Annotated in this window: 52 protein-coding genes and 1 pseudogene (2 of these 53 cut by a window edge); 27 read left to right on the top strand and 26 right to left on the bottom strand. The window is 50.0% G+C overall.

Features of this window, described 5'->3' with window-relative positions:
• The 9 genes from folE2 to Q0V82_RS02845 all read right to left on the bottom strand — a co-directional run.
• A protein-coding gene (folE2, locus tag Q0V82_RS02885) for a GTP cyclohydrolase FolE2 (RefSeq protein ID WP_297572503.1) crosses the window boundary here: on the bottom strand, positions 1-160 show its start. The gene continues 629 nt to the left of window position 1, outside the view; 160 of the gene's 789 nt are visible here — the first part of the coding sequence; its start codon is at positions 158-160; its stop codon lies off the left edge, out of view.
• A 100-nt stretch (positions 161-260) separates the two neighbouring features.
• The gene (gene fliR / locus Q0V82_RS02880) at positions 261-1,049 is read right to left on the bottom strand and encodes a flagellar biosynthetic protein FliR (RefSeq protein ID WP_297572500.1); all 789 of its coding nucleotides are present in this window, start codon (positions 1,047-1,049) and stop codon (positions 261-263) included.
• Positions 1,046-1,315 carry a flagellar biosynthesis protein FliQ gene (gene fliQ / locus Q0V82_RS02875; protein ID WP_182075536.1) on the bottom strand — a complete coding sequence of 90 codons (270 nt, stop codon included), beginning with the start codon at positions 1,313-1,315 and terminating at the stop codon, positions 1,046-1,048. Before fliQ ends, fliR begins: the two co-directional genes overlap by 4 nt.
• Before the next feature lie 3 nt (positions 1,316-1,318).
• Entirely contained in the window at positions 1,319-2,065 is a 747-nt protein-coding gene (gene fliP / locus Q0V82_RS02870) for a flagellar type III secretion system pore protein FliP (RefSeq protein ID WP_297572493.1), read from the bottom strand.
• A complete protein-coding gene (gene fliO, locus Q0V82_RS02865; RefSeq protein ID WP_297572490.1) occupies positions 2,062-2,478 on the bottom strand; it encodes a flagellar biosynthetic protein FliO in 417 nt (138 codons plus the stop codon). Before fliO ends, fliP begins: the two co-directional genes overlap by 4 nt.
• 9 nt (positions 2,479-2,487) lie before the next feature.
• Positions 2,488-2,922: a flagellar motor switch protein FliN gene (gene fliN, locus Q0V82_RS02860; RefSeq protein ID WP_297572487.1), complete on the bottom strand. Its 435-nt coding sequence runs from the start codon at positions 2,920-2,922 to the stop codon at positions 2,488-2,490.
• Positions 2,915-3,934, bottom strand: coding sequence for a flagellar motor switch protein FliM (fliM, locus tag Q0V82_RS02855; protein WP_297572484.1), 1,020 nt, complete (start codon positions 3,932-3,934; stop codon positions 2,915-2,917). Before fliM ends, fliN begins: the two co-directional genes overlap by 8 nt.
• 38 nt (positions 3,935-3,972) lie before the next feature.
• Positions 3,973-4,518, bottom strand: coding sequence for a flagellar basal body-associated protein FliL (gene fliL, locus Q0V82_RS02850; RefSeq protein WP_297572482.1), 546 nt, complete (start codon positions 4,516-4,518; stop codon positions 3,973-3,975).
• A gap of 159 nt (positions 4,519-4,677) precedes the next feature.
• Entirely contained in the window at positions 4,678-5,880 is a 1,203-nt protein-coding gene (locus Q0V82_RS02845) for a flagellar hook-length control protein FliK (protein ID WP_297572480.1), read from the bottom strand.
• Between the two features lie 81 nt (positions 5,881-5,961).
• Here Q0V82_RS02845 and flhB point away from each other — a divergent pair, with 81 nt between their 5' ends.
• The 14 genes from flhB to rpmG all read left to right on the top strand — a co-directional run bounded on the left by flhB (position 5,962) and on the right by rpmG (position 20,981).
• Positions 5,962-7,107, top strand: coding sequence for a flagellar biosynthesis protein FlhB (gene flhB / locus Q0V82_RS02840; RefSeq protein WP_297572478.1), 1,146 nt, complete (start codon positions 5,962-5,964; stop codon positions 7,105-7,107).
• Between the two features lie 55 nt (positions 7,108-7,162).
• Positions 7,163-9,232: a flagellar biosynthesis protein FlhA gene (gene flhA, locus Q0V82_RS02835; protein ID WP_297572476.1), complete on the top strand. Its 2,070-nt coding sequence runs from the start codon at positions 7,163-7,165 to the stop codon at positions 9,230-9,232.
• 221 nt (positions 9,233-9,453) lie between these two features.
• Complete coding sequence (gene flhF, locus Q0V82_RS02830) at positions 9,454-11,037, top strand: flagellar biosynthesis protein FlhF (RefSeq protein ID WP_297572472.1); 1,584 nt, start codon at positions 9,454-9,456, stop codon at positions 11,035-11,037.
• A gap of 36 nt (positions 11,038-11,073) precedes the next feature.
• A complete protein-coding gene (locus tag Q0V82_RS02825) occupies positions 11,074-11,973 on the top strand; it encodes an AAA family ATPase (RefSeq protein WP_297572469.1) in 900 nt (299 codons plus the stop codon).
• Positions 11,960-13,048, top strand: a complete 1,089-nt coding sequence (locus Q0V82_RS02820) for an ABC transporter permease (protein WP_297572468.1) — start codon at positions 11,960-11,962, stop codon at positions 13,046-13,048. Before Q0V82_RS02825 ends, Q0V82_RS02820 begins: the two co-directional genes overlap by 14 nt.
• Before the next feature lies 1 nt (position 13,049).
• Positions 13,050-13,841: an ABC transporter ATP-binding protein gene (locus Q0V82_RS02815; protein ID WP_297572465.1), complete on the top strand. Its 792-nt coding sequence runs from the start codon at positions 13,050-13,052 to the stop codon at positions 13,839-13,841.
• A 3-nt stretch (positions 13,842-13,844) separates the two neighbouring features.
• Positions 13,845-14,891: an MlaD family protein gene (locus Q0V82_RS02810; protein ID WP_297572464.1), complete on the top strand. Its 1,047-nt coding sequence runs from the start codon at positions 13,845-13,847 to the stop codon at positions 14,889-14,891.
• Positions 14,888-15,493 carry an ABC-type transport auxiliary lipoprotein family protein gene (locus tag Q0V82_RS02805; protein ID WP_297572462.1) on the top strand — a complete coding sequence of 202 codons (606 nt, stop codon included), beginning with the start codon at positions 14,888-14,890 and terminating at the stop codon, positions 15,491-15,493. Before Q0V82_RS02810 ends, Q0V82_RS02805 begins: the two co-directional genes overlap by 4 nt.
• 38 nt (positions 15,494-15,531) lie before the next feature.
• The gene (locus Q0V82_RS02800) at positions 15,532-16,272 is read left to right on the top strand and encodes an RNA polymerase sigma factor FliA (RefSeq protein WP_297572460.1); all 741 of its coding nucleotides are present in this window, start codon (positions 15,532-15,534) and stop codon (positions 16,270-16,272) included.
• Positions 16,272-17,015 (top strand): flagellar motor protein, encoded by a 744-nt coding sequence (locus Q0V82_RS02795; RefSeq protein WP_297572458.1) that lies wholly within the window; start codon positions 16,272-16,274, stop codon positions 17,013-17,015. The genes Q0V82_RS02800 and Q0V82_RS02795 overlap by 1 nt, the downstream gene beginning before the upstream one ends.
• A 162-nt stretch (positions 17,016-17,177) precedes the next feature.
• The gene (locus Q0V82_RS02790) at positions 17,178-17,918 is read left to right on the top strand and encodes a 1-acyl-sn-glycerol-3-phosphate acyltransferase (protein WP_297572455.1); all 741 of its coding nucleotides are present in this window, start codon (positions 17,178-17,180) and stop codon (positions 17,916-17,918) included.
• Between the two features lie 105 nt (positions 17,919-18,023).
• Positions 18,024-20,423 carry a DNA translocase FtsK gene (locus Q0V82_RS02785; RefSeq protein WP_297572453.1) on the top strand — a complete coding sequence of 800 codons (2,400 nt, stop codon included), beginning with the start codon at positions 18,024-18,026 and terminating at the stop codon, positions 20,421-20,423.
• A gap of 151 nt (positions 20,424-20,574) precedes the next feature.
• Complete coding sequence (gene rpmB / locus Q0V82_RS02780; RefSeq protein ID WP_173532261.1) at positions 20,575-20,808, top strand: 50S ribosomal protein L28; 234 nt, start codon at positions 20,575-20,577, stop codon at positions 20,806-20,808.
• Positions 20,809-20,825: 17 nt separating this feature from the next.
• Positions 20,826-20,981, top strand: coding sequence for a 50S ribosomal protein L33 (rpmG, locus tag Q0V82_RS02775; RefSeq protein ID WP_027469283.1), 156 nt, complete (start codon positions 20,826-20,828; stop codon positions 20,979-20,981).
• 181 nt (positions 20,982-21,162) lie between these two features.
• On the opposite strand, the gene Q0V82_RS02770 is transcribed toward rpmG, so the two are convergent.
• A complete protein-coding gene (locus Q0V82_RS02770; RefSeq protein WP_297572449.1) occupies positions 21,163-22,065 on the bottom strand; it encodes a LysR family transcriptional regulator in 903 nt (300 codons plus the stop codon).
• A 228-nt stretch (positions 22,066-22,293) separates the two neighbouring features.
• Here Q0V82_RS02770 and Q0V82_RS02765 point away from each other — a divergent pair, with 228 nt between their 5' ends.
• From Q0V82_RS02765 to acs, 5 genes are all read left to right on the top strand, one after another.
• Positions 22,294-22,602 (top strand): DUF485 domain-containing protein, encoded by a 309-nt coding sequence (locus Q0V82_RS02765; RefSeq protein WP_182075558.1) that lies wholly within the window; start codon positions 22,294-22,296, stop codon positions 22,600-22,602.
• A 38-nt stretch (positions 22,603-22,640) separates the two neighbouring features.
• Complete coding sequence (locus Q0V82_RS02760) at positions 22,641-24,422, top strand: cation acetate symporter (protein WP_297572519.1); 1,782 nt, start codon at positions 22,641-22,643, stop codon at positions 24,420-24,422.
• 67 nt (positions 24,423-24,489) lie between these two features.
• Positions 24,490-26,292 (top strand): DUF294 nucleotidyltransferase-like domain-containing protein, encoded by a 1,803-nt coding sequence (locus tag Q0V82_RS02755; protein ID WP_297572447.1) that lies wholly within the window; start codon positions 24,490-24,492, stop codon positions 26,290-26,292.
• Positions 26,289-26,894, top strand: coding sequence for a 3'-5' exonuclease (locus tag Q0V82_RS02750; protein ID WP_297572445.1), 606 nt, complete (start codon positions 26,289-26,291; stop codon positions 26,892-26,894). The genes Q0V82_RS02755 and Q0V82_RS02750 overlap by 4 nt, the downstream gene beginning before the upstream one ends.
• A 196-nt stretch (positions 26,895-27,090) precedes the next feature.
• Positions 27,091-29,061, top strand: a complete 1,971-nt coding sequence (gene acs / locus Q0V82_RS02745) for an acetate--CoA ligase (RefSeq protein ID WP_297572443.1) — start codon at positions 27,091-27,093, stop codon at positions 29,059-29,061.
• Positions 29,062-29,209: 148 nt separating this feature from the next.
• Here the strand turns inward: acs and Q0V82_RS02740 are convergent.
• From Q0V82_RS02740 to Q0V82_RS02700, 9 genes and pseudogenes are all read right to left on the bottom strand, one after another.
• A pseudogene (locus tag Q0V82_RS02740) lies at positions 29,210-29,469 on the bottom strand (transposase domain-containing protein); the annotation flags it as partial.
• Positions 29,470-29,514: 45 nt separating this feature from the next.
• On the bottom strand, positions 29,515-30,690 hold the full coding sequence (locus tag Q0V82_RS02735; protein WP_297572441.1) for a DUF3322 domain-containing protein: 1,176 nt from the start codon (positions 30,688-30,690) through the stop codon (positions 29,515-29,517).
• On the bottom strand, positions 30,687-34,049 hold the full coding sequence (locus tag Q0V82_RS02730) for an ATP-binding protein (RefSeq protein ID WP_297572439.1): 3,363 nt from the start codon (positions 34,047-34,049) through the stop codon (positions 30,687-30,689). Before Q0V82_RS02730 ends, Q0V82_RS02735 begins: the two co-directional genes overlap by 4 nt.
• Positions 34,042-34,674, bottom strand: a complete 633-nt coding sequence (locus Q0V82_RS02725; RefSeq protein WP_297572437.1) for a DUF4194 domain-containing protein — start codon at positions 34,672-34,674, stop codon at positions 34,042-34,044. Before Q0V82_RS02725 ends, Q0V82_RS02730 begins: the two co-directional genes overlap by 8 nt.
• A 183-nt stretch (positions 34,675-34,857) precedes the next feature.
• A complete protein-coding gene (locus Q0V82_RS02720; protein WP_297572436.1) occupies positions 34,858-36,306 on the bottom strand; it encodes a DUF3375 domain-containing protein in 1,449 nt (482 codons plus the stop codon).
• A gap of 81 nt (positions 36,307-36,387) precedes the next feature.
• Complete coding sequence (locus Q0V82_RS02715) at positions 36,388-37,725, bottom strand: ATP-binding protein (RefSeq protein WP_297572435.1); 1,338 nt, start codon at positions 37,723-37,725, stop codon at positions 36,388-36,390.
• Complete coding sequence (locus tag Q0V82_RS02710) at positions 37,722-38,399, bottom strand: response regulator transcription factor (RefSeq protein WP_297572434.1); 678 nt, start codon at positions 38,397-38,399, stop codon at positions 37,722-37,724. Before Q0V82_RS02710 ends, Q0V82_RS02715 begins: the two co-directional genes overlap by 4 nt.
• A 133-nt stretch (positions 38,400-38,532) precedes the next feature.
• Positions 38,533-38,772, bottom strand: coding sequence for a PepSY domain-containing protein (locus Q0V82_RS02705; RefSeq protein ID WP_297572431.1), 240 nt, complete (start codon positions 38,770-38,772; stop codon positions 38,533-38,535).
• 88 nt (positions 38,773-38,860) lie between these two features.
• Complete coding sequence (locus Q0V82_RS02700) at positions 38,861-39,427, bottom strand: glycine zipper 2TM domain-containing protein (RefSeq protein WP_297572428.1); 567 nt, start codon at positions 39,425-39,427, stop codon at positions 38,861-38,863.
• 307 nt (positions 39,428-39,734) lie between these two features.
• On the opposite strand from Q0V82_RS02700, the gene Q0V82_RS16555 reads away from it, so the two are divergent.
• The 3 genes from Q0V82_RS16555 (at position 39,735) to Q0V82_RS02690 (ending at position 42,801) form a co-directional block, all read left to right on the top strand.
• A complete protein-coding gene (locus tag Q0V82_RS16555; RefSeq protein ID WP_374758519.1) occupies positions 39,735-40,004 on the top strand; it encodes a YiiX/YebB-like N1pC/P60 family cysteine hydrolase in 270 nt (89 codons plus the stop codon).
• Positions 40,005-40,127: 123 nt separating this feature from the next.
• The gene (gene uvrB, locus Q0V82_RS02695; protein WP_226764076.1) at positions 40,128-42,146 is read left to right on the top strand and encodes an excinuclease ABC subunit UvrB; all 2,019 of its coding nucleotides are present in this window, start codon (positions 40,128-40,130) and stop codon (positions 42,144-42,146) included.
• An 85-nt stretch (positions 42,147-42,231) separates the two neighbouring features.
• Positions 42,232-42,801: a hypothetical protein gene (locus Q0V82_RS02690; RefSeq protein ID WP_297572424.1), complete on the top strand. Its 570-nt coding sequence runs from the start codon at positions 42,232-42,234 to the stop codon at positions 42,799-42,801.
• Here Q0V82_RS02690 and Q0V82_RS02685 read toward each other — a convergent pair.
• The 5 genes from Q0V82_RS02685 to Q0V82_RS02665 all read right to left on the bottom strand — a co-directional run bounded on the left by Q0V82_RS02685 (position 42,798) and on the right by Q0V82_RS02665 (position 49,260).
• Positions 42,798-44,564, bottom strand: coding sequence for a response regulator (locus Q0V82_RS02685; protein WP_297572421.1), 1,767 nt, complete (start codon positions 44,562-44,564; stop codon positions 42,798-42,800). The two genes, Q0V82_RS02690 and Q0V82_RS02685, sit on opposite strands and share 4 nt — an antisense overlap.
• Before the next feature lie 135 nt (positions 44,565-44,699).
• Positions 44,700-46,415, bottom strand: a complete 1,716-nt coding sequence (gene argS, locus Q0V82_RS02680) for an arginine--tRNA ligase (protein ID WP_297572418.1) — start codon at positions 46,413-46,415, stop codon at positions 44,700-44,702.
• A 348-nt stretch (positions 46,416-46,763) separates the two neighbouring features.
• A complete protein-coding gene (htpX, locus tag Q0V82_RS02675) occupies positions 46,764-47,642 on the bottom strand; it encodes a protease HtpX (RefSeq protein WP_297572415.1) in 879 nt (292 codons plus the stop codon).
• A gap of 281 nt (positions 47,643-47,923) precedes the next feature.
• Positions 47,924-48,316, bottom strand: coding sequence for an HPF/RaiA family ribosome-associated protein (locus Q0V82_RS02670; protein WP_297572413.1), 393 nt, complete (start codon positions 48,314-48,316; stop codon positions 47,924-47,926).
• A 563-nt stretch (positions 48,317-48,879) separates the two neighbouring features.
• Positions 48,880-49,260, bottom strand: coding sequence for a hypothetical protein (locus Q0V82_RS02665; RefSeq protein WP_297572411.1), 381 nt, complete (start codon positions 49,258-49,260; stop codon positions 48,880-48,882).
• 106 nt (positions 49,261-49,366) lie between these two features.
• On the opposite strand from Q0V82_RS02665, the gene Q0V82_RS02660 reads away from it, so the two are divergent.
• Positions 49,367-50,242, top strand: coding sequence for a LysR family transcriptional regulator (locus tag Q0V82_RS02660; protein WP_297572410.1), 876 nt, complete (start codon positions 49,367-49,369; stop codon positions 50,240-50,242).
• A gap of 190 nt (positions 50,243-50,432) precedes the next feature.
• Here the strand turns inward: Q0V82_RS02660 and Q0V82_RS02655 are convergent, their stop codons facing one another.
• Positions 50,433-50,810 carry a hypothetical protein gene (locus Q0V82_RS02655; protein ID WP_297572408.1) on the bottom strand — a complete coding sequence of 126 codons (378 nt, stop codon included), beginning with the start codon at positions 50,808-50,810 and terminating at the stop codon, positions 50,433-50,435.
• A gap of 157 nt (positions 50,811-50,967) precedes the next feature.
• Positions 50,968-51,840 (bottom strand): DMT family transporter, encoded by an 873-nt coding sequence (locus Q0V82_RS02650; protein ID WP_297572405.1) that lies wholly within the window; start codon positions 51,838-51,840, stop codon positions 50,968-50,970.
• Positions 51,841-52,070: 230 nt separating this feature from the next.
• On the opposite strand from Q0V82_RS02650, the gene Q0V82_RS02645 reads away from it, so the two are divergent.
• The 4 genes from Q0V82_RS02645 to Q0V82_RS02630 all read left to right on the top strand — a co-directional run.
• Positions 52,071-52,313, top strand: a complete 243-nt coding sequence (locus Q0V82_RS02645; protein ID WP_297572402.1) for a helix-turn-helix domain-containing protein — start codon at positions 52,071-52,073, stop codon at positions 52,311-52,313.
• A 327-nt stretch (positions 52,314-52,640) separates the two neighbouring features.
• Positions 52,641-53,585: a DegV family protein gene (locus Q0V82_RS02640; protein ID WP_297572399.1), complete on the top strand. Its 945-nt coding sequence runs from the start codon at positions 52,641-52,643 to the stop codon at positions 53,583-53,585.
• A 389-nt stretch (positions 53,586-53,974) separates the two neighbouring features.
• Positions 53,975-55,612, top strand: coding sequence for a methyl-accepting chemotaxis protein (locus Q0V82_RS02635; RefSeq protein WP_297572396.1), 1,638 nt, complete (start codon positions 53,975-53,977; stop codon positions 55,610-55,612).
• A gap of 723 nt (positions 55,613-56,335) precedes the next feature.
• A protein-coding gene (locus Q0V82_RS02630; RefSeq protein ID WP_297572395.1) for a family 20 glycosylhydrolase crosses the window boundary here: on the top strand, positions 56,336-57,671 show its 5' portion. It continues 1,298 nt past the right edge of the window; the window shows 1,336 of its 2,634 coding nt (coding positions 1-1,336); its start codon is at positions 56,336-56,338; its stop codon lies beyond the right edge, outside the window.

The following is a 57,671-nucleotide window of genomic DNA, read 5'->3' as shown; positions in this document are numbered from 1 at the left end:
GCAAAAAGACATACATATCAAAAGTAGCAACCGTATGTTGCACCCCATCCGCGCGATCCGCGACTTGCACTGGATGGCGGATCGATTTGATACCGACTTTGTTAATCGCAATATTGCGGGTATCCACTGTGTTTTGCACGTCGGCAATAACCACGCTCATCAGAATCTCACTTCAAAAGAATTAATTGGATGAATTGATTATACCCTGAGCGCAATACCCGAGCAAACCAGTCGGGAATTGCATTTATCAATCGCAACGATTACTTCTGGCTAAACGCCGTCAATATCTGGCTGATATATCGGGTGTAACTGACCAGCGCTTGATCAATATGCGGCACCAGCATCGGTAAAGAAAAATACATTGCCGCAAAACCCACGGCCAAAGTCAGTGGAAAACCCACTGCAAATACATTTAACTGCGGCGCAGCCCGCGTCATCACCCCAATGGCTAAATTGGTAATCAATAACGCCGCCAACACCGGCAAGGACAACAGCACCGCAGTGCGAAACACAATCGCACCTAAATTCGCAATTTGTTTGAATCCACTGGCCGAAACCGATATACCCCCCACCGGCAGCTGCACCATACTGTCAATTAATACCTGCAACACCATTAAATGCCCGCTAATGGACAAAAACGCCAGCAGCATAAATAAACTCATCAATTGAGAAATCACCAAACTATTGGTGGCGCTTTGCGGCGAATAAAACGTCGCAAAACCCAAACCCATTTGCAAACCCGACAAATGCCCAGCCAGCTCCACCCCGCTAAAAATTAGCCGCATCACAAAACCCATTGCGAGGCCGATCAAGAGTTCCCGCAGCGCAATCAGCATGCCTTCGGGAGAGACCACGGCAACGCTGGGCATCGTCGGCAGCAAAGGTGCCACCAGCACCGTGAGCAATAATGCCAAGCTGACACGCACTTTAATCGGGATTGCGCGGCTGGAAAAAAATGGATCCGCCAGCAACAAACCCAAAATACGTAAGAATGGCCACCAGAACAACGCCAGCCAAATTTCAATTTGGACTTGAGTGACCGTAATCATCCAATCAACTGAGGAATGCTTTGATACAGGCGGATAGTGTAATCGCTGATGGTTTCAATCATCCATGGCAAAGCGAGCACCAGCACCAAAAAACAAGCGAGGATTTTGGGAATAAAAGAAAGCGTCGCCTCATTAATCTGCGTTGCCGCTTGAAAAATACTCACAATCAAACCGGCAATGAGCGCCGTGAGCAACACCGGCGCGCCCAGCAAAATCATTACTTCCATCGCTCTTTGCAATAAAGTCACTACCGTTTCTGGTGTCATGAATTAACTCGGAATATAAAAGCTTTGCACCAAGGACCCCATCAACAGCGTCCAGCCATCCACCAACACAAACAACATAATTTTAAATGGCAAAGAAATAATCACCGGAGACACCATCATCATCCCCATCGCCATCAAAATACTGGCAATGACTAAATCAATAATTAAAAACGGAATAATGACCAAAAAGCCAATTTGAAATGCTGTTTTGAGTTCGCTAGTCACAAACGCCGGTACCAACACCCGCAAACTCACATCTTCTGGGCCATTCGGTGCTTTGGCACCGGACACCTCGATAAAAAACGCCAAGTCTTTTTGCCGTGTTTGCTTGAGCATAAAGTCTTTGAGCGGAATTGCGCCTTGATCTAAGGCTTGATTAAAAGTGATTTTTTGTTCCGAAAAAGGCTGATAGGCCGTGGCGTACATCTTGTCAAACGTCGGCGCCATAATAAACAACGTCAAAAACAGCGATAAACCCACAATCACCTGATTGGGCGGACTTTGCATCGTACCCAAGGCTTGCCGCAGTAACGACAGCACAATGATAATTCGCGTAAACGACGTCATCATCAACAACATCGCCGGAATAAAGCCCAGCGCAGTCATAAACAGCAAGGTTTGAATCGGCAAAGAATACGCCGTCCCAGCTGCCGTTTGTGAGGAACTCATAAAGGGTATACCCGCAGGTTCCGCAGCCAATAATACTGGACACAGCAATACCCCAGCGAGTAGAACGATTTTCTTCATCATGAGGTCTTCCGTTTAGCCATTGCCGCTTGCAGCCATTGTGCAAATGCAGGGGGTGCTGGTGTGCTCACCGCATCCGCTGGCTTATCCAAGGTATGCAGCAAATTAACTTGCTGATGGGTCACACCAACCACCAACCAAGTGCCAGCCACCTCAACAATCACCACCCGCTCTTTGGTGCCCACCATCACGCCAGAAACAACGCGCAAATGGGAATTGCCAGCGCCAGGTACTAAGGCATAACGGCGCATCAACCAAGCGCCGCCCACAATACACGCCAGCACCAGCAATAAAGCCAAAATCACTTGAATCAGCTGACCCACACCAGGGCCCGGTGCAGTTTGCGCTGCCGTGGCCGCCACAACGGAGAACGGCAGCCCCACAAGGCTGCCGCAAAGCAATCGAATTAGATTCATATGATTGGGTTATTTATGCAAGCGACGGATGCGCTCAGCAGGGGTAATAATGTCAGTGAGTCGAATACCAAATTTATCATTCACCACCACAACCTCACCCTGAGCAATCAAACAACCATTTACCAATACATCCATCGGTTCACCCGCCATCCCATCAAGCTCAACCACTGAGCCTTGTGCTAGCTGCAATAAACTACGAATTGCAATTTTGGTGCGCCCCAGCTCCACCGTCAAATTGACAGGGATATCCAAAATCATATCAATATTATTCGGCGCATTGGTGGGCACAGTCGCCGTATCAAAACGCTGAAAAATATCCGCCGCTTGTACTGTACTGGCAGTATCAGTGGCGGCGTCAGTCACCTCTTGCTCGGCTAACGCCGCCGCCCAATCATCCATAATGTCATCGGGATTTTCTGCTGCGCCCGTGGTTTCTTCAGCCATTACCTTCTCCGCTATTCTCTTCGTCTTGCACGCCGTTTAAAGCCTCGGCCGAGCCCAGCACTTTGTCGACTTTTAATGCATACTGACCGTTAAGAATACCATACTTACACTCAAGCACTGGCACGCTATCCACTGATGCAATAATGGCTTCTGGAATTTCCAAAGAAATCACATCGCCCGTCTTTAAATTTAAAATGTCGCCCAAAGTAATTTTCGCGTTACCCAAGGTGGCCACCAGATTAACGTCAGCATGGTGTAGTTGTTTACGCAACAACGATGACCAGCGATTATCCGATTCAATGCGATCGGTCTGCATCGAGCTATACAACATATCGCGAATCGGTTCGATCATTGAATACGGTAAGCAGATGTGAAAATCGCCACCGCCAGCACCCAATTCAATTTTAAAGGTATACGCCACGACGACTTCGGTTGGGGTCGCAATATTGGCAAATTGCGTATTCATTTCTGAGCGCATATAGCTAAATTCGCACTCAAACACCGGCTTCCAGGCTTTTTGATACTCTTCAAAAACCACTTCGAGCAAGCGCTGGATAATGCGCTGCTCTGTTGGCGTAAAGTCCCGCCCTTCAACCCTGACGTGGTAACGACCATCTGAACCAAATAAATTATCCACCACTAAAAAAACAAAATTCGGATCGAAAATAAATAAGCCCGTACCGCGTAAGGGCTTCATTTGAATCATATTTAAATTGGTTGGCACCACCAAATTGCGAATAAATTCACTGTATTTTTGCACCCGAATTGGGCCGACGCTAATTTCGGCATTACGGCGCATAAAATTATATAAGGCAATACGTAAGTTACGCGCAAAGCGTTCATTAATAATTTCCAGCGTCGGCATCCGCCCACGCACAATCCGTTCTTGTCGACCAATATCATAATTGCGGACAGCCGATAGATCGACGTCATCGGCACCATCGTCCTCTTCACCAGTCACACCGCGCAGTAGCGCATCGACCTCTTCTTGAGAAAGAATATCGTCTGCCATTGTCTCTTTTTAAAACTCGGTTCTAATTTTTAACAAGCTTACTGATAAAAATATTTAGTAAAATTAACGCTCAATACGCCTTCGTCTTTTGCTTCAACTTCTAAAATGGCATTAATTTTTTCTCTAATTTGTCGCGCCAATTCTTCCTGGCCCTGAGGGGTTTTTACTTCTTCTAGTGTTTTGGCTCGCAATAAGCGATTCACTGCATCTAATATTTTAGGCTGCACGGCGATAATTCGTTCTTTATCTGCTTCTTCAGCCAATTCAACCATAATTTCAACTTGCAATACCGACTCAGCCTCACCACTTAAATTAACAGTAAATGGCTGATCTTGTAATTTGGCAAATACCGGTTTCGCGTGCTCTTCTGATTTCTTTTCCTTTTTCTTTTCTTTTTTCTTTTCTTCCCCATGCGCCGCAGCTTCTGCAGTTGCTTCTTCGGCACTACCTTCAGCAGGGCTTTTCAATAAGAAAAAGGCCAGTGCACCACCTAAAATTAAAATTAACACCAATACAGCAGCCACGATAATAAGCAGGATATTTTTTTTAGATTTTGGCGCGGCTTCTGCTTTTGCTTCCGACATATTACATCCTTAAAATGAAAGCCCATGAATAGATTATCTTTCACGAGAGACTTAAATAACTATGCCCCAGCGTAGCTAGGGCGTAAAAAATTGCCAATATAGCGAAAGATACTATAAAACAAGCGCTAAGCAAGCGTTATTGCGGCAGAGCATAAGAAATCAGACAAATAAACTCAAGCCCCCTTTTTGAATGGGTAGTCGCACCATTGATGATTCCAGTGGGTTTTCATCAACCAAGCCCGCAGCCATTCCGTAAGTTAATCCCAGTTCTCGACCATGAGAAGCTGGCTGCTGACCTTGATTCATCCCTCCCCATTGCGATTGGTTTTGTTGTGCTTGCTGCTGTTGATGCTGCTGCAAAGTATCTGAAGCCACTTGTACATTACTTAAGGTAAAGCCTTGTTCGGCCAATAAAGCGGTCAAGCGCGGCATTGCCGCAGCAAGGGCATCGCGCACCGCTGCATTTTGCGAGCTAAACACCACACTGGCTTGATCTTGCACCACATTTAACTGCACTTCCATTGGCCCTAAATGCGCAGGATTCAACTGCATTTGAATTTGCTGTTCTTGCCGACCCAGCATCAGCCCAACCCGCTGCGCTAGCGCATCACCCCAGCGCATTTGCCCAACCGGCTCAGCCAAATGATGCACTGGCACAGCGACTTCCTTATTTGGCAAAGCGGTGATCACAGAGTTATTCGCAGCAAGGCTTCGCTGCTCATGCAGCGCAGTCAATTGCGTTTTAAAGTCGGTATTTGGCATTAACTCTAATGGCGTTTCTTTAACCTCAGTGGCGCTTAATTTTGCCGTATCGACGGCAAGCTTTGCCGTTTCAGTTGCATCTACTTTAGGCTGTGACATCGCCGCTATTGCTGAAGATGCGGCTTGATTAGCTTGCTTGTCAGTGCCCAGTTGGGCGCTATCGGTATTTTCGCTACTGCTTGCTGGATTTTTTAGCATTAGAGCAGTCAATGGATTGAATACTGCTGGAGTTTCCGCTTCAGGATCAGTGGCAAGATCACTCAGTGGCGCGGCTTCCTCAGTGAGCGCAACGCTGGTGCTAGGAGCAACCAGCGTGTTTTGTAGCATCGCCAACCAAGGATCTATCGTTGCCGCTTGCGATTGCGCCGATTCGCTCGTTGCGGCGTCTTCTTCATTGGCCGGTTTGCTCGCTGGTTTGCTCACGACTGGCTGCTGAGGGGCGCTGACTGGCGCAGGCGACTCGGCCCGCTCACGGTCTAACTCACGTTTAAACTCGTCTTTAAAATCATTGCGCGGACTGGTTTCACGCGCAGCGCGCGACTCAACTGCACGGCTCATAGGAGCTTGAACTTGCACTGGCACCGCAGAAGTTGTTGCCATAATTACACCCAATAAGAAGACTTTGCCTAGTAATAAGCAAAGACAATGCCAGCCGCTTAAAACTGCAGGTAAACTGGCGCTATGGCAGAAGATTCAGACCTAGAAAAAACCGAACCGGCCTCCCCCAAGCGCATTGAAGATGCGCGAAAAAAAGGGCAAGTGCCGCGTTCACACGAGCTCACCACTTTTGCCACCCTCATGGCAGGGCTGGTTGCGGTGTTTACGCTCGCGCCGGATATATTTCATGCCATTCGCGAAATCATGGTCGACAACCTCAGCTTTGATCGCACGGATTTAATCAGCGCCAAGCAAATGCCCGAGGCCTTAATGGCCGCAATGCGCATCGCGCTAGTCGCCTTATTGCCTATCTTTGCCGCCTGCGCTTTGGTGGCTATCATGATCCCCATCGCCATTGGTGGCTGGGTCTTTAGCACCGAAGCGCTGGGGCCCAACTTTGGCAAACTCAGTCCGATCGCCGGTATTGGCCGGATTTTCTCGGTGCGTACCATTATTGAAACGCTGAAAACGATTTTAAAATCGGGATTAATCGGTGGCATTGCTGGCTGGATTTTATGGGATGAAAAAGAGCAATTTATTAGCTTGATTGCCATGCCCCCGGATGTTGGCTTTTATGTGTTGTGGCAAATGCTCAAATACACCCTCTTGATGACGGTTAGCGGCATGGCAATCATTGTCTTAATCGATGTGCCGTATCAACTTTGGGATTATTACAAAGGCCTCAGAATGACCAAAGAGGACGTTCGCCAAGAAAACAAAGAGTCTGAAGGTGATCCGCATGTCAAAGGGCGGATTCGGCAATTACAAAGAGAAGCGGCGCGTAAGCGCATGATGGCCGAAATTCCCAAGGCCAATGTGGTAGTCACCAACCCCACGCACTATGCGGTGGCGATTCAATACGACGAAGCGATGCGCGCGCCCAAAGTGGTGGCCAAAGGCTCTTTTTTATTGGCCGAACGCATTATTGAATTGGCCAAGGAGCACAAAGTCACCGTTGTACGCACGCCACCTTTTGCGCGTGCACTGTATCACCACGCCCAATTGGGCGAAGAAATTCCCGCTGCGTTGTATACTGCCGCTGCTGAGGTTTTAGCCTACATCTACCAGCTCAATCAATATCAAAAAGAAGGCGGCTTAGCGCCAACACTCAATACCGATTTACCCGTTCCTGCCGAACTCGACCCTGAAGCAGAAAAACAGGGTATATAACTGCAAGCAATATATTAAATAATGTTCATTAAAATACATACACTAGGTATCTTAGATGTGGCGTAGCAAACTTACTGCGTTGGCCATGCCAGCGATGGTGTTAATGGTGTTGGGCATGATGATTTTGCCCTTACCACCGGCTGTGCTCGACTTCTTTTTTACTTTTAATATTGCGCTATCGATCATCGTGTTGATGGTCAGCTTATATACCCATAAACCCCTCGAATTCTCTAGCTTTCCGACCGTGCTCTTGATGACCACGCTACTGCGTTTGTCGCTCAATGTGGCGTCAACCAAACTGGTCCTCACCGAAGGTCATGCTGGCGGCGACGCTGCTGGTAAGGTTATTGAATCTTTTGGTCACGTACTGATTGGCGACAATATCGCCGTCGGGATTGTGGCCTTTGTGATTCTGACCATTATTAACTTTGTCGTCATTACCAAAGGCGCAGGACGGATTGCTGAGGTGTCAGCGCGCTTTACCTTAGATGCCATGCCCGGTAAGCAAATGGCGATTGATGCCGATTTGAATGCCGGCTTGATTGGCGAAGAAGAGGCGCGCACGCGGCGGGCGCAAATATCTGACGAAGCCAATTTCTTCGGTTCGATGGATGGTGCCAGTAAGTTCGTCCGGGGTGACGCCGTCGCGGGTATTTTAGTGATGGTGATTAACCTGATTGGTGGCTTGCTGGTTGGCATGTTGCAGCATGATATGTTGTTTGCCGATGCGGCCAAAACCTACACCCTGCTCACCATCGGTGACGGTTTGGTGGCCCAAGTGCCGGCGCTGATTATTTCGGTGGCCGCCGGTATCGTCGTCTCTCGGGTCGGTACCGACCAAGATTTATCCGAACAAATTTTGGGTCAATTGTTTGCTCGCCCACAGGTGCTCTACGTCACTGCTGGCGTTTTGGGCATACTCGGTATTATTCCGGGGATGCCGCATATTGCGTTCTTAATGATGGCAGCACTCGCCGGCGGTTTAGCTTGGTTTGCCGAACAAAATATCCTCAAAGCCGCGACCGCGACCGCCACCGGCGGCGCACTGCCAGCAGGCGCAGCCCCACCGCCACCGGTGGATGCGCCATTACAAGAAGTCAGCTGGAATGATGTGCAAACAGTCGATCCGGTCGGGCTGGAAGTTGGCTATCGGCTGATTCCTTTGGTCGATCGCAATCAAGATGGCGAGTTATTACGCCGGATTCGCGGGATTAGAAAAAAAATCGCCCAAGAACTGGGGTTTTTAGTGCCGGCGGTGCATATTCGCGACAATCTCGAACTGCGCCCCAATCAGTATCGGATTCAACTCAAAGGCGTCGACGTTGGCGCTGGTGAAGCCTTTGTCGGGCAATGGCTAGCGATTAATCCGGGCAATGCCGCTGGCACTTTGCCTGGCGCAGCGACCACCGATCCGACTTTTGGCCTGCCTGCCACTTGGGTGGACGCCAGCTTACGCGATCAAGCGCAAGCCATGGGCTACACCGTGGTCGATGCCTCAACCGTCATCGGCACGCATATCTCAAATATCTTGCAATCGAACGCCGCCGAATTACTCGGGCGTGAAGAAACCCAAGCGCTGGTCGATCACTTTGCCAAAGAATCGCCCAAGTTGATTGAAGAACTGATTCCCAAAGTGGTGCCCATTGGCACGCTGCAAAAAATATTACAAGCGCTACTGGAGGATGGACTGCATATTCGAGACTTACGCACCATTATCGAAACGCTCAGCGAGCACATTGTACGAACCGCCGATATCGACGAATTAACCTCGGCAGTGCGGGTTGCGCTGGGGCGATCGATTGTTCATCAATTATTTGCTGGGGAGCAAGAGCTCCAAGTTGTCGCATTAGAACCACAACTAGAAAGCATTTTACTCTCCGCCGCCAGTGGCAAATCGCAAGGTGGCCTCGAGCCCGGCCTTGCCGAGCGCTTACTGCAACAAGCCGCCGCCATGACCGAACAGCTCGAAATGCAAGGCATTAATCCCGTTTTAATCACCCCTGCGCAATTAAGACCGATGTTATCGCGGTTTTTACGCCGTTCTATTCCCGGATTACGCGTCATCGCGCATACCGAGATTCCAGATAGCAAAACTTTACGCATCATTAATGTCTTAGGCGCTTAAAACGGCGGTGCTTCCCCCGCTCAATCGCCAACAATCCTATGCCTTGATGACGCTATTCAATTGTGCAGAAGCACAGGAACAGTGATAATCAGGACTCGATACCTTTCTAGCACCCAGTTAAGGCCCAATAAAACTGGAGCCATTCTGAGTTGTGAGTTGATCGTTTAAAGCTGATTTTATGGATGCAATTTAAAGCGGGAACGCGGTGATCATAGTTTTCTATGCTGGTTAAAAAATTTTTTGGTGCGACCACCCGTGATGCGCTACGCCAAGTTCGTGATGAACTCGGGCCAGATGCATTGATTCTGTCCAACCGGCAAGTGGCCGGTGGCGGCATCGAAATCATGGCCGTTGCCGATGCGGATGTTGCCGCACTCACCAGCGTTCAGACCGTTGCAGCCGCGCCCAAACCGGCAACGCGGGCGGCGCAAAATGGCGCACGTTTAATGAGTTCCGCGCAGCAAACCCCCGTTGCCCCGCATATTTCTAAAGCTTTAGCCCGCTCGTATGCCATTCCTGATGATGAGCAAGAGCCAACGCTCGACGATGTGCCTTATGAAATCCCCTCTGTATTGCGCAGTAATCGCGCGCCAAAAACCAACACCGCAGCACGCACAGAAACCAGCAATGAAGTCCCTTTCACCGATTATATCAACCGCCCCGAAGCCGCAGCTCAAGCCCCACAGCGGCCTGAGACTAAGCCACGGTCACGCGAGCCCGAATTAAATACCGAAGCAGAACGTCGCCCGATACCACCGCGCCGCCCGGCGATGGCCGAAAAACCGCTGCCCACTTTTAGTTTTGATGATGCCAGCCCCAAAACCGCCGCCCCTGCTGTTGATCAAGCGGCGATGCAAGATATTGCGCGTGAAATTCGCATGCTTCGCGGCTTGTTAGAGAGCCAAATGGCGGGCATGGCGTGGGGCGAATTATCCAAACACGCGCCTGAAAAGTTAGAAATTTTGCGCCAATTACTCGGCGCTGGCTTTTGCGCCGCATTGTCGCGTCAGCTCATTGATAAAATGCCAGCGGCGATGAGTTTAGATACCGGTATGAAATGGGTTAAAGCTGCACTCACCCATAATTTACCCACCGTTAGCGCCAAAGACGATATCGTTGAACGTGGCGGGGTGTACGCCTTAATTGGCCCAACTGGCGTTGGAAAAACGACGACGGTTGCCAAGCTGGCAGCGCGTTGCGCGCTCACCTACGGGCCACAATCGGTCGCCTTATTGACCACCGACAGCTACCGAATTGGCGCGCACGATCAGCTGCGAATTTATGGCCGAATTTTGGGTGTGCCGGTGCATGAAGTTAAAGATGAAACCGATTTACAACTGACTTTAGGCGAGCTCACCGATCGACATTTAGTGCTGATCGACACCGTCGGCATGGGGCAGCGCGATCAACGCATCGGCGAGCAATTGGCGATGTTTGGGCATGATAATGTCGGCACCGTGTTGTTATTGTCGGCCAATGCCCAAGCCAGCACGCTCGATGATGTGGCTCGGCGCTATAAAAACAGCCATTTAGTCGGCTGCATTTTAACCAAGCTGGATGAAACCATGGCGCTGGGTGGCTGCCTTGATGTGGCGATTCGGCATAAATTACCGCTGCACTTTGTGACCAATGGTCAGCGCGTGCCGGAAGATCTGCATCGAGCCAATTTAGCCTATCTGGTGGATCGCGCCTTTCGCAACCAACAAGAAAATAGCGTCTTTCAATTGCATAAAGACGAATATCCACTCTTTATGAGTACCCAAGATATTCCAACCGATTTTAGCCTTGCCACTTCACCACGATGAGTGTGCTTTTAAGTCATTTCCCAGTAGGACCACATCGTGCCTAAACGCTGGCCAGACCAAGCCGCAGGGCTACGGCAACTGGTTGCTACGCCCAGCTGCCGCACCATTAGTTTATCGGGTGGCCGTGGCGATGCCGGCACCACCAGTTTGGTCATGAATTTAGCCGCCGCCTTGGCCGAAAGACAACGGCAAGTCGTGGTGTTGGATGAATTTACTGGCCTACACAATATGGCGCACCGCTTGCATTTAACGCCGGGCGTTGAACTTGAGCAGGTGATACGGCGTGAAGCGCGCTTAATCGATACCTTAATCGAGAGCCAATACGGCTTTGCGATTTTACCGATTGCCGCGCCAGCGCACTTATTGGCTCAGCTCAACGACAACGAGCAGCGCTGGCTCGCTGGCGAATTTGCGCAGTTAACCGAATCCTTGGATTATCTCTTACTCGACACGCGCCCAGCGGTGGCCCAAGGCGTACCTAGCCTATCGCTCGCCGCTGATGATGTGGTCATTGTGCTCTCCAATCGAGCCGAATCCCTCACCGATGCGTATGCCACCATTAAGCAATTGGCGACCGAATATGCGCGGCGTGATTTTCGCGTGTTGGTCAATCGCGTCGCCAGTTTGGGTGAAGCCATGACTTTGTTTGACCGAGTTCGCGCTGTGGCCCAACAATATTTGGGGGAAGAAATTCAACTCAAATTGATTGGTTATGTGCCTGAAGATGAATGGCTTAACCGCGCCACACGCCTTGGCCGGCCGGTGCTCGAGGCTTTTCCTGATGCTGAGGCCAGCGCGGCGATTCGCCAGTTGGCCGACGCCTTATTGCGCTGGGCCCCGCCGCGCCAAGCGCAAGGCAATATGGCGAGTTTTATTTATCGTTTAATCGAATCATCGCGTTTACTGGCTAATCGAATCGATCATGCCCCCAACTGAAGCGCAATTACGCCCCACCCCTACAGTCACTCGGTTTGAACTTGGCGGCGATTTAACCTTAGCGACCAGCAGCGCGTTGTGGCAGCGCATTCAGCAACAGCAATGGGCAGAGATTGAGATTGATGCCAGTGCCGTGCAACGTATTGATGGCGCGGGGGCGGCGTTATTATTTGAATTACAACAGCGCGGCGCACGCATTTTGGCCCTACCCGCGCAAGGACAGCGGCTACTCAATGCGCTGTCTCCTGAGTTGCCCCTATTAAAAACCACGCCCAAACCCGCCCAGCATCTGATCACCCGATTCGGTGCGCGCGTGCGCGCCGCCAATGCCAATTTTTATTTGCAAATTAGCTTTCTCGGCGCCATCTGCGCTGCGCTATGGCAGAGCTTGCAGCAATTACGCCGCTTTCGGTGGCGAGAATTTTGTTTGCAATGCGAGCTCGTCGGCGCGAATGCCGTGCCGATTATTACCTTAATCTCCATCTTATTTGGCGTGATTCTGGCGTTTCAATCGGCGATTCCAATGCGGCAATTTGGCGCTGAGCTCTTTGTCGCCAATTTGCTCGGGCTGTCATTAATTCGTGAACTCGGGCCGTTAATTACCGCCATTTTACTGGCTGGCCGCACGGGTGCTGCCTTTGCTGCTGAACTTGGCACGATGAAGGTCAACGAAGAAATCAATGCGCTGGTCACTTTTGGTTTTGATCCCATTCGATTTTTAGTCTTGCCGCGTTTATTGGCCGGCGTATTAATGGCCCCCTTGCTGACCTTATTTGCCGAAGTGGTCGGTCTCTTTGGTGGCGCTTTAGTCATGAAAGGCTTTGGGATTCCGTTTGCCACCTATTATTCGCAAATCGCCGGGCAAGTGAACTTAATCGATTTGCTATCGGGTCTGAGTAAAGCGGCGATTTTTGGCTTTATTATCGCCGCCGTCGGTTGCTATCGCGGCCTTGCAACCGGCAATGGCGCAAGTGCCGTTGGCGCAGCAACCACCCAAGCGGTGGTGCAAATCTTGGTGTTATTGGTTGTCGCCGATGGTTTATTTGCCGTGGTGGCTTACCACATGGGTTGGTAAAATGAGCGCCTTAATTGAAGTGCAAGGTTTAAGCTGCGGCTACGGCAACAAAACCATTTTAAAAGACGTCTCCTTCAGCATTGAACGCGGTGAAGTGGTGGCGATTTTAGGCGGCTCAGGCTGCGGTAAATCCACCTTGCTCAAACACCTGATTGGCCTGTACTCGCCACAAGCTGGCAGTATACGGATAGCAGGTAATGAGCTAGTCGGCACTACGGGTGCGGATCGCGAGGCAATACTGCGTCATTTTGGCGCAATGTTTCAAGCTGGCGCTTTATTTGGCTCGATGAGCGTGCTCGACAATGTGATGCTGCCTTTGCAAAGCTTTAGCCAACTTGACGCGCCAGCGATCGAAATCATTGCTCGCCTTAAATTACGCCTAGTAGGGCTAGAAGCTTTTGCTGACTATGCCCCCGCCGAGCTTTCGGGTGGGATGCAAAAACGCGCAGCGATTGCGCGGGCGATGGCACTGGATCCGGAAATATTATTTTTAGACGAGCCTTCTGCTGGTTTAGATCCGCTCACCTCGGCCGAGCTCGATGCACTGATTCGCCGCATCGCCGAAACCCAGCACGTTACCTGTGTCTTAGTCAGCCATGAATTGGCCAGTATTCATGCGATTGCCGATCGCGCCATTATGTTAGATCGATCCACACAAGGCATTATCGCCATTGATACCCCAGAGGCACTGGCCCAATCGAGCGATGAACGCGTCAATCGCTTTTTTAACCGTGGCCAACTTCGTCTAGTGCCGCAGCATTGCGCCGCCAGCGAGCCAACCTTGCAAGGCTAAACCATGGAACAACGATCTAATTTTCGCTTAGGCTTATTTATTCTCGTCGCCATTACCCTCGCCGCCGGACTGATGATTGCCCTCGGTAGCGGCAAATGGTTTCGCCAACAATTCATACTCGAGACCTACTTTAATGAATCGGTACAAGGTTTAGATATTGGCTCCAAAGTACGCTATCGCGGCGTGGTGGTGGGTGAAGTCAGCGCGATTACCTTTACTTATACCCGCTACCAACAAGCACTACCTAGCGCACAGCGCTATCAATACGTCTTAATCGAGTCGCGTTTAAATACCGAAATGATGAGCGGCAAAGGTCTACCAGCACCGACACAAGCAGCACTCAACGCTGAAATTGCCAAAGGTTTACGCGTTAAAATCGCCCCGCAAGGCGTCACTGGCACCAGTTATTTAGAAATCGACTATATGGGTACCAACGCCGGCCGGCCCTTGCCGATTGCTTGGACCCCCGATCAGCTATATATCCCGTCCAGCCCCAGCACCGTGAATCAAATCGTCACCGCCACGCAAAATTTAATCGCCAAAATGCAGCACGTCGATATTGAGCAAACCATGGCTAGGCTCGATCAATTGCTACTCACCGCAGAGCAAAAACTCGCACCACTGCCTTTACTGAGCATGAGCGAAAAAATGAATACCGTTTTAGATCATGTCGGCCAATTACCGTTGGCCAATATGGCCAAAGAAACCCAAGCTTTACTGCTTGAAGCGCGGCAAAGCAATCAAGCTTTACAAGAAATTCTAAAGCAACCCGGTTGGCGTAGCGCCCCTGCCGATTTAGCCATTGCCGCCGAAAGCGCCAAAAAAATCGCCACCGACCCGCAAATCGCCAGCACATTACAACGGATTGACCGGGTTAGCCAACGGCTCGATCGTCTCAGTAGCAATCGCGAAGCCGATATCGACGCCTTGATTGAACAACTCAGCAGCGCCAGTTTGAGCATGAAGCAATTACTCAACAAAGCCGAGCAACAGCCTAGCCAGTTGTTATTCTCTAACCCGCCGCCAGTGTATACGCCGCCAAAACCATGAAAACTATCCTGACTCTTTGCTGTATCAGTGCCTTGTTATTCGGCTGCAGCAGCACCAAGCCGCCGCGTAAGGATTTTTTGCTATCGACTTTGCCAGCCAGCCAGCCCACCCCTGCTCGCTCAACAACGCCGCATTTTAACGGCAGTTTGCAAGTGCAAGATTTGCGTGCGCCCTTGCCCTACCGCAGCACCTCGTTGATTTATCGTGAAAGCGCGCAGCGCTTTGTGCTTGACCCCTACAACGGTTTTCTCGCGCCGCCGGCCCAGCAAGTGAGCGATCTGAGCCGCGAAGCCTTGGCCGCCAGTGGCTTATTTACTGCCGTGTTACCCGCAGGCAGTAGCCTGATGCCCAACTGGCGCTTAGAGGGTGAATTACAAAAGCTGTATGTCGATGTGACCCTGCCAGCGCAGCCCAGAGTCACCCTCAGCGTGCGTTATGCTTTAAGCCAAATCGAGCACAATACACCGCGTATTTTTGAGTTCACGCAAACCGAAGCCATCGTTGATGCCAGCCCCGAGCAAGCTGTGATTGGATTTAACCGCGCTTTAAACACTATTTTATTGCAACTAGAATCGTCTCTGCTTACCGTAAACACACCGTAGTGAGCTACACTAAGCAAGACGCCACTTAATTGAATGCCATGTCAGCCCATCGCGCGCTCTCTCTTTATCGTCGCACCCAAAATAGCAGCGAAGATCTTCGTGTTGAAAAGCACGCGCCTTTGGTGCGTAAAATCGCCTATCACATGATGAGTCGGCTGCCGGCCAGCGTGGATGTTGATGATTTAATTCAAGTCGGTTTAATTGGTTTAATGGAAGCTGCGCGCAATTTTGACCCCGAGGCCGGGGTGCAATTTGAAACCTTTGCCAGTCAGCGCATTCGCGGCGCCATGCTCGATGAATTACGCAACGCCGATTGGTTGCCACGCCAAGCGCGGCGCAATATGCGTGAAATCGAACGCGCGACCGTGCAATTAGAGCAAGTTTTAGGCCGCGCGGCCTTAGAGTCTGAAATCGCGCAAAAAATGAATCTGCCGCTCAGTGAATATCAAGACATGCTCGGCGACGCGCGCGGCCATCAGCTATTGCATTATGAAGATTTCGAACAAGATGGCGAGAATGATCAGCTGGATCAATATGCCGCCGACACACACCAGAATCCAGCGCAAGTACTCACCGATGCCCATTTTCGCGCGCAACTCATTGCCGGTATTGGCTTACTGCCCGAACGAGAAAAGCTATTGATGGCGCTGTATTACGACGAAGAACTTAATTTAAAAGAAATCGGCGCGGTACTTGGCGTTTCAGAATCACGCGTTTGCCAGCTGCATAGCCAGGCGATTGCCCGTCTGCGCGGAAAATTAAAGGATTGGCTGAGCTAATGGATAAAATCAGCGTATTTGGGGTTATTTTAGGGCTTGTAGCCATCATTCTCGGCCAATGGTTAGAGGGCGGCCATATCAGCTCATTGCTGCAATTTACCGCTTTTTTGATTGTGATGGGCGGCACCATTGGCGCGGTGATGCTGCAAACGCAAACGCGCCACTTTGTCGCGGGCATTAAAATGTTGCGCTGGATTTTTTTCCCGCCGGCAATGGATTTTAAAAAGCTACTCGCCACCTTAGTCAATTGGGCGACACACGCGCGGCGCGGTGGCTTTCTAGCATTAGAAGCTTTTTTTAATAGCGAAAAAGATCCCTTTGTGCGCCGTGGTTTGCAAATGGTCGTCGATGGTGCCGAGCCCGAAACCATCCGCCGGGCGATGGAGCTCGATATTGACGCTTACGAAGACCAAGCCCGCGCCGCAGCTAAAATCTGGGAAGCCGCTGGCGGTTACTCACCAACATTTGGTATTTTAGGTGCCGTTTTGGGCCTGATTCATGTGATGGAAAATCTATCCGATCCATCCAAATTAGGTGCCGGTATTGCCGTGGCCTTTGTGGCAACGATTTATGGCGTTGGCGCAGCCAATATGTTTTTCTTGCCCGTGGCCAATAAATTAAAACACTATATTTTGCTCGAAGTGCGTCGCCGCGAAATGGTCGCCGAAGGGCTGGTCACCATCGCCAACGGCGAAAACCCCCGTTTACTTGAGAATAAACTCTCTGGTTTCTTGCATCATTGATCAATACCATCAGTAGGTATGTCTGGCTACTCATTTGAAATAAAACTCCAGCAAGACATACCTATTACTCAGCGCAACTAAAGCCAGCCAATCAAAACACGCCTTTTATCCATACCTTACTATCACCTATAGTTAAATCCAACTATTGACTTAAGGTATGCCATGCTCTGGCTGATTCGCGTCCTCATACGCAGCATTGCAGTATTGGATTTACTGCTGTTTACATTGCTGATGCTATTGCTTGCAGCCTTACCCCAGGCACTGATTCACGCCCTTTATCCGCGTTTATTTCAAGCATGGTGCCGCTGCTTTGTTCGTGCCTTAGGCGTGCAATTGCGCTTACACCAGCACGCGCCCTTGCCCGAGCAATATATTTTGATTGCCAATCATCCATCAGCACTCGAAGACGTTGGCATTCCAGCCTTATTTAAAGTGCGCAGCTTGGCCAAAATCGAAGTTCGTGATTGGTTTTTAGTCGGCAAAATTGCCACAGCAGCAGGCACTTTATTTGTACGCCGAGAAGACAAAGCCTCGCGGCAAGCGGCTTTGGCTGAGCTGATTGCGGCCGTCAACGCCGGTGACAATATCGCGATCTTTCCCGAAGGCGGTTGTCACGGCCGGCTATTGGCCGAGCGCTTTCAGTTTGGCGCTTTTGCCGTCGCCTTCGCCACCAAGACGCCGATTGTGCCGGTGTTTTTACATCATGAAGCGCAAATCAGTTTTGAATGGCGCGCCAATGAAAGCTTGCTGCAAAAAATATTCGCCATTTTTACTAGCCCCAATCCAGCCGTTCACTACCATGTTTTTCCGGCGCTTTATCCTGCTGACTTTGAGAATAAAGAAATCTTTTGTGAAGCTTGCTACAAATATTACATAGCTTGGCAGAATAGATTTTTAATTTAAATGCTGCAATTGTGATGATTGCCAACACAATGCGATTCATTTACACACCGCAAAGCGCAAGCTTGCCCTTATAATCGCCATAGATTCTCGTTCCTTGATATATATATGCCCTTATTTCGCAAGAAAAACGTCGCCAATGTCTCGACCCGTGCCGCCTTACCGCCAGGCATGGCGAATTTACTGCGCGAGTCATGGTGGTTAATTTTAGTTGTACTACTGGCTTACTTAGTTCTTGTTCTTTCTAGCTATCATCAAGCCGATCCAGGTTGGTCGCATAGCGCCACTGAGGCCAAAATTTATAATCGTGGCGGCAGCTTTGGCGCGTGGCTATCGGATGTGCTGCTGTATACCTTTGGTTTTTCGGCTTGGTGGTGGACGGTGTTTTGCTTGGCCGCCATTTTATGGGGCTATCGCCGTATTGATCGCGTCGCCGATTCGTCACGCCCCGTGGTTTTTTTAGCCTGTAGCGGTTTTTTCCTGATGCTCATCGCCAGCAGCGCTTTTGAAGCTTTGCGACTGCATTCTTTAAGCTCCCCGCTGCCTTATGTGCCTGGCGGCATGTTGGGTTTAACTGTGGCCAGTTGGATGACGCTCAGCCTTGGCTTTAGTGGTGCAACACTGTTTTTAATTACCCTGTTTGGTTTTGGTGTTTCATTATTTACTGGGCTGTCTTGGTTCAATGTGATGGAAAACATCGGCACGGTCATTGAAAACAGTTTTTTCAACGCACTCAACGCCATTCAAGCCGCGAAAGATCGACGTATCGGCCGCGTAACCAAAAAAGTCCGCGATGAGCAAGTGGTTGCCGCCAAACAAAAGCATGCCGGCAAAGAGCCACTGATGATTGAGCCCGCGCAACTGGATATCCCAATTGCGCGCCAAGTCGAAAAGCGGATTGAGAGAGAAAAGAAAGAACAAGAAAAACAACAAGCCGAAGTCGCCAAACAAGCCGCGCAGCCCTTGTTATTTGCTGAAGACGATCTGCCACCAGCGCCCGTAAAACGCGCCAATGTCAGCAACAAAACCGATGAATCACTGCCGGCGCTGGGCTTACTCGCTCCGGCACTGCAGTCGCAAGAAACCATTAGCAAAGAAACGCTGGAATTTACCTCTCGGCTGATTGAACGCAAATTGGCCGATTTTAATGTCGAGGTTAAAATTGTCGCCGCTTATCCTGGACCCGTGATTACCCGCTATGAGATCGAGCCCGCCGTTGGCGTGAAAGGCTCGCAAATCGTGAATTTAATGAAAGATTTGGCGCGGGCTCTGGGCTTGGTATCGATTCGTGTGGTGGAAACCATCCCCGGCAAAACCTATATGGGCTTGGAATTACCCAATCCGACGCGGCAAATGATTCGTCTTTCCGAGATTTTATCTAGCGAGCCGTATCACGATATGAGTAGCAAACTGACGATTGCGCTCGGCAAAGACATTACTGGCAAACCGATTGTCACCGATCTAGGTAAGGCGCCGCATATGCTGGTGGCAGGAACGACCGGCTCAGGCAAATCGGTCGGCGTGAACGCGATGATTTTGTCCTTGGTCTACAAAGCCACGCCAGACGAAGTGCGCTTTATTATGATCGACCCCAAAATGCTGGAGTTATCCATCTACGAAGGCATTCCGCATTTACTGGCACCGGTGGTGACTGACATGAAACTCGCCGCCAATGCGCTCAATTGGTGTGTTGCGGAAATGGAAAAACGTTACCGCTTACTCAGCGCGATGGGCGTGCGTAATCTTGCGGGTTACAATCAAAAGATCAAAGACGCTCAAAAAGCCGGCAAGCACCTCACCAATCCGTTTAGCCTCACCCCAGACGATCCTGAGCGGCTAGAGCACTTACCATTTATTGTCGTTGTCGTTGATGAATTTGCCGATTTAATGATGGTCGCCGGTAAAAAAATTGAGGAACTCATCGCCCGCTTAGCGCAAAAAGCCCGCGCAGCAGGGATACATTTAATTTTGGCGACCCAGCGCCCGTCGGTCGACGTGATTACCGGTCTAATCAAGGCCAATATTCCAACACGATTGGCGTTTCAAGTTTCTAGTAAAATCGATAGTCGAACTATTTTGGATCAAATGGGCGCCGAAGCCTTGCTCGGCCAAGGTGATATGTTATTTTTACCACCGGGCTCTGGCTATCCACTCCGAATTCACGGCGCATTTGTCGCCGATGATGAAGTCCACCATGTGGTTGATTACCTAAAATCTTTAGGTGAACCCAATTATATTGATGGCATTTTAAACGGCGGCTTTGATGCTGAATCCGCCGCAGGCAGTAGCGGGAATGCCGATGCTGGCGAAGCGGATGCACTGTATGATGAGGCGGTGGCTTTTGTACTTAAAAGCCGCCGTGCATCGATTTCATCGGTACAGCGGCAACTGCGCATTGGTTACAATCGCGCAGCTCGCTTGATTGAGCAAATGGAAAGTGTCGGATTAGTCAGTTCTATGGAAACAAATGGCAACCGGACTGTACTTGCGCCACCAATCAGTGAATAATGTCGCCTGAGCATTTTCGCGATGCATTATGTTGTAAATCAGTCACTTCAGCGACTAAAGTCTGGAGTTTTTTCATTAATGGACTTGAATCGAATCTTCACTTTGTGATATAAACGTGGACTTTTCCAGTTCCGAACGTCAGGACAGAATCATGGCACGAGTATGTGTAGTCACGGGCAAAGGCCCAATGACAGGGAATAACGTTTCCCACGCCAATAACAGAACTAAACGCCGCTTCCTACCGAACCTGCAATCCCGCCGGTTTTGGGTTGAGAGCGAAAACTGCTTTATCCGCTTGCGCGTTTCGACCGCAGCTCTGCGCACCATTGATAAGAACGGCATCGATGTGGTTTTGGCAGATCTGCGCGCGCGCGGCGAACTGTAAGCTAAGGACTATAAATCATGCGTGATAAAATCAAGCTAGAATCTTCTGCTGGTACAGGTCATTTCTACACCACGACCAAGAACAAACGTACCATGCCAGAAAAAATGGAAATCAAGAAGTTCGATCCTGTTGTTCGTAAACATGTGATCTACAAAGAAACTAAACTGAAGTAATTCAGTGCAGTGACGCCATACTCGAGAACCCCGCTATCCTTAGCGGGGTTTTTGTTATTTTCCGCCTCAGCAATAGCGGAAATCGCAAGACTAACTGGTCATCGAAGCCAAAAACGAAGCTACAAAGTAGACGGTATACACTACAAAGCTAAGACCTAATTAGGCCCTAGCTCAATACCCATTACTGGATAAGACACGCCGATTCTTCCTGCCATGTGGTACGTAAAGCTTTAATCAGCATGTCGATCATCGGATCGTTCTCTCGATCACTCGAATAAATAAACTGCAACAAAGCCCGCGTCGCTACTTCCCCATTACGCCACAACACAATCGAGCCATCCGCAGCATAACGATGTGCGGTGCGCTCAGCCAAAATCGCAATCCCTACCCCGGATTTAATCAATTCAAGCAGCGTGGCCTCTTCGTCAAATTCGCCGACTAATTTCGGGGCGATATTTTGACTGCGCCACAGTTCTTGGGAGATATCGGCCAAACTCGTGAATTGCGATAGACCCAACCACAAAGCCGAGCCCAAGGTTTTCCAATCGGCATCTTGTAAATACGCCATCGATGGCGGCAATGCCACACAAAAACCAATCTCACTTAATGGCACAGTGTTGACATTTTGGTACGGGTTTCGGCCCAAATAAAACCCAGCATCGAGCATTTTTTTGCGTACTTCGTTCAAAATCCCCACCGAGATCCCATGCGTGGTTTGCACGGTCAATAAAGGATAGCTTTCGCGCAATTGCGCTAGCCAAGGGCCGAGTTTTAAACGTCCCGGTACGCCTATCGTGCCAATTCTGACTTTGCCTTTGGGTTCATTTTGCAACGCTTTCGCCCGATAAAGCAGACTGCGGGCTTGAGATAAAATCTGCTGAGCATCCGGCAGGATTAATTTTCCAGCCTCTGTCAGTTGCACGCCGCCGGGGTAACGCTCAAACAGTGCGACACCAAATTCTTCTTCCAACGCCTTAATCTGTGCCGTCACTGCCGGCTGGGATAAATGCAGCAATTCAGCGGCTTGCGTAAGATGCCCCTGCTGCGCCACGGTAACAAATGTGCGAAGTTGATAGATTTCCATTTGCCGATTATCACCTATTCCTTGCCTTTTTGTGAACTAAGAATGCTCGATATGTAGCTTTAAAATCAGCAATTACACACAAATCAGTAAGGTATACGCAATGCAACATAAGTCGAACTGATTTAGAGCATCAAAAAATGCAATTAGCTTAAATTAGCCACTCTCACATAAATTAGCGGCACAACACCCATCTGGGTTTGACGATTGATTTATCCGAGGAGGCAACGCATGCAAGATCATACGATTGAACGCATTCAGCAGAACCCCAAATTTCAAGAGTTGGTGCGAAAAAAATCCAGCCTCTCTTGGCTACTGTCTTTTGTGATGCTGGCGATTTATTACGGCTTTATTCTGGTGGTGGCTTTTTCGCCCGCTACGCTAGGGCAATCGCTCTCCGGCGGCGTGACCACCATTGGTATTCCGATTGGCGTGTTAATTATTTTATCGGCGTTTGTGATTACCGGTATTTATGTACGTCGAGCCAATACAGAATTCGACCAACTGACCCGTGAAGTCGTTGAGGACGCGAAAAAATGATCAAATCAAATTTACAACGCCTGTCTCTCGCTAGCTTGATGCTCGCCAGCAGCCTACCGACTTGGGCCGCAGGTGCCATTGAAGGTGCAGTTGAAAAACGCCACGATCTCAATCTCCCTGCGATTGTGATGTTCTTGATTTTCGTCGCCTTTACCCTGGGTATTACCTACTGGGCGGCGCGGCGCACCAAATCGGCCAAAGATTTCTACGCTGCTGGCGGCGGGATTAGTGGCTTTCAAAATGGCCTAGCGATTGCCGGTGACTATATGTCAGCCGCGTCTTTCCTTGGTATTTCCGCGATGGTGTTTGGTGTTGGTTACGACGGCTTGATTTACTCGATCGGCTTTTTGGTCGGCTGGCCTTTGATTACTTTCCTGATTGCCGAACGCTTGCGTAACTTGGGTAAATACACTTTTGCCGACGTCGCCTCGTATCGTCTATCGCAAACGCCAGTGCGTATTTTTGCTGCCACCGGCACTTTAGTTGTGGTGGCACTGTATTTGATTGCACAAATGGTCGGCGCAGGTAAATTGATTCAAGTGTTGTTTGGCTTGGATTACACCTATGCCGTCATCTTGGTCGGTATTTTAATGATTATGTATGTCACCTTCGGCGGCATGTTGGCTACCACTTGGGTGCAAATCATTAAAGCCATCTTGTTGCTATCAGGCGCATCATTTATGGCCTTTATGGTGATGAAACACGTTGGCTTTAGCTTTGAAACGCTATTCCAACAAGCAGTTGCCGTCAAACATGCTGGCGCTGAAGCCTTGGCCCTCAAGGCCAATGTGGCTGCAGAAGCAGCGGCGACAGCCATTTCGAGCAATGCCCCGAACGCCTCTGCGGCTGTTGCTAGTGCGGCTGCGGCTTCAAAAGCTGCGGTTGCTGCTGCTAAAGCCAATATCATGGCACCCGGTGGTTTGGTATCAAATCCAATCGATGCCATTTCACTCGGTATGGCTTTGATGTTTGGTACTGCTGGTTTGCCACATATCTTGATGCGTTTCTTTACCGTATCGAATGCCAAAGAAGCGCGTAAATCGGTGTTTTATGCCACCGGCTTTATCGGTTACTTCTACATCTTGACCTTCATCATTGGCTTTGGCGCGATTGTGCTGTTGTCGGGCGAAGCGGGGATGAAATTTAAAGAAGTCTCTGGCGCATTGATTGGCGGCTCGAATATGGCGGCGATTCACTTATCTGACGCGGTCGGTGGTGATTACTTCCTTGGCTTTATTTCAGCGGTAGCTTTTGCAACCATTCTGGCTGTGGTCGCCGGTTTGACCTTGTCGGGCGCATCGGCGGTATCGCATGATATTTACGCCTCGGTCATCAAGAAAGGCAAAGCCAATGAAGCCGATGAAATTCGCGTTTCCAAACTAACGACCATTGCGCTTGGCATCTTGGCGATGTTCTTGGGGATTGCCTTTGAACAACAAAATATCGCTTTCATGGTCGGTTTGGCATTCTCGATTGCGGCATCGGCCAACTTCCCAGTCTTGATTATGTCAATGTTCTGGAAAGATCTAACAACCCGTGGCGCCGTAACCGGTGGTTTTGTTGGCTTAATCACCGCGCTGACACTGATTATCCTTGGCCCATCGGTTTGGGTTGAAGTGCTCGGTCACGAAAAAGGCAGCGAATGGTTCCCGTACAAAAACCCAACGATCTTCTCGATGACGCTGGCCTTCATCACGATCTGGTTGGTTTCGGTACTTGATACCAGCAAGCAAGCGGCAGAAGAGCGCGCTAAGTTCTTACCACAATTTATCCGCTCGATGACAGGTATTGGCGCAGAAGGCGCAACTGATAAGCATTAAGAGCAGATACATCGCAACACGCCCTACTCGCTAAGCGATGTAGGGCGTTTTTGATGCAAGGTACATTATGTCGACGCTATTTGAGTTTTCTGCCCTCCCTTATCGCAGCCTAAAGCCCAGTGAACGCGAACGCTTTGAAAGCGCGCTCGATATTCAATACTTTGCCAATGGCCACACCGTGATTGCGGCTGGCGCACCGCATCATGCGCTGCTGATTTTAAACAAAGGGCTGATTGCAGAAGAAGAAAACGGTGAAGTCTTAACGGTCTACAGCGAACAAGAAACCATCAATAGTAAAGCGCTACTCAATGAAACGGCCCAACAGCAATGGGTTGCCATTGATGACAGCCTGGTATTTAGTATTCCGCGCGAGTTAATTTTAGAACTCATCCGTAGCAACCCACAGTTTGGCGCGTATTTTTATCAAGATATTGCCGTACGAATGACCGCCTTAGCGCAGCAAACCTCAGAAGAAAATGAATTACAAGCCTTGCTACTGGCCCCGGTCACGGCCGCTTACATCCATCCGGCCCAATGGCTGAGCGCCGATGCCAGCATTCTGGATGCCGCGCGGCGCATGCAAAGCGCGCACTGCACGGCGGTGCTGATTAAAAACGCCGAACACATTGGCATCTTTACTCAACGTGATTTACGCGACTTTGTGATCAGCGAATTGCCCGCGCGCAGCACCGCCATCGCCAACTATGCCCACTATCGTTTGCATAGCGTGGCCGACGACGAACCGATCCATGCCGCCATGCTGTTAATGACCAAGCACACCATTAGCCGGGTCATTGTGCGCCGCGCAGATGGGGCACTTGGGATTTTAGAGCAAGTCGATTTGCTGGCTTTTCTCACGCAGCATTCACACTTAATTCAAAGTCAAATCGAGCGAGCAGTGTCGATGGATGAATTGGCACAAGCGTGGTCGCACGTCGATAAACTGATCCGCCAGCAACATCGCCAAGGCGTCAAAGTCACGCTGATTGCCGATACCCTGCGTGAGCTGCACCGCAAATTACTGGCCAAAACTTGGCAACTGCTCGCGCCAGCCGAGATCAGCGCCAATGTCTGTTTGCTGTGCTTGGGCTCAGAAGGTCGTGGCGAACAAATTCTAGCTAACGATCAAGACAATGCTTTGATTATCGCCGACGGCTTTGAACACCCCGATTTAGCCGCGATTTGTGCCGCATTTAATCAAGCGCTGATTCGCTTTGGTTACCCGCCCTGCCCAGGCAAAATCATGGTCAACAATCCATATTGGCGACGCACTGAAAGCGAATTTAAAATTTTGCTGGATGAATGGCAGGTACAAACGCATCGCGAAAACATGCTGCATCTGGCGATTTGGCTCGACGCCTATCCGGTGTATGGCAATAAAGCGCTGTTTGCTCGGCTACGCGATTATTTTTATCAAGGTCTGGTCGAAAACGACAGCCTACTGGCGCACTTTGCTTTGCCGATTGAACAATTTGATACGCCGCTGGGCTTTTTCTCGCAGCTACGTAGCAAAGGCGGTTTACTCGATCTAAAAAAAGGCGGCATCTTTACTTTAGTGCACGGTATACGCAGCTTGGCCTTGAAGGCAAAGCTCTCTGAGCGCAATACCTACCGCAGAATTGAAATACTCAAACAAAAAGACATCCTCTCGCCAACATTAGCCAGCGACCTAAGAGAGTCGCTCGCCTATCTACAAAGCCTGCAATTGAAATATGGCTTAATCAAAGCCCAGCAAGGCAAATTACTCGACTACGGGATTGAGCTGGCCCAACTCACTACACTCGAGCGCGACTTACTCAAAGATACGCTCGCGGTAGTGAAACGCTTTAAACAAAGCATTGCCCATCAATTTAAATTGAATACCTTATGATCCAAACATTTAAATCTTGGCAAGCACGGCGACAGCTACGCGATCCACAGTTTGAGTTTTTATTGGCCAAGCCAGCGCCCAATGAATGGGTCAGTATTGATTGCGAAACCACCAGCCTCAATCCGAAGCAGGCTGAAATTTTATCCATTGCTGCGGTGATTATTCGCGGCAATACGATTTTAAAATCCAGCAGCCAGCAATGGCTCGTCAAACCCAGTGGCGCAATTGATCCCAAAACGATCCCAATTCATGGCTTGCGAGCGCAAGACGTGGCCCATGGTTTAACGCTGCACGATGCGCTCACGCAATTGCTGTATTTCATCGGTAGTCGCCCGATTATTGGCTATTACCTTGAATTTGATTTGGCGGTCATCAATCGACAACTCAAGCCTTGGCTAGGCATCGCGCTCCCCAATCGAGCGATTGAAGTCTCTGGCTTGTATTACGACAAAAAAGTCAGCGCCTACCGTCCTGATATCGATTTAAGCTTAGACAGCATGCTGACTGAACTGGACATACCCCGCTTAGCGCGCCACGACCCGCTCAACGACGCAATCACTGCGGCGCTGATGTTCTTAAAACTCAAAGGCCAGCGCAATTGACTCACTTTCCCGCCGCTGGATATCAAGCTATTGGCAAAATCAAAGACGAAAAAACCAAGTAATTCAATTCATTGCCCAGCACATCAGTCTGACTGATTTGCTACATCAAAAAAGACAATTAGCTTTCAGCACTGTAATCCCATAAATTTGATTTCAGCTTATTTCCAATTCAGTGTCTTGCCTAAGGGGTTCACTCATGAGTGGTATCGATTCAGTATTAAAAGAAAACCGTTTATTCCAACCCTCTGATGAATTTCGCACCAATGCGACCGTCTCAGGAATCGAAGGCTACAACGCGCTATGCGACAAAGCGACTGCCGACTATGAAGGCTTTTGGGCTGATTTAGCACGCAATCTACTGAGCTGGAAAAAACCCTTTACCCAAATTTTAAATCAAGACAATCCACCGTTTTTTAAATGGTTTGAAGATGGCTTGATGAATGTGTCATACAACTGTCTTGATCGTCACTTAGAAAGCAAAGCCAATAAAGTGGCGATTATTTTTGAAGCCGACGATGGCTCGGTGACTCGCGTAACTTACCGCGAGCTATATCACCGCGTTTGCCAATTTGCCAATGGTCTAAAAAGTCTTGGCGTAGTCAAAGGCGATCGCATCGTTATTTACATGCCACACACGGTAGAAGCGGTGATTGCCATGCAAGCTTGCGCCCGAATTGGCGCGATTCACTCGGTGGTTTTTGGTGGGTTTTCGGCTGGCGCATTGCGTGATCGCATCCAAGATGCCGCTGCAAAACTCGTCATCACTGCCAATGAATCCATCCGTGGCGGCAAACCAACACCACTCAAATCAATGGTCGACGAAGCGCTGGGCTTGGGCGGCTGCGATACCGTAGAAAAAGTCATTGTCTTCCAACGCACCAGCAATAAACCAGAACATTGGAATACCGAGCGTAATGTGTGGTGGCACAAACTGGTGCAAGACCAATCCGACGTGTGCGAACCAGAATGGGTTGAATCTGAACATCCACTATTTATTCTGTATACCTCAGGCTCAACCGGTAAGCCCAAAGGCGTACAGCACTCATCCGCTGGCTACTTGCTCGGCACGCAAGTGACGATGAAATGGGTATTTGACTACAAAGAAACCGACGTTTACTGGTGCACGGCCGACGTGGGCTGGATTACCGGTCACAGCTATATCGCCTACGGTCCATTGGGCATTGGCGCAACACAAGTGGTGTTTGAAGGTGTACCGACGTATCCAGACGCATCACGCTTCTGGCAAATGATTGAAAAACACGAAGTCACCACCTTCTACACCGCGCCAACGGCGATTCGCTCATTGATCAAGCTGGGTGGCGATTTGCCAAAACAATATGATCTTTCATCACTGCGCCTTTTAGGCACCGTCGGCGAGCCGATCAATCCCGATGCATGGATGTGGTACTTTGAGACCATCGGTGGTGGCCGTTGCCCTATCGTTGATACTTGGTGGCAAACCGAAACCGGCTGCAATATGATTGCCCCATTGCCAGGTGCAGTCGCAACTAAACCGGGCTCTTGCACCTTGCCAATTCCGGGGATTATGGCCGATATCGTCGATGAATCGGGCGCGCCGGTCACGGCAGGTAAAGGTGGCTTCTTGGTCATTAGCAAGCCATGGCCATCAATGGTGCGTAATATCTGGGGCGACTCTGAGCGCTTTGCCAAAACGTATTTCCCCGAAGACTACAACGGTAAATTGTATCTCGCTGGCGACTCAGCGCATTACGACGAAAGCGGCTACATCTGGATCATGGGCCGCATCGACGACGTGCTGAACGTTTCTGGTCACCGCCTTGGCACCATGGAAATTGAATCGGCACTCGCCGCCAATCCATTGGTCGCCGAAGCCGCTGTCGTAGGCAAGCCGCATGACATCAAAGGCGAAGCCGTGGTGGCGTATGTGGTGCTCAAAGGTCAACGCCCAGAAGGCGACGATGCCAAACGCATCGCCAAAGAACTCCGTGAATGGGTAGCGCATGAAATCGGCAAGATCGCGCAACCGGATGAAATTCGTTTCGGCGACAATCTACCGAAAACCCGCTCAGGTAAAATCATGCGTCGTTTGTTACGTGATATCGCCAAAGGCCAAGAAATAACTGCGGATACTTCAACCCTAGAAAACCCAGCGATTTTGGAACAACTACGCCAAAGCGCGATTTAATCGCCAGCATTCTCAGTTTTACGAGAGTCTTCATACCCCGTCCTTGTGGCGGGGTATTTTTTTGCGCTGCCAAAGATAGCACTCACATTAACTTCCCGATTTTTAAACGCTCATCAATCAGCGCTCAGCCGCTTCACCGCCTTGACGCTTATTTTTCTGCTAGCACTCTTAGCGGCAGTAATTCGTCGATGCGGCTGTTGTGCCAAGTGGGGAGTTTTTCTAGGGTGTCGGTGAGCCTGGCCTGGATTGAGCTCGTTGAGTTTGGCGGTGCCCAGTAGCGTTTGGATCGCGGCGGCGCTTTGGCCGGCCCGTTCACTGCCCGCAAATAAGCAGTTTTTTGCCAATCGCAATCGGCCGAATACTGTTTTCGACCTGATTGTTGTCGATCGGCGCGATGCCACTTTGGGCCTAGCGTTCAAGCGCTGACCAGCCAGTACGCCACGAAATACGCAATTACTCACCCAGCAGAGTTAAATAGTCGGTCACCCAAGCAAATCCCACTCTTTCCTGCTCCAAACGAATCTGCTTTACCAGCGCACCACTTTGATGGCTAGCACAAAGGTGCTGATAAACAGCAGTTTCTGCTGGATTCAAACGCGGCAATTCGCGCAATACGGGCGTCGACTCAACGCCCCACAACGCCTGATGCGCCAGCAGGGTCGCTTGGTCCATCAGCAGCGATTGCGCCAGCGGAAACACCGCGCGCAATTGGTCAAGAATCGCAAAACCGTGCGTATCAATATCGCCCCAGTAGTGTATTGGCTGGTCATGCAGCCAATCGGCACCTGCCAGCATGTCAAAACCATAACCCGCACCGAATATGACCATGCTACGTGCGGGTAGCGGCAAACTTAAAAAATTGATTTCATTTTCAGTGATTAACACCCGCTCAACAGCGGCATTCAGTTGCGCAAAATCAGCCTGCGTCAGCGTCACATCGGTCCCACCCAATCCCGAATCAGCCCAGCGAAAACGCACCCGCAGCGGCTTATCCAAAAAGCCATAACGCTGGCAAAATCCACTCACACCTCGAGCTGCATCATTAATATCTGTACTGGGCAGCACTAGATCAAGTAATTCAAGCAGCACACCGCGATGCGCTTCGATCAATTTGCTATGCACACCGGGCAAATCAATCTGCCGCAAGTAAATACCGGGTCGCGGATGCGCTTGCAGCCATTGCACTACAGCCAACAATAGCGACCAATCTGCCCCTAAATCCAGCAATTTCAAACTGCGTTTTTGCAACCACGGCAACAGTACAACAGACAAATGCGCAGGCATTTGCGCCAATAAAGCCTGATAACGTGTCGCTTCGCGGGTTTTGCCAATCAAAGCCAAGGCCGCCGCGAAATCATCCAGCCAAACCGCCTGCGGCAACACATTATTGCCAATGATTCGGTGCGCAATTTCGCGCATTTCCAGTCGAAAATGGCGTGACTGCTGCAAAGCAATAATCCAATCTTGCACCGCGCCAAACTGGTTCGCCAGCTCACTGCTGCTGGGGCCTTTTAGCGCAATTCGCAGCGGAAACAATGGCGCATCGCCCAGCAGGCTAGCCAATAGCTCACCTTTATCCCAACGCTTTTGCAATTGCGCTTTAATTTCTTTCTCACTGGTCCAACTCATTGCTGTTGCTTCTCTTGCTGATACTGCGTAATGCTTAAATTTCGTAAGCGCGAAGCGCGGCCTTCGTGGTTGTGCACAAAGCCAACGCAAGCGACAAAGGGCTCGATGATATGAATTTTTTGCAATGGTGTCACAATCAGCAGTTGCAAATTAAGCTGCTTAAATAGGTTTAACCCATAGCGCGCCGAATCATCCGAACCTCGGCCAAAGGCCTCATCAATCACCACAAAACGGAATGATTTCGAACGCACCGCGCCCCATTCCAAGCCAAATTGATACGCCAAACTCGCGGCCAAAATGGTGTAGGCGAGTTTCTCTTTTTGCCCGCCTGATTTACCACCCGAATCAGAATAATGTTCATGCTCGCTATCATCTTCGCGCCAGCGCTCGCTGGCCGAAAAGCCAAACCATTGCCGCACATCGCTCACTTTGGCAGTCCAGCGCTTATCCAACTCGCTTAAGCCATCCCGCCCACGAAAACGTTGGATAATCGCACTCACCTGAATGAATTTGCGTTCGGAATATTGCTCATCCTCCGATCCCGTTAACGCGCCTTCAGTGCATTCGCGCAGTTGGGTTTGAAACTCGCGTACTTCTGCATCGCCAGTGAGCTGCGCCTCCAGCACAATATAACGGCCAGGATTGTAATTAATCTGCGTCAGCGACTGATTAATCAGCGTAATGCGCTCTTTAATGGTTTCGCGTTCTTGCGCCAGTCGCGATTGAAAATTGGCCACTTCGCGAATGGTATTTTCATTGAGTAGCTGTTTGAATCGCGCTTCAAAACGTGGCAAATCATCGCTATTGAGTTGCGCCAACATTTGGGCGTATTCAGTAGCGGCCACCACACTCGCATCGACCTCTTGCGTGTCGAGTGGATAAGCTAATTTATACTCGCTCATTGCGCGCACAATTTTGCCCGCCAGCGTACTGGCATTACCACTTTTGCTATCCATTGAGGTCTGCAACACCGAACGCAGCTCAGATTCTCGCCCGTCGGAGGACTCCACCGTCAAAGCACTAGCAGGGGTATTGTCACGTAGCTCTTGTATCTTATCGAACTGAATCGTATACCCTTGATAGTCATCCGCAGCTAAAATCAGATTCACGCTTTGCAATGCGGCGCTGGCATTGCTGATTTTGACCTCAATCCCGCCGAATAATTGATGCTTGGCGGACAACGCCGTCTCGGTCTCTTTCATATCCTGATTGAGCATAACTAAGCGTTCATTCAAATAGCGCAATACATCCGATGCCGCTTCTAGCTCGGCTAACTCCGTCGCCAAAGTAGCAATCTGCGCTGCGGGAGCGCGCCAATCAAAGGCATAAAAATCATCGTACTCCACCAATTTGCTGAGCGTATCGAGCTGCTCACGCAGCGTTTTTTGCTCGGTTTGCAAGCTCGCCATGTGAGCGCCATGCTCAGCCAATTGCTGCTCCACGCGCCGTAGCTCAATGGCTAAAGCGGCAATTTTGGCGCTATTACTCCAGCCCAATACATAACGCCTTTGATCATCAATGCGGCTGCGATCATCTTTTTCATGTCGTTCGCCCGCCGATTTAATTTGCCCGGCACGGCTTAAGGCGCGGCTTTCACGCCGAAATTGCTCGGGACTGGCGCAGCAGGCCAAATCAAAACGATGCGCCACTTCACGCTCCAGCCAGTCATACAGCGGTGAATCGGGCTTGAGCGCCAATTTCTTCACCAGCGAATCGGGATGCAATAACGGCATCTCCCTGCTGGTGCTACTCCGCGCACGAAAATACACCAAGCGCCCCTTCAAGTGCGTCTGCTCAACCCACTCTACCACCTTGGTATAATGCTGCTCAGGCACAATCAGCGATAGTGCAAAACCATGCAGCACCCGCTCAATCGCGCCTTGCCAATCTTTCTCATTATCTCGCACCTGAATCAATTCACCCGCAAAGGGTATATCGCTCTCAGCCAAATCTAAAGCAGCACACAAGCGCATACGTAGCTCAATTTGCTGCATATCAATATTACTGCGCCGCGATTTCAGACTGCTAACTTCAGCCGAAAGCTCGGTGTGTTCACGCCGTAAAGCCGTAAAGCCATAATTTTTCTCGCCTAAAGCGTGCAAGATTTCATCTTCGCGCTGCTCAACCTGAGCGCGTGCCGTGAGCAGCACTTGCTGCTGCGCGACAAACATCGCTAGCGTTTCAGGCGCGGGCTGCGCTAGTTTTTGCAACAGCTCACTGTAGCGCTCGAAGCATTTTAACCGCGTGTTTTTTAGCTGTTCTTGCTGCGTGATTTCAATGCCAAGACGAGCAATCCGGTCACCGCCATTTTGCGCAATCTGCTCGCCCAGTTCGCGCTGTTGCAATAATTGCGACTCTTTTTTATCCAACAACTTGATAATTTGCTGCTGTTGCCGTTCCAAATCCTGCGCTAGCACCACGAGTCGCTGCGTGAGCAAATCGGCTTTTTTCATGGCAAAAAAAGCTTTCAGCGCTTCACGGCAAGCGCGCAAATCGCTGATTTCAGTATTTAGCCCCGCAAAACGATCGCAATCGATCATCATCGGCGCGAGCAATGCCACTTGCCGCTTGGTTTTCAATACTGCCTCGTGCGCCCGATTTAGATCGTCAAAATGCGTAATCAAGGCCGCAATCCGTGGCGCGACGTCGAAAGGCTCTAGCATATGGCTGCGAATAAAATCGGTGAGATTACCAACCGATTTCATTGATACGGTTTGATGAAATAACTCCAGCGCTTGCTCATTTTCAATGCCAAAGCGCCGCCTAAAATGCGCACCATAAGCAGAAAAGCTATCAAATAGCTCGACTCCCGTGCGGCGTAAACGCTTACGCAACTGGCTCATATCGGTGCCAAAATTGGCAAAATCTTGCGCAATACTCAGCGACTGTTCCGCCACCACAAAAAAGCGAGCGGGCTGGCTTTGCGCGTCTTTTAGCCAGAAAACCTGCGCTAAAGTCACCGTTTGATCGTACCCGGCATTGTAAAATTCGCCCAAAATCACCGAATAACTATTGGCATCGCGCAGCGCCACGGCCTTGGCGACACCCGAGTCGCTACGCTCAGATTTATAATGCCCCAGCACATACGAGCGCAAAGAGCGCTCTTTAGCATCTGCGCCAGCGGCTTTGTTGTACGCCACTCGATGCGCAGGCACCAGCAAGGTGGTCACCGCATCAACCAAGGTCGATTTTCCCGAGCCAATATCCCCGGTCAGCAGCGCATTTTGCCCATCAAGCTGCATACTCCAGACTTGCTCAGTAAACGTGCCCCAGTTATAGACTTCGATGCGCTTTAAACGAAAGCCCGACAAAGCATCGTCGCCGGTAAAATCAAAACCGTCATTATGCAAATCACTCATCGGTATTGTCTCCGACGCCAAGCTGTACATGCTCGCGATACGCAGCTAGCTTTTCGGCAAACTCGGTCAGCCACTGCGCGTCGATAAACGCTTTTAAGATCCGCCGCACTTCATACATTGGCGTGTCGCCCTTTAAAACCCGAACAAATCCCAGCTCGATCACGCGTTTCAAATGCGACTCCACTTGGTCAATCAAACGCGTGTCGTGACTACCTGCGGGCAAAAATACACGGATCAACTCCACGATCTCATCGCGCGATAACACCAAGCGCGTATCACCACCTAGCGCATCAAATTCCAGCATTTTTTTACGCAACAATGCCAACAGCAAACTCACCGGAAACGATAAAGGTCGGCGGGCCACCAAGCGTGGCAAAGCATGGCTAGTCTCATCCTCGCTCCCCGCGTGTGCGCGCAAAAATGCGTAACCTTCGGCTTCATCTAGCACCAGCGACAAGCCCAGCACGGCCATGTAATCTCGCACGCTCGCGCGTAAATCCAGCAAAGACGCCCACAGCGCCGCGTCATTTTCTTGGTATACCACGCCTTTTAACAGCCCGATTAACACCACCGACAAGGCATTATCGCGTGGTTGGGTGACGGCTTGTGCTGTTGTTTCTAACATAAATTCTCTCATCTGCCGAGGCTAATTCGTGGGTATATCAGTGCAGCTATTTATAAATAATGGCTACAAGTAAATACCAATTAAGTACTGGTGCACATTTTTATGGCAAGGCGTCCAAGCCGTACATTAGTACAACAAAGAGGCAAGACTAGATGGCCTTAAACCAAAGCTTTTGCTTTAGCCCTAGCGAACAAAAATCACGCGCGGCAACTTAGCTTGTTTGTGGAGACCATCGGGCGTAGCCCAAATCAGCGTGTCATTGATCGTATCATCGACGATGGTTTTAGGCTGTTCCCCCGCCAGCTGCAAATAGCCGATCAACTCGGCCAAACCCTGCTCTAAAGGGTAGCTACTGAGTAAGTTGCTCAGTGTAATCTGGCTAACCGATTGCAGCGCATGCCGCACATTGCGGGTCAATCGCGCTTTGTCGACCACAAATTGTCCAAATAGCGCCGATGTATCATCCATCCCTGCATCGCCCAGCTCTAATTCGGCCGAACTGAGTACCGTTTTGATTTTTGGCGTGTACAGCGCACGCTCCATCGTCAAATCAATCGCCGCCGCAGACTGTGCCACGCTGGTAAATTCCCCGACCGGCGCGCAGTCACGCACACCGAGTGCATGGCGCTCGATCCCTTGTAAAATTTCCATAATTCGGCGATTTTCCAAATACGCCTGATCATCCAGAAAACGCCGCAATTGCTGCGACAATAGCGCGACAGTGCGCTGTGTGTGCTCCCCTGCTTCCAGCCAATCATAATGCACACGTCGAGTGCGAATATCGGGCTTGAGTGCACTCACCGGTGGGAGCTGCAAAACGATATCGAGCATTTTAGTCAGCTCGTCTTGCCGCGATTGCGACATCATCAAATCCCAAAATGCCCGAAAACTTTTGCCTTGATCCGAGTCAGCAATCAAATCACGCTCGCCCATGATTTCATCCAGTAGTGCGCCCTTGCTGCCATCCCACAGCGCAATGCGCTCACGCACCCGACGATCCAAGCCACGAAAGTTATGTTCTACTTCGCGAAAATCGGCTAGCAATTCACGCGCCAAACCAGAAAACTGTTGAAAACGATCACGAATGGCGGTGTCGTCCAGTAATGGAATATGCCCACCCTGAATCCGCACAATTTCACTATCGAGCGCAGCGCGCTGCTTATAGAGCTCGGCCAAGCGCGTTTGTGGATCGGTCTCAGCCCCGGTACAAATTTGTTTTAACAAATCAAACAAGGTCAGCAGCCGTGATTCAGTACCGACAAAACTACGTTCCCCCAGGCTGGCCAGCCAAGCAATGGCTTTTTCGGTGGCGGGAGTCAGATCAAAATGCGGCTCGTCCGAGCCTGTGGGATAAAATTTACGCAGCCAAGCGGCATCGTTAGCGGCCCAATCATTGAGGTAGGCTTGCGGTAATTTGGGGTATACATCCGCGCCAAAGCGATCGCGCAGCGCATACAACTCGTCAGCCAACATTTCGAGTAAATCCGCCTGTGCAATCACTCGCACATTCGGAGTCACAAACACCCGCTGCAAAAAACTGGCAATCAGCGGCGCATTACTCGCCACCAATAAACGCCACGCTGGATGAGAGCGGCGCAACGCATCCAAGGTGGCATGATCAAGTTTCATCATCGCAGCAATCTCAATGGCATCAAGTTACTGGCAGTATACCGCTGCTAGCATGATTTAAAAAAGGCTAGCAGCAGATACCCATTAGAACTGAATCAACACTGCCGCGCCGCCACTGGGGCTGCGAGCAATTTCGACTTTGCCACCGTAAGCACCGACAATATCGGCAACAACCGCAAGGCCAATCCCTTGCCCAGCCACTTGCTCATCAAGGCGCACGCCGCGTTGCTGCGCGCGCGCGGGATCAGCAAAACCCGGGCCATCGTCGCAGATGACAATACGTAAATGCTGCGGTGTTGTACTGATGGCAATCTGAATATTTTGCGTGGCAAATTTACCGGCGTTATCCAGCACATTACCCAGCACTTCAAACGCATCACCTTCATCTAGCGGCCAAGCTACATCCGCCGCGCAATCCAGCGTAAAAGTTAAACCGCGCCCAGCGTAGACTTTCTGCATCGCCGCCAGTACGCGTTCGGCAATCGGTCTGAGCGCTATCGCCGCCGCCAATTCAACTGAGCCGCGCAGCGCGGCGCGATTGAGCTGATGCTGCACAATATGATCCATTCGCGTCACTTGCTCGTTGACGCGTTGTGCGTAATCGTCGGGCTCTGAACGCAAAATGGCTTCTGCTCGCAAAATCGCCAGCGGCGTTTTTAAGCTGTGCGCCAAATCCGCCAAAGCTTCGCGATAACGCTGCTGCCGTGCACGCTCTTGCTCGACCAAGCGATTGAGCCGCCCCGCTAATGGCGCCAGCTCTCGTGGATACTCGCCTGTAACCTCGGTTTGTTCGCCACCTTCAATGGCGGCCAGTTCGCTGTCTAAACGGCGCAGCGGCGCCAAGCCCCAGCGTAAAATCAGTATTTGCGCTAGTAATAAACACATCGCGGCCGCTGCTAAGCCACCCCAGAGTGCGTGCTGAAATTGCTCAAGTTGCTTTTGAAAATACTGCTGATCTTCCAGAACACGAAAGCGAATCGTTGGCGCAGTTTGCCCCGTGAGCCAGCGGACTTGATAGGCGATTTGCAAGAAATCACGCTGATCTAAGCGCAGCGCGTTTTGCTGCCAGACGCCAGTTGCCAGCGACAAAGGCGCTAAATTTTTGAATTGCGCTGCAGATGGCGAAACCCATTGCTCGGTTTGAGCTGGATTTTCAATAAACGCATACAAGCCAGAATTAGGAATCGAAAACAGCGGTTCAGCCAATTGCTTGGGCAATTCAAGCTGGCCTTGCGGATTTAACTCGGTCATCGCGATCAGCAAATACACCGCGCTTTGCAACCGCGCAAAATGACTGTCGCGCAGATGTTGGCTGTAAATGCCTTGCACCGCCCAGCCGGTCACACAGAAAAACGCCAGCAAAACAATGCTGGCGCCTAGATGTAGTCGATTTCGAATCGATAAATTTTTTAGCTGAATCACATGACTTCCAAAGCAAAGCGATAACCGCGTCCACGCACCGTTTCGATACTCGGCACCGCGCTATCTTGATCGAGCTTGCGGCGCAGCCGGCTGAGCAATACTTCGATCACATTACTATCGCGGTCGGCTTCGTGCGGATATAGATAATCGGCCAGCGCCAATTTACTCACCACATTCGGACGCTGGTAAATCAGGTGTTCCAATAGGCGATATTCAAATGCCGTCAAATCAATCACCCCATTAGGATTGCGCACTTGTTGACGCGCAAAATCAATTTGCAACACCCCAAAATCAAGGCCACTGGGCAAAGCATTCAGCGCGCGGCGCAGCAAGGCCATCACGCGTGCCGCCAGTTCTGGATATTCGAACGGTTTGGTCAGATAATCATCGGCGCCCGCCTCAAGACCGGTGACTTTTTCTTGCCAATGGGTACGCGCGGTCAAAATCAGAATCGGCATCGTATGCCCAGCGGCGCGCACGCGCTCAATCAATTGAATGCCGTTCAACTTGGGCAGGCCCAAATCGACAATCAGCAAGTCAAACGGATATTCGCAAGCTTGAAACAGCCCCTCCTCGCCGTCGGCCGAGGTATCCACGCGATAACCTTGTGCCGTTAAGCTAGCCGCCAGTGACTCGCGCAGCGCGGTTTCATCTTCGATCAGGAGTATGCGCATGGCTTAGCGCTGCACTGATGTATTGCTGAATCGTCATTCCCGCGCAGGCGAGAATCGAGTAATTCTGCCGGATCGCCGATAAAATCACTCAGGGATGACCAATCAATCAGTACATCCTTGGTCAACTTTGGCATTAGTAAACTTTACCCGTTGCTTCATCCACAAACACCGCGCGCACTTCGCCAGTACCAGTCAATACTTTTACCCGCCAAAGGTTTTTATCGCCTTCGACGAATTTTTCCACCGACATCACGCGGCCACCGTTGGTTTTCTTTTGTGCCAAGGCCGACGCATCATCGCGGCTCACTGCGGCATAGGCCGAGCCCGCCAATAAACATGCAGTACACAACAAGACTTTGAATAGCGCTTTCATGACTTTTTCCTTTTTACTCAACAGCAATTGTACCTGCAAGCGCAGCGATGCAGCGTGGGGATAATCACAAACCCTAATCCAATCGCATCTAATCGTCCAATTCGACCAACACCCGCACCGGCAAACGCGATCCCACGTCTCCTGGATAACGCAGCATCGTCGTCGTGTACATTTGCGAACGGTATTCATACGCCACCAGATAATCCCGCACTTGCTGACGATAATCGTTCACCGGATGGCAACGCTGTACTTCGCGATTCACGGTATTGGTTGGCGCGGTGCCGCGATACGGATCTGCCACATGATTACCGATCACCGCACCAATCAAAGTCCCCGCCACAATCGCCACATTGCGGCCACGACCTTTGCCGACTTGCGTACCAATGGCACCACCCGCTGCACCGCCAATAATGGCGCCACCATAATTCGGGCTCGTGGGCTGAGCAACGGTTTCCGTCACCCATTCAGAGCGACATTCTTGCCGAGGTTGGCCGATTGACTCATAGCGCGGCTGTACCGAGCGAATTACGGCAAAATCTCGTTGCTGCCACTTGGGCTGATGACGTTTATGCGAATCATCATCCCAATCTCGATCCGCCTGCGCCGCGCCACTCAACAGCGCCATGATAAACATAACTAACATTGATTTTTGCATGCCCAGCCTCACTTCGCGATTCACTTTTAATACCAGCTAGAATGCGCGTAGTGAGCTGAATCGATTCTGAACAAAAAATTTTTTTTGCGGACTGGCTATGTAACGATGGCTAAATGGCTACGGCACAACCATGTACTTAAGTAGTAAAAATTAAAACAGACGCAAAGACACCATCGGCCGCAGTTTTTTAAGCCCCAGCATCGTGGCACAGCATCAAACCTAAATTGCAATTTACTTAGGGTATATAGCCACAAGCATTAACAAATAATAGCCAGCAGAAAATACCCATCAATATTGCCCCCCCGATATCGATAAGCAACACACCACCATCCTGACCGCGCTGGCACAAGTGGGTAAAGAATATGATTTCAACTTTGACGTAGTGATGCGCCAACGAATTGTCTGCTCAGAACTGGTTTATGTGGTCTTCCCTGAATTGCCGTGGCCGATTTCCAAAGCGCTCGGCCGCGACACAATCAGCCCGGATAATGTCGCGCAACTGCCCCCCCTATGTTCGATCCGCTCATCCTGTACCGCGACGGCGTGGCAATCAAAGCCGACGTTAGCGAAACCTTAAGCCGCTCAATCAACCCCAAAACGATGCGCATTGCGAAACAATAATCATCTTCCGGTGCGCAAGGCTTGAGTCCGGCAGCACATCCGCCCACAATGTGACGTCTTGCTCGAAACCAGGTTCGCCATGTTTGTTGAATACCCCAATTCGCCGTATAAATTATTTCAGCCATTCCCGCCGGCAGGGGATCAACCCAAAGCCATCGAGCAACTGATCGAAGGCTTGGACGATGGGCTCAAATACCAAACTTTACTCGGCGTAACCGGTTCAGGTAAAACCTTTACCATGGCGAACGTGATTGCGCGTACTGGGCGGCCAGCGATTATTATGGCGCCCAATAAAACCCTCGCCGCACAGTTGTATTCCGAAATGCGCGAGTTTTTCCCCGAAAACGCCGTTGAATATTTCGTCTCGTATTACGACTACTATCAGCCCGAAGCCTATGTGCCCAGCCGCGATCTGTTTATCGAAAAAGACAGCGCGATTAACGAGCATATTGAGCAAATGCGGCTATCGGCCACCAAGGCGATGCTCGAGCGCCCCGATTGTATTATCGTTGCCACCGTATCGGCGATTTACGGGATTGGTGATCCATCCGATTATCACGCGATGATTTTGCATTTGTCTGAAGGCGAAAAAATCGGTCAACGCGACATCATCAAACGCCTCACCACCATGCAGTACGACCGTAATGAGATCGAGTTTGCCCGTGGGCATTTTCGCGTTCGCGGCGATGTGATTGATATTTTCCCCGCTGAAAGTGCCGATTTGGCGGTACGCATCTCGATGTTCGACGATGAAATCGAGCGCATCAGCCTGTTCGACCCGCTTACCGGTCACGTCAAACAACGCATGGGGCGCTTCACTGTATTCCCATCCAGCCATTACGTTACCCCACGCGAAAAAGTACTGGTAGCGATTGAAACCATTAAAGAAGAACTGCGTGATCGCTTAGCTTTTTATTACCAAGAACACAAACTGGTTGAAGCGCAGCGGCTTGAGCAACGCACGCGTTTTGATTTAGAAATGCTCGGCGAAATGGGTTTTTGCAAAGGCATCGAGAATTATTCACGGCATTTTTCTGGCAAACCGGCGGGCTCTGCACCACCGACTTTGCTCGACTACCTGCCGAAAGATGGCTTGATGATTTTAGACGAAAGCCATGTGATGATCGGCCAAATCGGCGCGATGTATAAGGGCGATCGTTCGCGCAAAGAAAACCTCGTCGATTACGGCTTTCGCATGCCATCGGCGCTCGACAATCGCCCGCTTAAATTTGAAGAATTTGAGCGCTTAATGCCGCAAACGATTTTTGTTTCCGCCACGCCAGCGGCGTATGAAGCCGAGCATCAAGGCCAAGTGGTCGAGCAACTGGTGCGGCCGACTGGACTAGTCGATCCGCTGATTGAAGTGCGCCCGGTGGGCACCCAAGTTGACGATTTACTATCGGAAATCAATCTGCGCACTGCGATTGGCGAGCGGGTTTTGGTCACCACACTGACTAAAAAAATGTCGGAACAACTGACTGAATATTTGGCCGAGCATGGCGTTAAAGTGCGTTATTTGCACTCGGATATTGATACCGTGGAGCGCGTTGAAATCCTGCGTGATCTGCGTCTTGGCGTGTTTGATGTGCTGATTGGGATTAACTTATTGCGTGAAGGTTTGGATATTCCCGAAGTCTCTTTAGTGGCGATTTTGGATGCCGATAAAGAAGGCTTTTTGCGTAGTGAGCGCAGCTTGATTCAAACCATCGGCCGCGCGGCGCGAAATCTAAACGGTAAAGCGATTTTATACGGCGATCGAATCACCAATTCGATGGAAAAAGCCATCGGTGAAACGCAGCGCCGCCGTGAAAAACAAATCGCCTACAACCTCGAACACGGCATCACTCCGCGCGGCGTAGTCAAACGCATTAAGGATATTATCGACGGGGTGTACAACGCCGAAGAAGCGGTCGCCGCCAGATTGGAAGAGAAAAAAACCCGTATTGTGGCTGAAATGGATCAAAAGCAATTGGCAAAAGAGCTCAAACGCTTAGAAAAAGATATGCTCAAAGCCGCACAGAATCTGGAATTTGAAAAAGCGGCGCAATTACGTGATGAACTCAAACAACTTCGCGAACGCGCTTTTGGTCACGATTAGGGTCGGTTGACGTTGGGTTTGCCAGCCGCGTTGGTGCGGCGAAAAACCAAATAGCAACCAACCATAGGGTATCTCTCTCTACTTCATGAAAACAATCAGCCAGCTAGCAATACCCCTACTCATCATGACACTCGCTGGCATCCCTTGGGCGCAAGCAGCAGATAATCAGCTCAATTCGGGCGCTTTTGGCGAGCATACGCCCGATTTTTTGCAAGCGATGAATACCGAGCAAGCATGGAAAACTTGGATCGTGACGCCGATACTTACCCACCATTTTAATCGGCAAGCGGTGATTGACGATAATCTAAATGAGCGCAATCCCGGCTTAGGCATTGAGCGCAGCAATGGGCGCTGGCACTGGATGCTCGGCGCTTACCGCAACTCAATTCGGCAAACATCGGTCTACGCTCAACTCGGTTGGACACCATTGCAGTGGCAGTTTAGCGACGCGGGCAATCTCTCTTTGGGCGCTGCCGCTGGCTTATTAACCGGCTATCACAATACCGAAAAAGGCTATCCCATCGTGCCTGCGGGTGGCTTTTTAGCTTCACTGGAAACGCCTTACCATTTTGGGGTGAATCTATTTATTGTCCCCACAGTTAAAACGTTTCAAGTCGAAGGCTTTGTTGCGCTGCAAATTAAAGCGCATTTTTAATCGGCGCTCGACGCCGACACCACCCATTCACGCAAAGCCTGATCGAGCAATTCGGGCTTGAGTGGTTTTGCCAAGAAATCATCCATCCCAGCCTCAATACAGCGCAGACGATCTTCTGCCATCGCATTGGCCGTTAAAGCAATAATCGGCAACCGGGGCTGAGACACGGTTAATTCTTGCTGACGAATGCGCCGTGTAGCTTCAAGACCATCCATTTCGGGCATTTGCATATCCATCAATACCACATCCACCGCTTGGCGCGCCAAAATCTCCAGCACCCATTGACCGTTTTCCGCGCTGATCACGGTATGGCCTTGTTTTTCTAATAAGCGCGTTGCCACCAAGCGATTGGTTGGATTGTCTTCGGCCAAGAGCACCTGCAATGGACGAATGGCTTCGAGCGGCTGTGCTTTCTCAATCACGACTTCGCTGGCTAGCGCATAAGGCCATAGCAAATCAAACTGAAACGTTGTGCCACCTTTGACATTGCCGCTGGCCACCAGCTCGCCGCCCATGCCACGCACCAAGCGCCGAGCAATGGTTAAGCCTAAACCCGTGCCGCCATAAGCCCGCGTTGACGAGCCATCGGCTTGAACAAAGGCGTCAAAAATAAACGGCAGTTGCGCAGCAGGAATACCAATACCGCTATCCATCACGGCAATTTGAACACGGCAATGAGCCGCCTCGTGCTGAGTACGCACCTGCAAAGTGACCGCACCTTGCTCGGTAAACTTCAGCGCATTCCCCAATAAATTGACCAAAACCTGCCGCAAACGCAGCGCATCGCCCAATAGCGTTAAATCGGCGTCGCCTTGGTAATCCAATCGCCACAGTAAACCTTGGCTTTTGGCGCGCAGGCAAAACATCTGCTCAATTTCGGCGAGCACCTGCGGTACATGCACGGTTTGCGCCACAATATCTAAACGATTGGCTTCAATTTTGGAGAGATCCAGCACGTCATTGACCAGCGCCAGCAGCAAATCGGCCGACTGATTAATGACATCGACTTTTTCTTGTTGCAACGGCGTTAACGGGGTTTGCGCCAATAAATGCGCCATCCCGACAATGCCATTCATCGGCGTGCGAATTTCATGGCTCACATTGGCAATAAATTCAGTCTTGGCACGATTGGCTTGCTCGGCTTGATTACGTGCTACCGCCAAATCTTCTGCCAAGCGCGTTTGCGCCAATTCCAGCTCTAAACTTTCAACAATGGTGTCGCGATAGTTTTTGGCACTTTTGAGCAAAGTGATAAACAAAAAGATAAACATAATCCCCAGCGTCATATTCATCGACGTTGGATCAAATAGTGCATTCAGCCAAATCGGCAGCGTCATAAAAAACGCATAAATCCGCATGGCATTGAGCATGGGCGACAGCACCGGCATCGAGCCGACCGTCAGCCCAGAAAAAATCAACGCGGTTAACACCGACAGCACAATCGGGCTAGACAGCATTAAATACGTGCCACCGATCGCCCATAGCACGCTGGTCATGGTCACGCCCTGCAAATGGATTTTTTGCCAATACGCATCATCGCGCTGCGCCGCATGCAGCCGATAGCGGCGAAATACCGACAAACGATACAGCGCAAAAACACCAATGCACAGCCACCACAACAGTAAAAAACCCTGTGAATGCGTATCAAAATGCAAAGCGAGTAAAGCCGTCGCCGCAACCATGCCAGCAAACTGCCCGCCAATCGCTCCGCGATAACTTAAGGCAGTAATGCGTTGTAATACCACGGCATCTGTTAAATTCATGCTGATCACCACGCCAAGGTTTAACAATAAAAAAGCGGCCGAAGGCCGCTTTGGGGTATTTTCTCAAATTACACTAACAATTGTAAGCTTAATGCAATTTAAGTCGCAATTTGTGCCATTATCATGACACTACAATTACATGGCTTCCAATACTTTAATCCCAAGTAAATTCAAACCCGTTGCCAGCACCTTGGCGGTTAAATCACACACCTTTAAGCGCGATGCATTGGTCACGCCATCTTGATTCACTGGGCAGTTCTCATAAAAGCGCGAGAACATCGTCGCCACGCTATACAAATATGCGCACAGCAAATGCGGCTGGCTGTCTTTAGCAACCGCATGCACCACATCACTAAAGCGGGCTAATTCCAGCGCCAAGGCGTGTTCCGCCGGCTCGGTTAACACAATCGCCGCGTCTTGGTCGTAGGCTTCAACTTTGCGGAAAATACTCTTCACCCGGGTATATGCATATTGCAGATACGGCGCGGTATTGCCCTCGAAACTCAACATCGAGTTCCAATTGAAGATGTAATCAGTGGTGCGGCTTTTGGATAAATCGGCGTATTTCAAAGCACCGATACCGACAGCATTGGCGATCTCGCGGCGCGTCGCTTCATCGAGATTTGGATTTTTCTCGGAAACCAAAGCAAAAGCACGTTGTTGCGCTTCGTCGAGTAAATCGACTAATTTCACTACATCGCCCGAGCGGGTTTTAAACGGCTTGCCGTCTTCGCCCATCATCGTGCCAAACGCAATGTGCTCTAGCGACACCGAGTCTGGCGCGAAATGCGCTTTTTTGGCGATGGTAAACAATTGCTGGAAATGCAGCGCTTGGCGCGCATCGACCACATACAAGCAACGATCAATTTTTAGCTCGCGAACCCGGAAACGGATCGCGCCCAAATCGGTGGTTGAATATAAAAACCCACCGTCTTTCTTCTGAATAATCGACGCTTGCGGCTCGCCGTCTTTGTTTTTGAACTCATCCAAAAACACCACTTGCGCGCCTTCGCTCTCCACCAGCAAACCTTGCTGACGTAATTCATCGACGATAATCGGCAAATCAGCGTTATAAAAACTCTCGCCGCGCACATCGCCATCATCGAGCAACACATTGAGTTTTTGGTAAACGGCATTGCAATGCGATAAAGACACTGCAACAAAGCGCGCCCACAAAGCCCGCACTTGCTCATCGCCCCCTTGCAGTTTCACCACATAATCACGCGCGGTATTGGCAAAGGTTTCGTCTTCATCAAAACGCGCTTTTGCGCGGCGATAAAAGCCCTCTAGATCTTTTAGCGCGATATCGGCATTGCCTTCTTGCTGCTGCTCGATCAAAAACGCCACCAACATCCCAAACTGCGTACCCCAGTCGCCAACGTGATTTTGCCGCGTCACATTCATGCCCACATAGGCTTGCACCCGTGCCAAAGCATCACCAATAATCGTCGAACGCAAATGACCGACGTGCATTTCTTTGGCCAAATTCACTGATGAATATTCAACCATCACGTGCTGCGCTGGGCTTTGCTCAACACCAAGATGTTCGTCTTGCAGCGCCGTCGCCACGCGATCAGCCAAAAACGCATTATCCAGTTTGATATTAATAAAGCCCGGGCCGGCGATTTCGAGCGAGCTGGCGATGCCCGCCAAATCCACCGCATCAATGATTTTTTGCGCCAATTCACGCGGATTGAGTTTGAGCACTTTGGCTGCGCCCATCACCCCATTCATTTGATAATCGCCAAACTCAGGTCGGCTGGCGGCTTGCACCAAGGGCTGTGCATCAGGCGCACCGACCGCAACCAAGGCCGCCGCAAAGCGAGCATTTAATAAAGGTAATAAAGACACAGGCAGCTCCGAAAAAAACCAACGCCGCACCAATGCTGCGACGTAAAAAATGAATTACCCGCAATTCTACGGGTGGGGGGCAAGACGGGCAAACCGAAAACCGTATTTTAATACCAAGTCGATCAATTAATTTGCCCGCCACCAGCGAGGATGATCAGCCTGCGGCCCCAAAATTGCGCCCAATTTGAAAATTGCGGCACTCAAACTAAGCAGCACCAGCCCAGCAGCAACGATACAAATCATCCACATTGCGCGAATAAAAAACAATAAAAAACGCCGACTTGAAGTCGGCGTTGTGATGTATTGCGCTGTAGCATATATTGTATATGGTCTATATCCATATACCCATTAGCGCATAGCTTGCAAGGCGGCGATGCGATCTTCCATCGGCGGGTGCGAGCTAAACATCGCTGACCATGCCGCTTTATCGGCAATGCCTGATGACGCCATATTGCTTGGCAAGGCATTGGGCTCCATGCCACCTAAGCGGCGCAAGGCATCGACCATTGGCGCTGATTCACCCAATAATTGGGCAGCACCAGCATCAGCTCGAAACTCGCGTTGGCGCGAGAAATACATCACGATCACGCTGGCCAAAATCCCAAATACGATATCGCACACCACCACGGTAATGTAATACCCCATACCTGGGCCCGATGACTCTTCGTTATCGCGCTTTAAGAACGAGTCAACCAGATAGCCGACCACGCGCGCCAAGAAAAAGACAAAGGTATTCACTACGCCTTGGACCAAGGTCAGCGTCACCATATCGCCGTTTTTAACGTGCGCTACTTCGTGCGCCAATACCGCTTCGATTTCACGATGCGTCATGCTGTAGAGCAAGCCCGTTGACACGGCAACGAGCGAATTGTTTTTACTCGGGCCGGTGGCAAAGGCATTCGGTTCGCCTTCATAAATCGCCACTTCAGGCATGGCGATCTGGGCACGCTGCGCCAGTTTGGCAACGGTATCAAACAGCCATTGCTCGTCGGCATTACGTGGCTGGGCGATAATTTGAGCGCCAGTACTCCATTTGGCCATGGTTTTGGACATGGCCAGCGAAATAAACGCCCCACCAAAGCCCATTACCGCAGCAAACATCAGCAACATCGGCAAATTCAAGCCGTTGGCGCTCATAAAGCGATTTAAACCAAAAATATTTACAAAAATACCTAAGACCACCATGATGGCAATATTGGTACCAATCAGTAATAGCGTTCTTTTCATCCATTATCTCCGGTGTTGTTTGGCGCTTGGAGTCATCCGAATCGCAATTAGTTCCTTGCGCTTGGCTGTACGGCGAAAATAGTAAGCCGTTATCGCGGCACTCAATACAACCATCAGTACTAAACTTAAACTCATTGATCTTCCTTTATTATAAAAACTCATCTGCAATCCAGATGAATCCAATCAACATCGCCAGCCATGCTGGCGAATCCAGCAAATCCAATGTACGCCGCGCGGGAAAACATCAACAGCGCCTCCTCACGACTAACGTATGGATTGATTTAGGCCGGCGTTGCCAACATATGATTGGCCTCTTCGGCGTATTGCATTTCAGTGGCGAGTAATTTTCGGCTCGCCACGCTGCGGGTGATTTTTTGTCGTTTGGCGTTTAAGCGCTGCAGGGTTTGCGCTGCGCGATGAATCGCTCGATCTACAACCGCGCGTAAATCGCTACCCCGCTCGTGCACAATCACCGATTCATGGCCCGGCAAGATGAGTTTCACTTGTACCGATTTATCATCGCCCCCTTTAGGGCCATTTTCATCGCTTAAGCGCACGGTAATTGCGCCAATCCGGCTTAAGGTTCGATCTAGCGCGAGGCGTAAACGATGCAAAATATAGCTGTGCATCGTGTCATCAATCGAAAGCTTGTGAGTCAAAATAAGTGGTCGCATTGCTCGATCTCCAGCGGGTTAGTCCAAACTCAATATCTACCCAATCGCACTGCCAGATCACGTGACAGCCAAGTGAATCACTTCACGATGCTGCTGTACGCTAGCTGCAGCGAATGAGGTAGTGCATTCACCTTAACGTATATTTTCTATCGACAAAATCAGAGCATAACTGATTAACCTTCAACTTTTCTCGATACAATTACCCGTAAAATAAATCGAACTAAGTCGTAAATCCCCACTCAAAGACCACCTGAATCGATGATTTATCGCGCTATTGATTGAATCTCATTGCCGCCATAACAACGTTTTACAGCGTGCGCAGCCAATACGATGACGACGACCAGTCGATGGCCCCCGATCTAAATCAACTTGCTCGGTGCCACCACACTGAAAGCAGCCAATACGCTCGCCATTGACCCACTCCGAATACAGCAACTGATAACTTTTTTTATTTATTAGCTTATGCAGCTTGTTCCGTACCCACGGCAGGTGAGCACCAAACAAATGAAAGAGGCAAAAAAAATAAATCAGCGTAAGACTCGCCAGAAATAGAAAAATACGCATCAATCGGACTCCCGCCATAAGCGATTTTTACATTGCCGGCAAACAACCTGCCGCCGCCAATCGGTAAGAATAAAGCAAAACTTTTCTTGCAGCGTTGTCTCGCCTTGCCGTACTCGATGTACTGTCTGCGGCTTTGACGCCTCGCCATAAAATTTTTGCACGTCGACCGATTGCAACAAGCCCAAATCCAAATGCTCGGCCGAGCCGCAATGGCAGCAAAGCGTTTGTTCGCCGCGCACGCATTGCGGATGCTGTTGCCGATATTGCGCCAATGTCGGCAGGCGCTCCCAATCGGTTTGCGCGCCTGGGTTGTAAATCACAAAATACCAACATAACGCCGCCAGCAAGACAACGGTCACGACGCCTAATCCAGTCAACATGGTTTTCTCTCGTATCGATTTATGCTGTGGTAATTTTAAACTGACTTTACAGAATCCAACAGCAGGCTTACATTGCGGCATCATCAGTTTTTATCGACGCACGCGCATGCATGATTTATTAAATTACCGACATTTGTATTATTTTTGGGTGGTGAGCCAAGAAGGCAGTATCAGTGCCGCTGCGCGTAAACTTGAGATGACGCCGCAAACCATTAGCAGCCAATTGGCGCGCCTTGAAGCGCAAATGGGTAAATCGCTATTTACCCAAGTCGGTCGGCAATTGGAATTAACTGAGGCGGGACGTAGTGCGCTGCCATTTGCTGATCAGATTTTTATGCTCGGCGAACAATTGCAGCAAACCTTGGCCAGCGATAGCACGCCCCGGCAGCGCTTTAATATTGGAGTGGCCGACGCGCTACCCAAAACCGTTGCCCAACAGCTCTTGGCCAAGACGCACAATGACCATACGCGGCTGTGCTGTACTGAAGGCTCGCCCGATGAGCTGATGGCCAAGCTGGCGCTGCACCAGCTGGATGTGGTGCTGGCGGATCGCCCTGCAGCGCACGGCGCACTTCGCCTCGAAAGCCAAAGACTGGCGCAATGCCCGGTGATGATTTTAGCCAGCCCAGCGCTGGCCACACGGTATGGCGAGGCGTTTCCGGCCTGCCTGAATGGCGCGCCGATGCTGCTACCGACTCGCGATAGCACGCTGAGAATTCAATTAGATATCTGGTTTTCGGCACAGCAAATCGTGCCCGATATTGTTGGAGAATTTGCCGATAGCGCTTTGATGCAAGCGTTTGGCATTGCAGGTATTGGCCTCTACCCTTCGCCTATTATTGCGCCTGAGGCAATACCTAGCGAGCAGTTGCAAAGCCTAGGTCATCTTGATGGCCTCTTTACCGATTACTACGCGATCTACGCCCCCAAAAAAATCAATCACCCGGCCTTAGATCAACTGCTGCATCAGTGCGTCCAATAGCCGCAACGCTGTAACGCTGTAACGCTGTAACGCTGGAACGCTGGAACGCTGGAACGCGCCAATGATCTAGCAGTATTGCGATTCCACCAAGCCATCGCGATGTGCAACCATCAGCCACATCGTGCTCAGCAAACATCGCAAATACGCCAGCCTCGGCGTATTCACGCCGAGCACTGAATTTAACTACGGTTTATTTTTTCTTGGTTTTACTGCGAGTTGGTTTGGCTTTAGCGCTGGTCTTTTTGGCTTTAGATGATGTGGCTTTACGCTGACTGGTTTTACTGCTTTTAAGCGCAGATTTCTTACTCGATTTAACTTGAGCTGACTTGGCAGACGAACGCGTTGATTTTTTCACCGCTTTATTGCGACTGGATGGCTTTTTGCTATAGCGTGTTGGGCTCGCTGTTTGCTGGCTAACCTTGGCGGGCGTCGAGACTTCTTTTTTGACCGGCGCTTTACGCACAATCGGCACTGCAGCCGCAGGATTATCAAACGGCAAAGGCGCATCTTCAGCCCATACCACTGTCGCCATTACCATTGAAACCATCGCCGCTAATAATTTTCGCAACACGTCATTCCTTTGTATTCAATCTCAGACTACTCGCGCCCATGCGCTGCACCGCATTATATAACGCGTGTTGATAAAATTTCGCAGTACTTTCCTACAAAACCACCGTCTTTGCTTGATAAAAAATCACAGAATAACGTCAGCAAAAGTAATTATTTTAACTTGCCCTGATGGGTTGACGAAATTGCACTAAAAACACCCCGAATAAAATCAATCCGCCACCCAGATAATGATAAACATGCAAGGTTTCGCCCAAGACCAACACCGCAATCAAAACAGTCAACAAGGGCAGTAGATTCATAAATATCGCCGTTTTTTCGCTGCCCATTCGCCCAATGCCCTGCATCCAGCAATACGCCGCCACAATCGACGAGGCAATCCCAGCAAATAACACCATGCTGATCGCCGCCGGCGCAATCGCCAAGCTCTGCGCGCTCAGCGCCACTGGAATCAAAAACAGCACGCCAAACAAAATCTGCAAATACAAATTCAACCACGGCGAAAATGGCAAAGCCCAGCGTTTTAATAAAATGCCATATAGCGCATACGCCAGCGCACCGATCAACATCAAGCCATCACCACGATTAATCCCTCCGGCCAATAAACGACTGGGCTGGCCTTGACCGAGCAAATATAAAACACCAAGCAAGGATAAACCCACGCCGATCATCGCCCTGCCATTGGGCCTAAAGCGAAAAAACGCCCAATTGAGCAACAAGCCCAATAAGGGGATCAAAGCACAAATCACCCCCATATTGGTCGCGGAGGTACTGTGCGCCGCAAAATACGCCAAGCATTGATACAACACCATGCCGAGCAAAGCTAATACTGCAAACTTGGGCCAATAGGGCCAGATCGCCTGCCGTTGCTGCCAAAGTTTGGGTGCCATGATCGGCGTTAAAATCAACCCAGCGATCAACCAGCGATAAAACGAAATCGCCGCCGGATCAATCACCCCTGCTGCAGCTTTAGAGACCACGGTATTACCCGCCCAAATCGCCACCGCCACCAATGGAAAAATCCAGTTCATCCTCACCTCATGCAAACCACAATACGCCACAGCAGCGCCGATTCACCCGCGTGGCATTGAGCACGCAGTGTAACCCCGTCCGATTCAATGGCTATAATGCAAACCCGACAAACGTATCGTGCATTTCGGACCATTTATGCCGCCAGATCCACCGCCTTCGCCGCAGTATAACCCTAGCGATCTAGCGCTTGACGCCCCCAAACTATTGCAGCTGCGCCACGAAACCGTCGATGCCTACACTGGCTCGGCAATTTCAACGCGAGCTCGGGCTGAGCTTTATTCAGTGGCGTAATCGCCTACGGCTGTTACGCGCGCAAGCGGCGCTCAAAGAACACCATGCGATTCAAGATATTGCGTGGCAATTAGGCTACAGCCATCCTTCGGCGTTTATTGCGATGTTTCGCCAACACACCGGCCTATCGCCCGAACGCTACCGGCGCCAATGGCGCAATCATGCAAGCGATTGCATATAAAAAAAACCATGACCGCGACGTATTTGCCGCTCAGCATTGACAGCCATAGGCTGCAGCGCAATACCCCTCAATTAAATAAAATCGCTTCACCCGCTCACTGTAAGCCATTTCACGCAGACCGCAGTTGTCACCCGATTTTCCCGTGGTAAATTACTACAACCTGACTTAATTATTATTAAATCGGGGTTATCCCTATTCATCACCGTTAAAAATGAATGCTAAATTACATTGGCATTTTCTAATATGTCAGCTTCAGCACACCCACACAGCACGTTTTACCCAGCACAACACCGCATTAGACGGTGAAACCCCCTCTTGGAGAACACCATGCGAGTAGGCTTAGTCACAGACTCTTGCTGCGATTTACCGCGCGAATTTTTAGATCAACATCAAATCGTCATCTTGCCGATCACCATTCAAGGCAGCGATGGCCAGTTTATTGACCACCGCGACCCCGTCGCCACCCGCAGTTTTTATCGCCGCCAAGCTGCAGCCGGCACCTCGGATTTTGAATCCAAGCCCTTCTCAGTCGAGCAAATTCGTGAATTATTCATGACCCGGCTAATCTTGGAATTTGACTCGGTGTTTTGCCTGACTGTCATGCAATCGCGTAGCCAGATTTTTAATCACTGCAACCAAGCCGCTCGGCGCATCCTGACCGAATACCGACCGATCCGCGAAGCGGCCAATCTGAGCAAACCGTTTGCCGTGCGTGTGTTTGATAGCGCCAATATCTTTTGCGGCCAAGGGCTGATCGTCGCCGAAACTGCGCGCTTAATCAGCGAACAAGCCAGCCGCTCGACCATCACCCACCACATCAATCGGCTCAGCCAAAGTGTACAAAGCTTTTTAATGCCGGCCGATCTAGGGCAACTGCGCCATCAAGCGCGTCGCAAAGGCGATAAAAGCGTTGGCTTTTTATCGTATGCCTTTGGTAGCGCACTCGATATCAAACCGGTTATTCGAGGTTATCGTGGCGAAACTAGCCCTGTGGCACGCATTCATGGTTTTCACACCGGCGTCGAAAAACTATTCGCCATGGCCGAAAACCAAATCGAGCAAGGCTTAGTCGCCCAAACCATTTGCGTCAGTTACGGCGGAGATCCGCACATCATCAGCGATATGCCAGCATATCAACAATTACAACGCGCCTGTGCGCACGCCAAAGTGCAATTATTGCTGTGCGAAATGAGCACCACCGCTGGCGTGAACATCGGCGCCGGTGGTCTGGCCATCGCCTTTGCAGCCGAAACCGAAGCCATGCTCAATTAGCCCGCATCGGGGGATTAGCATGAAAATACACGCCGTCGTCTCTCCCAGCCTCACCTTCTCCCATCCAGGAGAAGGGAATCCGGCAGCGCAGCACTGGTTTAATCCACGCGCGATCTGAACAACGATATTTAACAGCAGGTATTGCTTGGCAAGCCAATTAAATATTGTCTTACAAATAAATACCCTGCTTATATTTTAATAAGCAACGCAATAAACCCATCATCTGCATCGTCATTGGCTAGCGCGCAAGACCCACCATCAATTACACCTAGCCCCCGTACTTTCCCGCATCATGCAACAGTAATCAGTAAGAAATTGCAAGCTCAAGCGCATATCCGCACAATAGCCAAAACATCAGAAAACAATAATATTGTTACAGGGGATACATCATGGCTCAAGCTACGCCTTTCTCACTCCGCGCGCGCTTACTCTTTGCCGCAGCGATCACCGTCATGACGTTTATCTTGCTGGTCTGCGTGATGCTGCTGCAATTACGCGGTGAAATGCTCGACGATCGTAAAGACAAAATCCGCAATTTAGCCGAATCAGCGCAATCGATTGTGGCGCATTATGAGACGCTCAGCCGCCAAGGCAAAATGGATCAAGCCAGCGCCCAAGCGGCGGCATTGCTAGCGGTGAAGGCGATTCGCTACGATGGCAAAGAATATTTCTGGATCAACGACACCACCCCCACCATGCTGATGCATCCGCTCAAACCCGAGCTCGATGGCAAAAACCTCAGCAATAGCAAAGATCCCAATGGCAAAGCGCTGTTTGTTGAAATGGCCAATCTGGTTCGCAGCCAAGGCGCGGGTTTTGTTGAGTACCAATGGCCCAAAGCCGGTAGCGACGCGCCGGTGGATAAAATCTCCTACGTCACCGGTTTTCAGCCTTGGGGTTGGGTGATTGGTACCGGGATCTATCTCGATGACATCAACCAACATTTTATCTCGGTGCTCCAAATCTTATTGCCCATCAGCTTCATTAGCTTGATGTTGATTTGTTATGTTTTATGGGCGCTGGGGGGCTATTTATTTCGCTTACTCGGTGGCGAGCCACAAGTGGCGGTGGATTTGGCGCGCAATGTGGCACAAGGGCAATTACAACAAACAATTCAATGCGACCCTCGGGATCAAACCAGCTTAATCGCCGCAATGCGCGATATGCAGCAAGCCCTACGCAGCGTGATTGGTGAAGTGCACGCTAGCGCCGCGCAAATCGACAGTGCCGCCAACCATTTAGGGCAAAATTCCAACGACGTGGCGCTGCGCGCCCAACAACAAAGCGAATCAGCGGCGTCAATGGCGGCGGCGGTGGAAGAAATGTCCGTGTCGATCGACCATGTCACCGCCAATACCGACGAAGCCAGCGAGCTGGCGCGCAAAGCGGGCCAGCAATCAACACGCGGCGCACAAGTGATCCATAGCGCCACTAGTGAAGTGCATAAAATCGCCAATTTGGTTAAAGACTCATCGAGCAAAATCGAAGAGCTCGGCCGACAATCGCAAGAAATCTCATCGATTGTCAGCACCATTAAAGACATTGCCGATCAGACTAATTTATTGGCGCTCAATGCGGCAATTGAAGCGGCGCGCGCCGGCGAGCAAGGGCGTGGTTTTGCTGTGGTGGCCGATGAAGTACGTAAATTAGCCGAGCGCACCAGCCAGTCCACCGTGGAAATCGCCAAAATGGTCGGCCAAATTCAAAACGGCACCCGCGAAGCGATTACCCAAATGGAAAATGGCGTCGTGCAAGCCAATACCGGCGTTGCCTTTGCCAATGAAGCCGGCGTTGCGATTGATGAGATTCGCCAAGGCACTGAGCAAGTTCGCGAAGTGGTCGATAATATTAGCAGCGCAATTCGCGAGCAAAGCGTCGCCACCACCGAGATTGCCCGCAGTGTCGAGCAAATCGCGCAAATGGCCGAAGCCAGCGCGCTCGACGTGCAATCGAATGCCCATGCGGCCAAAGATTTGCAAAACCTATCGAGCCGGCTCAGCCAAGCGGTACAACAATTCAAACTCTAAGCTCAAAATAACGGCGAGCCTCGCAGCATCAACCCGATCGGCGAGGCCAAGAAAATACACTCCAACCGCAAACCCTGAATTAGATCGACCAAGCGGTGCGCCACGGGTGGATCGACTAATCCTTCCCTTGGTCATACAAGTCCACTACTAACAAGGCCTGCCAAACTTAGTTTGAATGTCATTAAGCTAAGCATTTGATTTGTAAGACCGTAGAGTCAAGCGCATTCAAACTATTTGTAGCGTGCGAAGTAATCATCTTTAATTAAATTCCTTCTTTTGCTATTCCATATGGATATATTTTCCAAGTTAACTTCATTTATGCAACATAATTTAAAATATTTAAAATATATAAAAATATCAATTTGCAGCTTTATAACGAGACAGACTATCAAATAATTAGGGGTAAGCAACCCTTATTGACAAACAACAAAGCTTGTCCAGTTAAGCATCTGCTTTTGATTACAATTCACGCAATTCCCACGCATTACATCGCGCATATCGTAAAAATCACCCATTGAATAGGCAAATATCACCATTGAGCGATGGCTTTTAATTTTCGCCAAAGCAACCTTACAATGGAGATTCACAAATAAAAATAATAAAAATTCAATGAATTCAAATCAATAAATCACGGCTTACTATGAAATTATAATTACTTTCGTTGTTCTTGGTTTATTGATTACATCATCAGAATTTTATTAACCAGTTTTAAATGGAATCGATATGCAACCTCAAGTCAAAGTCATTTCAGTACTCATCGGTGCTTTATTTTCTGGTCTATCCGTGGCGAGCCCAAGTGCCGAAACTCTAGCCAAACAATTGCAAGTGCAGGTCGAAGTTAAAGGTGCCGAAGATGGCAAAAGCTGTCAGCAACTCGGTGCGGATTGGGCCACTTGCTACCGCTCTACCATCACATTGAGCAATACTGGCAAAACATTAAACGACAAAGATTTCTCAATTATTATTCCGTCACCAAGAAGAATTTTAAGCGTGGTTGGCGATCAATTTAAAATTGAACACATCACCGGTGATTTAAACCGTTTAACACCAACGGATAAATTTACCGGTATTGCTGCTGGTAAAAGCATCCAAATCAATTTAATCAGCGAATATTGGCACGTTAGTGATTTTGATACCTTCCCACGCTGGATGGTGAGCGCCAATGGCCAAACTAAAACCATCAAAAACACCGATACTGAAGACGTTACCCAATTTGCCACTCCGCTGACTACCGCCCAAGGTAAACGCGCCAGCTCAGATGAAAATCTAATTTTAGATAGCCTAAAACGCTATGACGTTTACACCGCTAAAATCGATGCTGCGGCTAAAGACCGAATTATTCCAGCGCCGATTGAACAAAAAATCACTAAAGCCAATAGCGTTTCAATCAAAAATGGTTTGTACTTAAATCAGGTTACTGCCGACAGCAAAGACGTTTTTGCCCAATCACTTAAAAAATATAAGCTCCTCGCCAAAAATAAAGACCAAGCTTTGCTAGTCAATATTGCGATTGATCCAAAACAAATCCAATTGGCTGAAGCTAAAAAAGACGGCGGCTACACCTTAATCATTAAAGATGGCGTCGCCCAGATTCATGGTTTTGATGCTGCTGGCGCAATGAATGGTTTTAATTCATTGCTATCGCTGATCGATATTCAATCGAAAGACAATCTCTCTGAGATGGTGGTCAATGATGCACCACGCTACGAATATCGCGGCATGATGCTCGATACTGCGCGTAACTTTAAATCCAAACAGCATGTATTGAATTTAATTGACCAAATGAGCCAATTAAAATTAAACAAACTGCATTTGCATTTGAGTGATGATGAAGGCTGGCGTCTACAAATCAATGGCTTAGATGAATTAACCAGCGTTGGCGCACAGCGTGGCTTAAATTCAAGCAATGAACAAACTCAATTATTGCCACAATTGGGCCATGGTACTGAGCCACAAAAATCTGATGGCTTTTATACCCGTGCAGATTTTATTGAAATCTTAAAATACGCCAAAGCGCGCAATATTGAAGTCATTCCAGAAATCGACATGCCAGGCCACT

Origin of the sequence: uncultured Deefgea sp. (assembly GCF_947072475.1) — a bacterium.
Taxonomy (GTDB): Bacteria; Pseudomonadota; Gammaproteobacteria; order Burkholderiales; family Chitinibacteraceae; genus Deefgea.
The sequence above is the reverse complement of the archived record's forward strand: the minus strand, read 5'-3'. Positions and strand labels throughout refer to the sequence as shown.

Bases quoted from the DNA above. Each gene is read 5' to 3' on its own strand.
- Q0V82_RS02765 (WP_182075558.1), top strand. From the start codon at position 22,294: ATGCAAGATCATACGATTGAACGCATTCAGCAGAACCCCAAATTTCAA.
- Q0V82_RS02810 (WP_297572464.1), top strand. From the start codon at position 13,845: ATGGAACAACGATCTAATTTTCGCTTAGGCTTATTTATTCTCGTCGCC.
- htpX (WP_297572415.1), bottom strand. From the start codon at position 47,642: ATGAAAAGAACGCTATTACTGATTGGTACCAATATTGCCATCATGGTG.
- Q0V82_RS02760 (WP_297572519.1), top strand. From the start codon at position 22,641: ATGCTCGCCAGCAGCCTACCGACTTGGGCCGCAGGTGCCATTGAAGGT.
- Q0V82_RS02785 (WP_297572453.1), top strand. From the start codon at position 18,024: ATGCCCTTATTTCGCAAGAAAAACGTCGCCAATGTCTCGACCCGTGCC.
- Q0V82_RS02710 (WP_297572434.1), bottom strand. From the start codon at position 38,399: ATGCGCATACTCCTGATCGAAGATGAAACCGCGCTGCGCGAGTCACTG.
- Q0V82_RS02820 (WP_297572468.1), top strand. From the start codon at position 11,960: ATGCCCCCAACTGAAGCGCAATTACGCCCCACCCCTACAGTCACTCGG.
- Q0V82_RS02700 (WP_297572428.1), bottom strand. From the start codon at position 39,427: ATGCAAAAATCAATGTTAGTTATGTTTATCATGGCGCTGTTGAGTGGC.
- fliL (WP_297572482.1), bottom strand. From the start codon at position 4,518: ATGTCGGAAGCAAAAGCAGAAGCCGCGCCAAAATCTAAAAAAAATATC.
- fliQ (WP_182075536.1), bottom strand. From the start codon at position 1,315: ATGACACCAGAAACGGTAGTGACTTTATTGCAAAGAGCGATGGAAGTA.
- rpmG (WP_027469283.1), top strand. From the start codon at position 20,826: ATGCGTGATAAAATCAAGCTAGAATCTTCTGCTGGTACAGGTCATTTC.
- Q0V82_RS02750 (WP_297572445.1), top strand. From the start codon at position 26,289: ATGATCCAAACATTTAAATCTTGGCAAGCACGGCGACAGCTACGCGAT.
- Q0V82_RS02645 (WP_297572402.1), top strand. From the start codon at position 52,071: ATGCCTACACTGGCTCGGCAATTTCAACGCGAGCTCGGGCTGAGCTTT.
- uvrB (WP_226764076.1), top strand. From the start codon at position 40,128: ATGTTTGTTGAATACCCCAATTCGCCGTATAAATTATTTCAGCCATTC.
- Q0V82_RS02815 (WP_297572465.1), top strand. From the start codon at position 13,050: ATGAGCGCCTTAATTGAAGTGCAAGGTTTAAGCTGCGGCTACGGCAAC.
- Q0V82_RS02640 (WP_297572399.1), top strand. From the start codon at position 52,641: ATGCGAGTAGGCTTAGTCACAGACTCTTGCTGCGATTTACCGCGCGAA.
- Q0V82_RS02800 (WP_297572460.1), top strand. From the start codon at position 15,532: ATGTCAGCCCATCGCGCGCTCTCTCTTTATCGTCGCACCCAAAATAGC.
- fliM (WP_297572484.1), bottom strand. From the start codon at position 3,934: ATGGCAGACGATATTCTTTCTCAAGAAGAGGTCGATGCGCTACTGCGC.
- Q0V82_RS02725 (WP_297572437.1), bottom strand. From the start codon at position 34,674: ATGTTAGAAACAACAGCACAAGCCGTCACCCAACCACGCGATAATGCC.
- fliR (WP_297572500.1), bottom strand. From the start codon at position 1,049: ATGATTACGGTCACTCAAGTCCAAATTGAAATTTGGCTGGCGTTGTTC.
- Q0V82_RS02735 (WP_297572441.1), bottom strand. From the start codon at position 30,690: ATGAGTTGGACCAGTGAGAAAGAAATTAAAGCGCAATTGCAAAAGCGT.
- rpmB (WP_173532261.1), top strand. From the start codon at position 20,575: ATGGCACGAGTATGTGTAGTCACGGGCAAAGGCCCAATGACAGGGAAT.
- Q0V82_RS02790 (WP_297572455.1), top strand. From the start codon at position 17,178: ATGCTCTGGCTGATTCGCGTCCTCATACGCAGCATTGCAGTATTGGAT.
- Q0V82_RS02670 (WP_297572413.1), bottom strand. From the start codon at position 48,316: ATGCGACCACTTATTTTGACTCACAAGCTTTCGATTGATGACACGATG.
- Q0V82_RS02730 (WP_297572439.1), bottom strand. From the start codon at position 34,049: ATGAGTGATTTGCATAATGACGGTTTTGATTTTACCGGCGACGATGCT.
- Q0V82_RS02685 (WP_297572421.1), bottom strand. From the start codon at position 44,564: ATGAATTTAACAGATGCCGTGGTATTACAACGCATTACTGCCTTAAGT.
- flhA (WP_297572476.1), top strand. From the start codon at position 7,163: ATGTGGCGTAGCAAACTTACTGCGTTGGCCATGCCAGCGATGGTGTTA.
- fliO (WP_297572490.1), bottom strand. From the start codon at position 2,478: ATGAATCTAATTCGATTGCTTTGCGGCAGCCTTGTGGGGCTGCCGTTC.
- Q0V82_RS02805 (WP_297572462.1), top strand. From the start codon at position 14,888: ATGAAAACTATCCTGACTCTTTGCTGTATCAGTGCCTTGTTATTCGGC.
- fliP (WP_297572493.1), bottom strand. From the start codon at position 2,065: ATGATGAAGAAAATCGTTCTACTCGCTGGGGTATTGCTGTGTCCAGTA.
- fliN (WP_297572487.1), bottom strand. From the start codon at position 2,922: ATGGCTGAAGAAACCACGGGCGCAGCAGAAAATCCCGATGACATTATG.
- Q0V82_RS02690 (WP_297572424.1), top strand. From the start codon at position 42,232: ATGAAAACAATCAGCCAGCTAGCAATACCCCTACTCATCATGACACTC.
- acs (WP_297572443.1), top strand. From the start codon at position 27,091: ATGAGTGGTATCGATTCAGTATTAAAAGAAAACCGTTTATTCCAACCC.
- Q0V82_RS02705 (WP_297572431.1), bottom strand. From the start codon at position 38,772: ATGAAAGCGCTATTCAAAGTCTTGTTGTGTACTGCATGTTTATTGGCG.
- Q0V82_RS02720 (WP_297572436.1), bottom strand. From the start codon at position 36,306: ATGATGAAACTTGATCATGCCACCTTGGATGCGTTGCGCCGCTCTCAT.
- Q0V82_RS02660 (WP_297572410.1), top strand. From the start codon at position 49,367: ATGCATGATTTATTAAATTACCGACATTTGTATTATTTTTGGGTGGTG.
- Q0V82_RS02665 (WP_297572411.1), bottom strand. From the start codon at position 49,260: ATGTTGACTGGATTAGGCGTCGTGACCGTTGTCTTGCTGGCGGCGTTA.
- flhB (WP_297572478.1), top strand. From the start codon at position 5,962: ATGGCAGAAGATTCAGACCTAGAAAAAACCGAACCGGCCTCCCCCAAG.
- Q0V82_RS02755 (WP_297572447.1), top strand. From the start codon at position 24,490: ATGTCGACGCTATTTGAGTTTTCTGCCCTCCCTTATCGCAGCCTAAAG.
- Q0V82_RS02635 (WP_297572396.1), top strand. From the start codon at position 53,975: ATGGCTCAAGCTACGCCTTTCTCACTCCGCGCGCGCTTACTCTTTGCC.
- Q0V82_RS02795 (WP_297572458.1), top strand. From the start codon at position 16,272: ATGGATAAAATCAGCGTATTTGGGGTTATTTTAGGGCTTGTAGCCATC.
- flhF (WP_297572472.1), top strand. From the start codon at position 9,454: ATGCTGGTTAAAAAATTTTTTGGTGCGACCACCCGTGATGCGCTACGC.
- Q0V82_RS02770 (WP_297572449.1), bottom strand. From the start codon at position 22,065: ATGGAAATCTATCAACTTCGCACATTTGTTACCGTGGCGCAGCAGGGG.
- Q0V82_RS02650 (WP_297572405.1), bottom strand. From the start codon at position 51,840: ATGAACTGGATTTTTCCATTGGTGGCGGTGGCGATTTGGGCGGGTAAT.
- Q0V82_RS02845 (WP_297572480.1), bottom strand. From the start codon at position 5,880: ATGGCAACAACTTCTGCGGTGCCAGTGCAAGTTCAAGCTCCTATGAGC.